Below are 57671 nucleotides of genomic sequence, written 5' to 3' on the forward strand. Positions count from 1 at the left end.
TCGACCGGACTGTCGAGGTGGAGGCGGCTGTTCGCGAGGTCATCCGACTCACGCGTGAAGAAGGATATCGTTACCGAGACATTGCGCTCATCTCGCGTTCACTCGATGAATATGGCGACCTGGCATCACAAGCGTTACAAAAGATGGGGTTGCCCTACTTCTTAGATGAACGGCAGCCGATGCTTGACCATCCGCTCGTTGAATTGTTGAAAGCCACCATCGACATCGCATTGCGTAGCTATCGGGAGGAAGCTGTTTTTCGGGCATTGAAGACGGAGCTCGTCGTCCTCGACCCAACGCACCGACGCACGTCTGTCGACCGCCTCGAAGCGTTCGTCATTGAACGTGGCATCAAACACTACCATTGGCACGATGCATGGCAGTTACGTCGTCGTACAGGAGAAGAAGCGCGACTGACGAGTGAAGAGCTAGATGTTGAAGTGGAGTTGAATCGCTACCGGGAACGCGTCATCGAAACGTTTGATCCCTTGCTGTCGGATTTGAAACAGGCGAAGACGATGCAAGCCTACACGCATGCCATGTATGCCTTCTTAGAACGAATCGGTGTATCGGACTGTCTGACTCATTGGCGTGACGAAGCGATTGAAGAAGCGCAGTTGCTCGAAGCTCGTGAACATACTCAAGTGTGGGACGCGGTCTTACATTTACTCGAACAGTTAGAAGCGGCAGCTCCAGAAGAGACGTTGTCAACGGAACTGTTTCTCCAGATGATGGACACGGGTCTAGATAGTCTTCGTTATGCGCTCATTCCACCTTCACTCGATCAATTGACGGTGACGGACTATGTCCGTGGTCGATTAATTGATAAGAAAGTGGTGTTCTTGCTCGGGGCGAATGAAGATCAAATTCCTCTCGTCACGACGCAGTCCAAGCTATTGACCGATCACGACTTGGACTTCATGCATGAGAACGGTCTGCGTGCTGGGAAAGCGACCGAGCACTTGTTTGATGATGAAACATATTACTTATATAAAGCAGTGACGGCACCGAGTGAGCGTCTCTACATTAGTTATGCCCTCGTCGATAGAACAGGTAAGGCGATTCAACCGGCGCGCTTCATTGCGGATTTAAAGGCCCGTCTCCATAAAAACGTCATCAAGACCCATTTCGCTGAAGCCGGGGAACACCGACCGCGTGACCAATTCGCCTTTTTGACGAATGTGAACCAGACAGCAGCGGTCACGGCTCTCGAACTTCAGCGCTTAAGTCGTCATTATCCGATTCAAGATATGTGGTTCGCCGTCTATAACGAACTGTTGAAACATCCGGACGGTCGCGAGCGATTGCAATTGTTGACGAGCGCCTTGTTTTATCAAAATATCCCGAAATCATTAGACGACGATGTCGCCAAATCGCTTTACACGCCATCGATTCGGGCGAGTGTCTCGCGACTCGAGACGTTCCAAGCGTGTCCGTTCAAGCATTTTGCAAGTTATGGATTGCGTTTAAAAGAACGTCGGCTGTATCGACTCGAGGCACCGGATATCGGAAACCTCTATCACCGAACGATTGAACATATGTCACAGACGGTGAAGATGGACGGAAAAGAATGGCGGGACGTGGCGCCAGATGAATGTGTGAACTTAGCGGAACAGGCGGTAGAACTTGTGACGCCTGAAATCCAACATGCGATTCTGATGAGTTCAAACCGATACGCCTATTTGAAGAAAAAATTGACGGATGTCGTTAGCAAAACGGCAGAGGTATTGATTGAACAGTCGAAACGGGACGGCTTCGACCCGAAAGCGTTTGAACTTGCGTTCGGGAGCGGGCAATTCCCACCTGTCTCATTCACGTTGTCGAATGGGGCGACGTGCGAGCTCATTGGTCGAATCGACCGTGTCGATACGGCAATGGTTCATGACCAGCTGTACGTTCGCATCGTCGATTACAAGTCGAGCAAGCGCGAAGTCGATTTTGCGGAAATTTATTACGGTCTCGCGATGCAAATGCTCATTTATTTGAAAGTGTTGATTGAGCAGGCGGAGGTATGGACGAAAGAGAACGTGGCGCCTGCTGCGGCACTGTATTTCCACGTCCATCGCCCACTCGTACCACCGGCAGGTTCTGATGAAGAGACGCGACAAAAAGTGTTGGAGTCTTATCAGATGCAAGGGTTATTGGTCGACGACCCAGAAATTTTGGAGATGATGGACCGTTCAGCGAAAGAATCTTCGAAAAAATCGATTGTCATCCCGGTCAAATATAAAAAAGATGGGACGCCTGATGCGAATACGTTGAAGAAAATCGTCACACCGCCTCAACTCGAACAGTTGATGGATCATGCGTTTGACGTCGTCAAATCGAGTGCCGAGGAAATGTATGACGGAAAAATAGACGTAGAGCCTTACGAATATAAAGAACGGCGACCGTGTCAGACATGTCCGTATCAGAGTGTCTGCCATTTTGACGAGGCGCTCTCGAATGAACCTCGCAAATTGAAAAAGTTAGAGAAAGAAGATGTATTTCAGGAGTTAGGAGGGGATGACCGTGAAATGGACGAATGATCAGTTCGCCGCAATTGAAGCGAGGGGAAGTCACGTCCTCGTCTCGGCTGCGGCCGGATCGGGGAAGACAGCAGTTCTCGTCGAGCGGTTGTCTAGCCGATTGCTTGATGAAACGGATGAATTGACGGCAGATCGTATGCTCGTCGTCACATTTACAAACGCGGCAGCGGCAGAAATGAAGCGACGCATCGCAAAGGCGCTGGAAGAGGCGTTGCGTGACGACCCGACGAATGAGTATGTCCGGAAACAGCGACAAATGTTGAACCGGGCACTCATTACAACCATCCACTCGTTCTGTTTAGAAGTGATTCGCGAAAATTACTATTTATTGGACTTAGATCCGGCATTCAAGATTGCGGAAGAGCGAGATCTCGTGTTGTTACAAGATGATGTGTTAGAAGAAGTGCTTGAAGAAGAGTACGGGAAGCAGGATACGGATTTCTTCGCCCTTGTCGATGCTTACACATCAGATCGCGGGGACAGTGAAATCGAAGACCTCATTCTCGGTCTATATCATTATGCCCGTACACTCCCGGACCCCGACGCCTATTTAGATAACCTCATTTCGATGTATACGTTCGGAGATGACCCGGATCGGGAAGCCATCCTCATCGAATTTGGCCACATGTTGTGGCAAGACATCGAAAAAGCGGTGCGTAATCTTCGGAAGCTTGAGGCGGAGCTTCGGGTTGCAGGATATGAACCCCAGTCGGAAAACATCCGTCAGGCAATTTTCCCGTTAGAACAGTTAGAAGGGGAAGCCGTCGTCTGGAGCGAACTCGAGACGGCTGCACGTGCGATGAAGTTTGGCACGATGAAATCCGTTCCTAAAAAAGAGGAACACCAGATTTATCATGAGGTGCTCAAACCGGCGTATGATCAAGCGAAGAAAAAATTGACGGCGGCTGTTGAGCAGGCACGTGTCAGCGGGGCGGATTTATTGGAAAGCGTCTCGATGCAACAACCTCTCGTCAAGACGCTCGTCCAAACGGTTCGTGCGTTCGGAAAAGCATATGAACAAGCGAAGCGCGACCGAGCCTTCGTCGACTTCAGCGACTTGGAACATTATGCGCTCGCCATCTTACGGCAGGAAGATGGACCGTCTGATGTCGCGGCTCTGTACAAAGAACGCTTTGTCGAGGTACTGGTCGATGAGTATCAAGATACGAACGAAATTCAAGAAACCATCATCAATCTTGTCGCAAATGAACGGGAAGAAATCGGGAACTTGTTTATGGTTGGAGACATCAAGCAATCCATTTATCGGTTCCGTCATGCGGAGCCAGGTCTCTTCATCGATAAGGCGACACGCTTCAAACAGGCGGATACGGGAAAACGAATCGATCTCTCCCAAAACTTCCGTAGTCGGGCAGAGGTGCTTCATGGGATCAATGACTTGTTCGTTCAGCTCATGGACGAAGAGGTCGGAGAAATCGCTTATGATGAGGCCGCTCAACTCGTTCCGGGTCGTGAGTATGAACCGATTCCAGCGAATCCCGAATTGATGATTGTCGACGGAGCGAGTCGTGAATTATCGAAACAGGAAGTCGAAGGACGAGCCATCGCAACTCGAATCCTAGAATTAGTATCTGGGGAAGAACCGTTCAAAGTGACGGATGAAGTGACGGGCCAACTAAGAAACTGTGAATACCGGGACATCGTGATTCTCGTCCGTTCAAAAAAAGGACGAGTCGAGCAGTTGATGGACATTTTGACTCAGTACAATATTCCAGCTTATACGGATTCCGATGGCGGTTATTTTCAAGCGACAGAGATTCGCATGATTCTTGCTCTCTTGAAAGTAATTGATAACCCGCTTCAGGATATTCCGCTCGCCGGAGCGCTCCGTTCCCCGATGTTTCGATTCGATGATGGTGAGCTAGCACGAATCCGACTCGAGTCCGAAGATTCGTTCTATGAGGCGCTGAAGGCGAAAGCGAATGATGATGACGAGCTCGGTGTGAAGTGTGGAGACTTTCTCGATCGTCTTTCCCGCTGGCGTACCTATGCGCGCAATCATAGCTTATCCGAATTGATTCAACAGTTGTTCAACGACACTGGATTTTATGACTTTTCCGGTGGATTGCCTGGTGGAAAAGGGCGCCAAGAAAATTTGAAGGCGCTCTATGACCGCGCGCTCTCTTATGAACGAAGCGGCTATCGTGGACTGTATCGCTTTTTACGTGTCATGGACCGTTTACAAGATACGGGGGAAGATTTATCCGAGGCGCGGTCTCTCGGCGACGAAGAAAACGTCGTTCGTATCATGACTGTGCATAAGTCAAAAGGTCTCGAGTTCCCGGTAACAATCGTCGCCCAGCTCGGAAAACAGTTCAATACACTCGATCAGAAACAGCGAGTCATTTTCCATAAGCAGTATGGAATTTCACTTGATGCAATCGATGTCGTGACACGTACAAAGGCGGAGACGTTCGTGAAAGCGATGATTCGACGAGATTTAGACGCGACGATGAAAGCAGAAGAGATGCGTGTCCTCTATGTCGCGTTGACACGGGCAAAAGAGAAATTGATTCTCGTCGGAACGGTCGGGGATTCGCTCAAACAGCTCCAACAGTGGCTACAAGTCGAACAATCTGGAGAATTGTTAGCGAGTGAGGCGAGACGTGAAGCGAAAACGTACTTGGATTGGATTGCGCCAGCACTCTTACGTCTACCGAGTGCCTCGCCATTTATCGAATCGTTCGGATTCACTACAGCCGCTACATTCTATGAGTCGTCTTCTTGGACGTACCGTATGATTGGTGAAGCTGATTTGGCGGAGGTTGCGACACTACAAGAGATGATGGCGCAGCTACATCATGTTCAACAGTTTGAAGCGATTGATTTCCCTATTCAAAATGAGGAAGCGACGATTCATGCCATTCACCAAGCATTGACATATGCATATCCGGCTCAAGATGCCGTACGCACGGCGGCGAAACAAACGGTGACGGAATTGAAACGAGCGATGCAACTGGAACAAGCCGCCTTTGAAGACCCGGTTCGACCAATCGATACACCTTATCGGGAGCCGAAATGGCGTCAAGTGAAACAGAGCGGTGCCGAACGCGGGACTACGTTACATCTGATTTTCCAAATGGCTGATCCGAATCAACCGATTGTCGATCAAATCGATCAATGGGAGAGACAAGGGATGCTTAGCCCGGTCGAGGCTGAAACGGCACGTCTCGCCATTCCTGACGTAGAGGCGTTTTTCCGTACCGACGTCGGACAGGCGCTCGCCGAGGCGCTCAAGCAGGGTACCGCTTGGCGAGAACTGCCATTCACCTATACCGTACCGGCTGAACGGGTCAACCCAGATGGGCAGTTTACCGATGAAGACGTACTGATTCAAGGGATTATCGACTGTCTGTACTTCGATGGGACATCTTATATCCTGTTGGACTATAAATCAGACGCCGTCGTTCATTTATCCGGATCCCGTGAAGACGCACATCAACGGCTTCGGGATCGTTACGCGATTCAATTGCAACTGTACCGAGAAGCGATTGAGACGATTTGGGATATTCGTGTCGAGCAGACGCTTATTTACTCACTCGACTTACAAGAAATCGTCACAGTGGCCACCTCATAAAGAGCAAGCCAAGAGCGATGTCAGTTATATGACATCGCTCTTTTTGTTATGTGCATTTTCACATTCTAAATCGTTGACAAGTAAGAGGCGGAGGAGTAATTTATTTTATATAAGTAATTGTTCCATATAGAACAATCCGAGTCGGAACGATAAAAGGAGTGAAGTAGCATGACCGAGATGAGTGCAACAAGAGCGCGGGAAATGATGCAATCGTTTTGGCGCGTACAGCGCGTCTTGATTCGCCTCATGCATCAGACGGCCCAACAAAACGACCTTACCTTGCCACAACTTCATGGACTGATGATGTTGAATGAACAGGGTGCGATCACACAAAAAGAATTAGTGCGGCGCACAAGGATGCCGAAGAGTACGTTGAGTCAATCATTGGATGGTCTAGTGGAGAGAGGGTTGATTCGAAGAGACATCAATCCGGATAATCGCCGCGAAGTGGTATTGACGATTGATCAATCTGGCAAACAATTGATTGATGAGATTGAACAACAAGAGGAAGGGACCGAACAACAGTTGAATCAAATCTTGTCTCGCTTAGATGAGGAGACGTATCGTCATATGATTGAAGCCCATCAACAGATTGCAGATGGATTAAATGAAGGATTCACAGATTGTGAAGGGTGATGTCGTCATGATTAAGTTATTAAAACGTTTGATTACTTATAAATGGGCCGTCCTCATGGTCTTGTTATTTGTGTTCGCACAGTCACTAGCAGATTTATTCTTACCGACATTAATGGCGGATATCATCGATAACGGGGTCGTGACAGGAGATACCGGCTATATTTGGCAAATGGGTGGGATCATGCTCGGTGTGACCGGACTTGGGGCACTCGCGGCAGTCGTGGCAAGTTTTTATTCATCGAAAGCGGCGATGGGATTCGGTCGTGATTTACGAAGACGCGTCTTTAACCATGTCGAGCGTTTCTCGCTCGAAGAGTTCGACCGTGTCGGAACAGCCTCGCTTATCACGCGGACGACGAACGACATCACGCAAGTCCAACAAGTCATCATCATGATGCTTCGGATGGTCGTCAGTGCGCCGATCATGTTTGTCGGTGGTTTGATCATGGCGACGTCGAAAGATGCCACGTTGTCACTCGTCATCGTTGCCGCCATGCCTTTTCTCGTCATCTCGATCTTCCTTATTTTTTGGAAAGCGATGCCGCTCTTTAAGAAAGTACAGAAGCGATTGGATCGTTTGAATCTCGTCCTTCGAGAAAACTTGACAGGTATTCGAGTCATTCGGGCCTTCAATCGTGAAAAAGAAGAACAAGTCCGTTTGACAGAGGCGAATGAGCGATTGACGGATGTCTCAATCAAAGTCAACCAAATCATGGCGTTCCTCATGCCAGTCATGATGCTCGTCATGAACTTGACTGTCGTCGGCGTCATTTGGTTCGGTGGCATCCGAATCGATAACGGGGCGATGCAAATCGGGGATTTGATGGCGTTCATTCAATATGTCATGCAAATCATGTTTGCGCTCGTCATGGCCTCTGTCATGTTCATCATGATTCCGCGGGCGTCGGTATCGGCGAACCGCATCAATGAAGTGCTCGAGATGACGCCTTCACTAGTTGATGAAGGCACAAAAGCGGCGGATGCTGAGCACGGGACACTCGTGTTAGATGATGTCACGTTCTTTTACCCTGGTGCCGAAGAACCAGCATTATCACATGTCAGTTTTTCAGCGAACCCGGGTGAAGTCACAGCTGTGATTGGTGGAACCGGATCTGGGAAATCGACACTCGTCAATCTGATTCCACGATTTTATGATGTGACGTCTGGAGAAATTCGTGTGAACGGGGTCGATGTTCAAGCCGTATCGCAAGAAGAGCTCCGTTCAAAAATCGGGTACGTGCCGCAAAAGGCGTTGCTGTTCACGGGAACGATTGCAGAGAACATTCGATACGGGAAAGCCGATGCGTCGATTGAAGAAGTCATACATGCCGCATCGATCGCACAGGCGAGCGACTTTATCGAGAAGATGCCAGATCGATATGAATCTGTGATTGAGCAAGGTGGGTCGAACGTGTCGGGTGGACAAAAACAACGCCTCTCCATCGCCCGGGCGCTTGTTCGTAAACCGGATTTATACGTGTTCGACGACAGCTTTTCGGCACTCGATTTCAAGACGGATGCCGCGTTACGCAAGGCGTTAAAAGAAGAAACGAAAGATGCGACCGTATTGATTGTCGCACAACGGGTGAGTACGATTATGGATGCTGATCGCATCATTGTACTCGAAGAAGGAAGTGTGGCCGGAATCGGTACACATGAAGAATTGTTTGCGACGAATGCGGTATATCAAGAAATCGTGAAGTCGCAGTTGTCTGAGGAGGAAATCGCATGAGTGAGAAACAAACAACGACGCGACAAACTCATGGCGGGCATGGTGGCCCAGGAGGTCCTGGCGGTGGGAATATGATGATGATGGGTGAGAAGCCGAAGGCGTTCAAAGTCACATTCCGTCGTCTGCTCGCCTATTTGAAACCACGACGAAATACGTTGATTGCGGTTTTCGTCGCAGCCATTCTAAGTACGGTATTCATGATTGCTGGTCCAAAGATCATGGGGATTGCCATCACGGAACTCTTTGAAGGTGCCTATGCGAAATTTACAGGTGTGCCGGGCGCGGAGATCGATTTCACGAGAATCGGACAAATCTTGTCCTTGCTCGCAGGACTTTACGTCATCAGTAGTCTATTCAATTACGTTCAACAGTATTTGATGTCTGGCGTTGCCCAGAAGACCGTTTATGATTTGCGAGAAGACGTCAACAAAAAATTAGAACGACTACCGCTTAAGTATTATGATGGACGTTCAAATGGGGAGACGTTAAGCCGAGTGACGAACGATATTGACTTGATTGGGAGCACGCTTCAACAAAGTGTGACGTCATTCATTACATCAATCGTCACGATTATCGGGATCTTGATTATGATGCTGTCCATCAGTCCCCTTTTGACGGTCATCTCCCTTGTGTCATTACCACTGACAATCTTTGCAATTCGTCCGATTTTAAAACGTTCGCAACAATACTTTTCCGATCAACAGCGTCATCTAGGACGATTGAATGGTCATGTGGAGGAAATGTATACCGGACACACGGTCGTTAAAGCGTTCGGGCGTGAAGAGACAGCTGTCCGTGAGTTTGATGAGGTGAATGAAGAACTCTACAATGCCGGGCGTAAGGCGCAATTTATCTCAGGGATTATCATGCCAATGACGATGTTCATCGGAAACATCAGCTATGTGTTAATCAGTGTTGTCGGTGGGATTTTAGTCACACAACGAAGCATCTCGATCGGGGATATTCAAGCGTTTATCACGTATACGCGGCAGTTCACCCAACCGATTACGCAAACAGCGAACATCGCAAACATCGTCCAGTCGACGGTCGCTGCAGCAGAACGGGTATTTGAGTTGTTAGACGAAGAGGAAGAAGTGAAAGAAGTGACGACGTATCGCCTAGAGCGGGCGGAAGGAAATGTCGCATTCCGTCACGTCGACTTTGGATACGGGGACAATCTCCTTATTCAAGACATGAACCTCGACGTGAAGACGGGACAAACAGTGGCGATCGTCGGTCCGACCGGTGCCGGAAAAACGACATTGATCAATCTCCTCATGCGTTTCTATGAATTGAACGGTGGAGAGATTCTGATTGACGGTAAAGATTCTAGACACATGTCGAGAGAAGATTTACGTCATACGTTCGGGATGGTCTTACAGGATACGTGGCTCTTTAATGGAACAATCCGTGACAACATCGCTTACGGAAAAGTGGGTGCGACGGAAGCGGAAATCGTCAACGCAGCGAAGACAGCGCATGCGGATTCATTCATTCGGACGTTGCCGGACGGATATGACACAGTCTTGAACGAAGAAGCGAATAACATCTCACAAGGACAGAAGCAATTGCTGACGATTGCGCGAGCGGTACTCGCGAATCCACCGATAATGATTTTGGATGAGGCAACATCAAGTGTAGATACGCGTACCGAGATTTTGATTCAACAGGCGATGAAGCGGTTGATGAAAGGACGAACGAGTTTCGTCATCGCCCACCGATTATCGACGATTAAAGATGCAGATTTGATCTTAGTGATGGACCAAGGTCGTGTCATCGAACAAGGGACACATGAGTCGCTGCTTGAAGCCGGTGGTTTTTATGAAGATTTGTACAACAGTCAGTTTGCTGAAAAAGAAGTTGTATAAGAAGAATATAGGTTTTACGGTCAAGGGATTAGGCAAAAGACGTACGAAGATGAGTTTCGTACGTCTTTTTATTTTGTGTAACAATTACAAATCCGTTAAAATATAAAAATGGGAAAAAAAATGGAGGAACGATTATGGTAAAAATCTTACTTGCGGAAGACGAAGAAGTACTACGCATGCTCGTTATGGATACATTAGAAGATGAAGGATATGACATCGATGAGGCTCAAGATGGAGTAGAGGCCTATCGATTGATTGAGGAAAACGAATATGATTTGGTGATTGTGGACCATATGATGCCCGGGATGACAGGGCTTGAGGTCATTGAAAAAGTAAGGAAGTTACCAGGGCGACAAGATACGAAAGTGATGATGTTGACAGCGAAAAGCCAACAATCTGACCGTGATTGCGCGAATGAGATTGGTGTCGACTACTTCATTTCAAAACCGTTTAGCCCACTTGAACTTGTCAAAATCATAGGAGGCATCGTGAAGTGAAAAGGTGGTTTAAACAAAAACTCGGGCGTGACATCATGGTCGTCCTCTATTCGTTCCTCGCCATCGCGTTGGTCGGATCGGTTCTGACCTATGTGTATATCGAGAATCGACTCGAAGCGAATGAGGCTCGTTTACGTCAAGTTGATGAACGCGTCAATCGTTTGACGACGCTCTGGGATGATTGGCAGGCCGATCAGTATGATACACGTGGATATCTCTTGTTTGGAGATACATCGTCTCTTGAACGCGCAAGTGCGAACGAAGCGAAGTTCCAACAAGAAATCAATTGGTTTAAAACGCAAGTCACTACTCGTCAAGGTGAGTTGTTCGCAGAAGATTTGCAGCAGTTCCATGACTTTTACTATGACGTCATCATTCCGGTGACGTATGAATATGCGCAGGCACAATTAGATGGTGAGATTACGGAAACGTTCATTGATGCCGAGACAATTGCCGAGTTACCGACAGCACAACGTTTGATTGACCAAGGGCTCGTCCAATTTAATCCAGAGCGAGGCATCGACATTTTAGGACCGATTGATGAAGTGGAGACTGCTCTTTGGGAATATCGTCAATTAATGTCAGCTGAAAAAGAGAGTGTCTACGCGGAATGGCGCCAAAATAATAACATGCTTCAATTCTTATGGATTATGAGTATCGTCTCATTTGCCGCATTAATCTTGTTATTCGTTCAACCGTTCCTTCGTCGTCAATCACGCTTGATTTCAAAACTCTCAATCGCATCGAACCGTTTGTTGAAAGGTGAGATCGTCGACTTGAGTGATCAAATGGAACGAGAAGATGAGATTGGTACGATGTCACGTTCGTTCCATAAGATGGCCGAGACACTTCGTGACAACGAACGTCATTTAATTGAAAAGAACCATGAACTTCAGGCGCAACAAGAAGAATTGATTGCCCAACAAGAAGAGCTTCAGGCACAGCAACAAGAGCTTGAAGAGATTCTCGAACAGACTCAACAAAACGAACAACATCTCGCTTATCGAAACGAATTGACGGAGACGTTAGCATCGCGTGATTCACTCACGGCGTATCCAGAGATTATCGAGAAACTCGTTACGATTACGGACTCGGAAGTCGGTGCACTCGTCTTCGTCGATGAATCGGGCACGTACCGCGTGACGAGCCATGGTCTGAATGACACGTTGTCCCGTCAATTGCTCGATAGTGAGAATTCTGTGTTAACGCGGGCGATGACGTTGAAGACGACGGTACACTCAGCGAAACAAGTTGCGAGCGACCATCCGCTTCCTTACCCGTACTATATGTTCGAAACGGCGGTACCGGTCCATGACCCGACGGACGATTCGATTATCGCGTTCATCTATTTGGTCCGCTATAAAGACCGTTTCACACAGACACAGATGGGTGACATCATGTCGTTCGCTCGTCAGCTTTCACTCTCGCTCTTACGGATGCGTTTATTCGAAGAGATGAAACGCGAGAAAGGGAAGACAGAACGCATCCTCGACTCGATTCGAGAGGCGGTCGTCTATATCGAACATGCGACAGATGATGTATTCGTCAACCGTCCACTTTATGAAATGTTCCCGGAACTGAGTGACGTCAGCACACAGGACCTTGAAGAAGAAACATGGGAAGAGTGGCGTAATCGCCTTGTCGAAACGGTGGACCAAGCAGAAGACTTTACGAAGTATACAAATCGATTGTTCACGGAAGACTTCCCGCATGACAGTGTGAGCTTCTCAATCCGTAAAGGTGAAATGAACTTGCAGATGTATGCTGAACGGATTATTGTCGGCGGTCTATCGAAAGGGACGCTTCTCGTCTTCCGGGATATCACAAGTGAGACAGAGGCTGAACGATTGAAGAGTGAATTCATCTCAACGATTTCTCATGAATTGCGGACACCGCTCTCGTCCATCTACGGATTCACAGAATTGATGGTGAAAAAGCAGTTACCAAATGAGAAACAAGCAAAATATTTAGAGACAATCCATGCGGAGACGGAACGTCTGACGCATCTCGTCAATGATTTCCTTGATGTGCAGCGGATGGAATCCGGTAGTCAAATGTACGACCGGGAACAACTCGATATCGAACCGGTCGTCCGAGACATGTTGACGTTCTATGAAGCGTCATCTTTGAAGCACGAATTCGAATTGATTGCGGATGATGCACGTCCTTACGAATTGTTCGTCGACTGCCAGAAGTTCAAGCAGTTAATGAGTAATCTCTTGTCGAACGCAGTGAAGTATTCTCCACGTGGTGGAAAAATCACGGTAGAGCTTGCTCATCATGAGCAAATCGTGTCCATCAAAGTGAAGGACGAAGGAATTGGAATTCCGAGCGACGCGCTCGACCGATTATTTGATAAGTTCTATCGCGTCGATAACTCCGACAGCCGTGAGATCGGCGGGACGGGTCTTGGTTTACCAATCTGTCAAGAAATCGTCCGAGGTCATAACGGTCAAATTCATGTGGAATCGATTCAACATGAGGGGTCGACCTTCATCGTTGAAATTCCTAGCTATGAATACGCTGTCCAAGAGGCAGAGACAACACCAGTATAATGAATGGAGTCATCCTCGAAGGATGGCTCTTTTTTTTAGGAAAGCGTTCGCTTGACCAATCAGGAGAGGGTTCGTGTACAATGAAGACTGTACAACAACATAAAGGGGGGCATTAGAATGCCACTGATTGCATTCTTGCACACACACGTCACGAGCTGGATTTTGTTACTTATCTTATTTGCCGTAGCCTATATTGGTTACAAGAACGGCAACAAGAGTGGAAAGATCGCACATATGGCGTTTCGACTCATGTTACTCATCGCATTCGGAACAGGACTTTATCTCTACCTTCAATTGAACGGAGGCGGCACGTTCTATCACGTGAAAATCACAGTCGGGTTACTGGCATTGATTTTCGGTGAGATGACACTTGTCAAAGTGAAAAAGAACAAGCCATCGAACGCCTTTTTCGGCGGATTTATCGTATTGGCACTCGTGACAATCTTTATCGGTTACGCATTACCATACGGACAATCTTTCTTCAACAGCTTCATTCAATAAGACTTTCCCACTTCGCACACCGAAGTGGGAATTTTTTGTTTGTACACAAATTATTAGGGGAAAATAAAAAAATCAGTAATCATGACGATGAGGTGAAACGATGGATCAACAAATGACGGAATGGACACGCGTATTACATGCACGGAAATGGATGAAACAAACAGAATCATTTTTACCACTATGGCACGGCTATATCGGATATAAGTTTGGTTTATTCGATGCACTTCAAGGTGGCGCAAGTATGGCGGAGATGAATTTACGACTCAAACGCCCATTGACGCAACTTGCGCTAGAGCGTTGGTTAGAAGTTGGGGTCGCAGTGCGTCATTTGAAGAAGAGGGGATGGCGCTACTATCCGACACGTGGATTAAAATACCAGTTGTCTGGTAACGATGAGCGGAGCATCGGATTCATGCTCCAAGAGATGATGGAACTTCACATCCCTGCGTTGATCGCTTACCCAGAATTTTTAGAGTCTGGGAAACAAAAGACGTTTGATGGGGCCGAGCACGGTCAAGTCGTCGCGAAAACATCGACGCTCGTCGAGACGGTCGCATTCCCGATCGTGCAACAACTGTTACGTCAGGCGAACGTCGGGTCGATGCTTGATATCGGTTGTGGGCATGGTGGTTATTTACGTAAATTACAAGCGCTCGAACCGAATTGGGAATTGACGGGGATCGATTTAGAGGAAGAGGTTATCGAAGAAGCGCGGTCTCGTGATGAACGGGGCGATATTCATTTTGAAGTCGCCGATTTCATGAACTGGGAAACAGAAGAACAATTCGATGCGGTCATGATGAACAATATGCTCTATTATTTCTCACCAGAGGAGCGAATCAAACTGCTTGAACGGCTTCGGAATCGTTTAGAAGAGAACGGGGTCGCAGTCCTTGTGACGCCACTTGCGGAGACGGCACTCGGCGGACGGTTCGCTTCTGCATTCAATGCCTTCATGACACTTCACGATAACTTATATCCGCTCCCGACCATTCCACGATTGCGCCGTCAAATGCAAGAAGTCGGATTTGAACAAATTCGCTTTATCCCGTTCATTCCAGAAGGGTCTTGGTATATCGTCATCGCCGAGCGAGGGAACAAGAACCTGCTCAATCAACCGATTCAAAATTGAACTTGTCTCCGGTCATTTCTATAATGATAGAGAAGCATAAGAGACTATTCACATAGGGAGTTGTTGAGTGTGTCGAAACAAAGAGTTGCCGTAATAGGGGCAGGACCCGGTGGATTGGCTGCTGCGATGCTACTAGCGCATCGTGGCGTAGACGTCACCGTATTTGAGAAACAACCGTTTGTAGGAGGCAGAACGTCACGTCTACAAGTAGGCGAGTTCACGTTTGACCGAGGACCTACATTTTTAAATATGCCTTACATTTTAGAAGAGATCTTCGAAGAAACGGGACGTGATTTACATGATTACGTCGAGATGAAACGGCTAGAACCGATGTATGATTTGTATTTTGATCGTGGGACGCGCCATCTCTCGATGACGACTGATCGTGACCAGATGCATCAAGCCATCGAAGAACAATTCCCGGGAAATGGGGAAGGATATGAACGGTTCATGAGCGAACAGGCGATCAAGCTCTCCAAGTTGATGCCTGTTCTTCAAACCGCGCATGACAAACTGACCGACTATGTCTCATTACGCGTACTCAAAGCGTTACCGTTCCTTTCAATCGGGAAGTCGCTTTATGACGTCTTATCCGAGTACTTTACGAGCGAAGAGTTGAAGTATGCGTTCACGTTCCAAGCAAAATATTTAGGAATGTCCGCTTGGGAATGTCCAGGCGGTTTCTCGATTTTATCTTATATGGAGCATGCATACGGGGTTCATCATCCGATTGGAGGCGTGAATCAACTTTGTTATGCGATGGCGAAGGTCGTAGAAGAAGAGGGTGGCGTGATTCGCTTAGGTGAACCAGTAGAGCGTCTTCTCATGGATGACAAGAAAGTGACCGGTCTCGTAGCAGGGAGCGTTCATTATGCGTTCGACGAAGTCGTGATTGGTGCTGACTTTGCTCACGCGATGACGTCGTTAGTCCCAGACGGCAAACTGTCGAAGTGGAGTCCGGCTCAACTGAAGAAGAAACGCTACTCGTGCTCGACATTCATGCTTTATCTCGGACTCAATCACACATATGAAGACGTGGCGCATCATTCGATTCACTTTGCAGACGATTATGAGTTGAACGTCAAAGAGATGACGCAAGAGTTGAAACTGAGCGAGGATTTCTCATTCTACGTTCAAAACGCCTCGCGCATCGACCCGACGCTCGCACCTGCAGGAAAATCGTCGCTATACGTCCTCGTACCGGTACCGAACAACTTATCCGGTTTGCCATGGGAAGAGTTGCAGCCAACGATGACAGAACGTGTACTCGACGCCCTTGAGACACGGTCACCATACCGAGACATTCGCCAACATATTGAGGTGATGGAGACGTTGACACCTGAGGATTGGGAAACGTTCGGGGTATACGAAGGCGCAACCTTTAACTTGGGCCATAATCTATCGCAAATGATGTATTTCCGTCCGCACAATCAGTTTGAAGAGCTCGACAACGTCTGGCTCGTCGGTGGCGGGACGCATCCAGGAAGCGGGCTTCCGACCATCTTTGAATCAGCGCGCATCACAACGAACTTGTTGCGTGACCGGGCAGGTGTCGGCCGATGAACATCAGCTTTGTCGGGGCCGGGGTCGGCACACTTTACGCCGCCCTCTTATTGACGAAACGAAACCCTTCACTTCACATCACGATTTACGAGAAGGAAGCGCGTGTCGGTGGACGACTAAACTATGTTGAATTTGAAAATGGAGCGAAAGTCGATGAAGGTCCGACGATCGTCTTGTTACCGGGCAAACTGAAGCAACAGTTGATGGAAGCGGGGCTACCGGAAAGTGAGGTCGAATTACTCGAAGTCGATCCACTCTATCGTTTGCGCTATCAAGACGGGACATCGTTCTATAAATATCGGGATATCGAGCGACAGGCAGAAGAGATCGAGCGGACTTTCGGCGAAGGGGACGCATTCCGTCATTATATGTCGCAGAAGAAAGAAGAGTATCGGATTGGGTTCGATACATTTTTAGACCGCAGTTATGCATCGAAAACAGAGTTGTTCGAACCTAAACTATTGCTTCTCCTCATGCGCTTGAAAGCATATGAAACGGCCCATGCGAACATGAAACGTTTTTTTGAGGACGAACGCTTACGTGTCGCCTACAGTTTACAGACGCTCTATATCGGTGGGAACCCTTATGCGACCCCCTCTTTATATGGACTCATTCCTTATCGTGAACAAGAAGAGGGAGTCTGGTATGTAAAAGGAGGATATTTCTCGCTCGCGGCGAAAATGGAACAAGAGCTGAAACGACGAGGTGTTCATTTCGTAATGAATGCGACCGTCAATCGTGTCCACGTCACGAACGGTGTAGCCACTGGCGTCACGGTCAATGACGAATACGTGCCTTATGACGCGGTCGTCGTGAACGGTGACTTTCCGCTTATGGAACGACTCATTGACGGCGTGACACCGAAGACGTATGAACCGTCCAGTGGTACGCTACTCCTTTATTTCACGGTCAGCGGGGAACTCGATTTGCCGGTCCATCAATTCGATTTACCGAATGATTTTGAGGGATCGATGCGAACAATCTTTGAGGATGGTAAACTAAGTGAGTATCCGGCGATGTACACGTTCAATCCATCACGGATTGATCCGACACTTGCGCCGAATGGGACGAGTGTATTATATGTCCTCGTTCCGGTACCTCGTAAATTGGAGCGAGAAGACTTTGAGACGCAAGGAACGATTGACCATCTATTAGGAAGACTCGAGGCACTATTACCCGATTTTCGGGACCGTGTCATCGAGATGAAAGTACGGACACCGATGGATGCCGAGCGATTTGGTCTATTTGAAGGAGGAAGTTTTGGGATTGCACCAAAATTGTCTCAATCAGCCGCTTTCAAACCACAGGCAAGACCGTTCCCAAAAATCGAGCGATTGTATGCGGTTGGTGCATCTGTCCATCCATGTGGGGGCGTGCCGATTGTCATGATTGGTTCACAGTTACTCGTGAAAAAATTGGAAGAAGAAATGGGGGCAATACATCGTGACGACACAAGAAGCGTATCGTCAATGTGAGGAAATCATGAAGAAAGGCTCGTTGACCTTTTATCGGGCCTTCTCTTTGCTCTCAAAACCAGATCGACAAGCGGTCATGGCCGTGTATACGTTTTGTCGGACTCTTGATGATGCGGTCGATGAATCAGACCGTCCAGAAGAGAGTTTGGCGTCGTTTTTGCATGCATTCGATCGCTTTTTAGCAGGATATGACCAGGATGAAGCGCTATGGGTCGCCCTTCGAGATGTATGGCAACGCTATGAGATGGACGTCGATCCATTCTTTGAGCTAGCAGAAGGCATGAAGTGGGATTTACATAAATCACGATATGAGACGCTCGAAGAGACCGAGCAGTATAGCTATTATGCCGCGAGTACGGTCGGTTTGATGCTACTCCCGATTCTTGTCCCGAATCAAGACGCCGAGACGAAACGTCAGCTCCGACAAGGCGCCATCGACCTCGGCATCGCGATGCAACTGACCAATATTTTGCGAGATGTCGGGGAAGATTTGAATAGAGACCGCATCTATTTGCCACGCACGATGATGCGACAGTATGGCGTAAGTGAAGAGGTGTTACAGCAACGTGAAGTGACACCTTCCTTCATCGAGCTATGGGAGGCGTTGGCGAAGCGCGCGGAGTCCTTGTATGAGCGGGCACGTGCGACCCATCACCTCTATCCACTCGCCAGTCGAAAACCGGTTCAAGCAGCAGCTCTTCTATATGAAGGAATTTTAGATGCAGCTCGAGCAAACGGATATGACGTCTTCACAAAACGGGCATACGTATCGACCCTACAAAAAGGAAAGTTGTTAGCAAAATTATAAGTCATCCAATCTACTGTAGATGCTCCTCGCGTCTACAGTTTTTTGCGCAAAAAAAAACCACTTTTGGCGGGGGACCAAAAGTGGCGTAAGCGTTATGTGATCCATTCATCGGGGAAATGAATGAATCGATTTGTGATGAAGCCCTAAAGATGTGCCGGGATTCATGGGGAATGAATCAGTTGGGACATCTTCGTTGAAACAGGATGCTTGATGGACTAAGGGGGAACATCATACGCAAGCTGTCTCAACTACGGGATACGAGTGGGGAAACTCGCTCATCACTTTTTTCTCGGGTGTGACAAGTTCAAAACGCGATAAGGCTCGGGGAAGCCATTCGATCGCTACAGGTGCAACAAACGTTACAGAACTGCTTGAACTCGAATATGATATTATCACGTCTTTCAATTGTCGACAAGTGTCGAAACTCGCGTTCACAAAATGTTCATATTGTCAGAGGTATGTCCTCTAACATCGATCGTGCCGCGAATTGTCCTGAAAGCGTGACCATTGGGCTCCCGCCTCCAGGATGGGTCGAACCACCTGCAAACCAGATGTTTGACACGTCCGTCGACCGAGCTGCCGGTCTAAAGAATGCCCCTTTTTTCGAATTGGCCGACGTACCGTAAAGTGCACCGTAGTATGCATAAAAATCACGCGTTAAATCTTGCGGTGTCACACGTTGATGGAAAAGGACCTCTTCATCTTCCCAGTCCACGCCGAACTCACGCAACCGGCGACGAATCAAATGCTCATACGTGTCGGCATCGATGTCAGTCAAATGGGCAGGTGCATTGACGAGAATGAACAGATTGTCGCCAGCCTCGCCCATCGATGAATCGGTTGCAGATGAATTGGAGATATAGATAGTCGGCTCGTCCGCATAGCGCTCTTCTTGAAAGAGTGATTTGAATTCTCGCTTGTAGTCGTCAGAGAAATAGACGTTATGGTGAGCCAGGTTCAATCGCTTCGATAGTCCGATCATTAAGACGAATGCAGAGATGGACGGTTCGACGGTATCGCGTGTCGGGACTGGGAAAGAAGGACGGTCTTTCGCGTCGACAAGGCGAGGATATTGCGTGAGTAGCTCGCCATTGAGCAAAACGGCATCGCAAGAGATGACTTCTTTATCGTCGACGACGACTTCATGGGCTTTCCCGTTCAAGACCTCGATTTTCGTCACTTCGTGTCCGAGACGGAATGTCACTCCGAGTTCACTCGCTCGCTTCGCAAACCCTTTCGCGATGTTCCAGTTGCCTCCCTTCGCGAAGTAGACGCCATCATTTAATTCTAGATGCGCGATGAGCGCGAACGTTCCTGGCGTCACGTACGGGCTGCTTCCGATGTATGTCGCATATCGGTCGAGTGCCTGGATGATGCGTTTGTCTTTGAAGTATTTTTGATGAAGGGCATGCAAACTTTGGAGCGGGTGTACTTTTACCATGTCCGCCCAAAGACCCGGGTCTAATTTTGTCTCCATGCGGGTGAAGAAGCGTTCGTTCGCGATACGGAATAACTTCTCCGCTTCGTCTAAATAAGCCTGTAATTGATTTTTCTTCATTTGATCATTCGTCAAACGTCGCACTTCCGCCTCGAGCTGTGCCCGGTCGGCGCTAAATGTGAACGAGGAGCCATCCGAATAATGATTGACGGTATGTTGGTCGAGTTTGATCAATTCGAAATAATCATCCGGGTTGGCACCACTGTTTCGGATGACGGAACGAAACACATCTGGCATTGTGATCGTATTCGGACCAAAGTCAAAACGATGACCGTCGGTAATGACGGGCATAAGTTTTCCGCCGACATGTTCATTCTTTTCAATGACCGTGACGTCATAGCCGTGTGTGGCGAGCGTGACGGCAGCGCTCAGTCCACCTAGTCCGGCTCCAATGACAACAATTTGCTTCATACATGTGTCCCCCTTAAGTAAGACGCTCGATTAAGAATAATGGCGACCTTTCCACGTGATGGGTAGTCGTCTCCACTTTCGGATGACGGCGTTCCCGAGTAAGGTCAGATAAGCGATTAAGCTGAGTGGATGCAACCATGTACCGGATCCGTGTGATCTCATATCGACAGCAAGTCGGGCGAGGAGTACGAAGAGTGCCGCACTGATTGTTTGCCAACTCGGTGAAACGAGCCATGCGAACATGGCGGTCAACTGGATCCCGTAGTACGTCAAGAAGTACAAGGCAAGCCCTACTGATTCATTCATTCCCTTGAATACGTTTTTTGAAAACCCGCTCCATACTTCTTCATTCGTCTCATACATATCACATGAGATAAACGGGGCGACTTGAACGAGTGATGTCACTTTTCGATGTCGCTTGAACGTCCGACATAAATCGATGTCATCGATTAACGATGATCGGATCGTGGCATGCCCACCAACTTCCTCGTAACTGTTTCGCTCGACGAGTACGTTCATTCCGTTCGCTGCCGCAAATGCTGGATGTTTTACTTTACGCCAAAACAAAGGCAGGTGTTGGGCGATGAGTACGTGTTGCATCGGGATCAACAATTTCCCGAGAAATGTCGTTGTCGGAAATTGGGGGAATCCTGATAGGAAGACAGCCTGCTCGCGACGGAGAGTGGCATGCATGCGGGCAATAAAGCTCGAATCGATCGTGACGTCCGCATCTAAAAAGAGGAGATACGGTTCAGTCGTGCGTGATGCGAGTTGATGACAGGCATGGACTTTGCCGGCCCAGTCATTAGGCAAAGGGACTCCCTGAATGACGGTGAATCGGACATCGTCCCCAATCGCGCGATACAATCTTTCGTATGTATCATCTTCGGAGCGGTCTTCATAAATGTAGACATGAGTATTCTCCGGAATCGCCATTTGTAAATTAGAGATCAATCGGTCGACATGTCGAGACTCATTCCGCATCGGGATGCAGACGGCCGTCGCAGGTGTTTTTCCAGGAGTTGCGAGCGGTCGTAAAAACGCTAGATTGATGAGTGTGAAGAGCAGCATACTGAGGGTCACAATCCAAAGTATCATGATTCCCTCCTCCCGAGTCGGACGAGCGTTTCTGTCCATTCGGCAAGGTTACGCCGCGAACGAAACAGGGCAGTGTAGGCGGTCGAACGTGTGATGACGTCATCTCTGACGTCGTCATACAGCTGTTCAAGTGCCTGCGCAATCTCCTGCTTCTGACCTCTCCGTGTCGACGAGGTTACGTTGTGCTTTCGGAATCGGACATAGACGACGGGTTCCGCGTGGCTTTCGAATGCATAATACATGGCGCATAAATGAATCGGGCGATCATTTAGTAGAAGGGTCGCTCCTGATTCGATTTCGACAGGTCGCTGTTCTTGTGGAACTTCTCGACCTTGAGGATATATCCATACGGATTTGCCTGATGTCAGCAACTCATTCGCGTAGGCGAGGGAAGCTCGTACGTCGGAAAGACTTCCCTTTTTTACTGAGAAGGCGCCGAGGTGACGAAAGAACGGGAAGCGGCGCAAACCGTCCTCGTCCATCAATACATGAATGTCATGTCTCAAAAAATATTCATTCACCATATACATGACGAGCCCATCCCACCACGCACTATGTGTACTCAAAATCAATCCTGGCGTCGGGATATCATCAGTTCGTATATAAATATTGTGGAACGTCGGACGAATCTGACGTTCTCGTACGAATGTTGAGAAGACGTTATTGAACCATCTCTTTTTGTGTGACTCGATCATCGCGACCTCTCCTTTCTAACAGAATGACCCCGGACGTCAACATGCTAAGGAAACCAATCCCATAGAGACCTGCGTTCACGGCTGTGACGCCGAACAAGGCGTGAAGCATGACGAACAAGTACACGCCATGTCGGATGAATAAAGCATCGACGGATCGTTCATGGCGTTGTAACAGCCATGAGAAAATGAGAGAGAGTCCGAACCAGCCGATAAAGTTTTGGGTCGGAATATCATAATACAGCCCATCGTTCGCCCATTCCCAGTAGCCTTTCACGTTAGCCGCCACCGGATCGATCGCCATATCGAGCCATACCGCGAGAATCGGGACGAGCCATAAAATATGGTTACGGAATGTGAAGAGACGGGCCACGGCAAAACTAGAACCGATCACGGCGAGCCACGCCGCACCGATTGTGACAGGGACTCCAAACACCGTCGGACCAAACGCCTCGGCATAGATGTATTCACTGAACGGGAACCCGGTTTTCACGCCGAGCGTCTCGACAGCGATTGAACCAAAGAAAATAAACGGGACAATCCAGGCGCCTTGCCGCACGCCTTGATAGAGAATGGTTCCGCCAATCGCACCGGCGAGCCATAAAAAGACAGGGTTTGCCCACTCTAGCCAAGGCGGAAGCAGGTCGAACCCAACCAAAATTAACCCAATGAAATACCAGACAATAAACCATTTCCAAATAAACGGATACACTTTCATTCCATCACCTCTTCTTTCATTCTAAAGCTCATCGGAGTCTTCGTCTAACAAATGCATGTACGAAAAAAGAGCCTCGTCGAACGAGACTCTTAATTGGCCATCCGTTTCCGTTTTTTCACGAACGAAAAGGCGATGAATAAGACATAGAACGGCACCGCGATAAACCAGAATGTCGGCCACTCTTTCCAACGTGCGAACATCATGTACGTCACGTAGACGAGACTGATCGTGATGATAAAGGAGTGGCGTGGCAATGGCACATCTTTAAAACTCGGGATGCGGACGCGGCTGACCATTAAAAGGGCGAGCCCTGTAAAGAAAATTGGCGTCAATAGTTCGCTGACGCGGTCACCGAACGTCGTGATGACAGCGAGAAGTCCACCAGCGGCCGTGATCGGCACACCAGAGAAGTAACTCGCCGCAACGTTTGTCGCAGACAAGTTGAAACGGGCGAGACGGTATGCACCGAATAGCGGGAACAGTGCCGCAAAAAACAATCCATAATTGCCGTAATCAATGAAAAACGTATAGTAGGCGAGCATCGCTGGTGCGACACCGAACGTGACGATGTCAGCGAGCGAGTCTAGCTCTTTCCCAAAGTCCCCAGCGACTCCGAGCATACGGGCGAGGCGCCCGTCTAAACTGTCGAGCATCATCGCGATGATGATTAACAGTGTGGCGTTTGAAAAGTCACCACGTGCGGCGTAGACGATTGCGACGACCCCACAAAATAAGTTTCCGAACGTAAAGGAGTTTGGGACCCACGAACGGATGCGTTCTTTCCACATAATTATGCCCCCAGTAAGGTCATTGGCTAAACCAGCGACCGTTTGTGAATTGCAGTAAATCTTCTGGCTTCAACTCGAGTTGAAAGCCACGTTTCCCAGCAGAGATGGTGATTGTCTCTTTTTCTTTGGCTGCTTCATGCACATACACCGGAAAAGGTTTCTTCGCTCCGATCGGAGAGACACCCCCTCGGATATACCCGGTCAGAGCTTCGAGCTCTTTCATCGGGACAGGGGCTGCTTTTTTCGCTCCCCAAGCTTTCGCGGCTGCCTTCAAATCGATGTCACGCTCTCCGGAGATGAGAAAGAAGGCGTATTGTTTTTTCTCGTTCATGAGACAAATCGTTTTGTATAGTTCATCGAGCGGTTTCTGCAATGTCATCGCCACGTGTTTGGCGGAGACGTCAGACTCATCGACTTCATACGTATGATAAGTGAACGGAATCTTCTTTTGTTTCAGTTGCCGAGCGGCGTTTGTCAGTTGCATCTGACTCATCCTTTCGTGACCGACTCCTTTTAGAATAGCAAATCAACCAACTGCCCGGCAATTGAACTTCAAAAAACTTTTCAGTAAAGGAAGGAGTTTGACGGAATGACGAAGAAATGAACAGTGATTCATTTTAAAGGGGGAATGAAAGTGGAGACGATTCAATTGACGACACACAATGGGGTAGGGTGGTTAAAACTGAACCGCCCGGAAAAGCTGAACGCCTTGAACGAGACGTTGCTTCGCGAAATGAAAACGGCAATCGATGAATTTGAACAGGACGACGCGGTTCGCGTCATCGTCCTTGTCGGTGAAGGCCGGGCGTTCTCATCTGGGCAAGATTTAACGATTGAGAGCGATGCAGATTACGGGGAATATTTAGAAGATGTGTATCATCCACTCGTGCGGGCGCTTTTCTCGAGCCGTAAACCAATCATCGCGGGGATTCATGGCGTCGTCGCAGGGGCGGGGCTTAGTTTGGCACTTGCGGCAGACGTTCGAATTGTCGCCAAATCGACGAAGTTCAGTTCTGCGTTCATTAAAATCGGTTTGGTCGCGGATGCGGGCGGACCATATCACTTGCGCCGTCTCATGCGAGACGATCTCGCTTTAGATTGGTTATGGAGTGGCAGTACCATCGATTCAGAAGCGGCGCATACGTTCGGACTCGTCACAGAGCTCGTGGAAGATGCGATGTATACGGAACGATTGACGTCATACGCGGAGACGCTTTCTGCAAAATCACCAGTCGCCGTTCAAGGGATGAAGGCGCTCATGCGAGCTGCTTCGTTTGAAGAGGGACTGAGTGAGGAAATCGAATGGCAACGGAAGTGTGGGGACACAGACGTTCACCGCCAGGCGATGCAGGCATTCTTAATGAAATAAAAAAAGCGGCCGCGGCCGCTTTTTTACGTGGTTGTTTTTGCTTCGAACTGGAAGCCTTTTTGTTGCCACGTCCCATATTTCCAACGGCGGAACGCGAAGAAACCGCGGAACCATTCATCAAGAGAGAAGGCGAGCCAAATCCCGAGGATGCCGAGTCCCATTTGAAGACCGAACAAGTAACTGAACGCCACGGCGACGCCCCACATCGAAGCGATTCCGATCATGACCGGGAAACGGACGTCCCCAACGGACTTCAATGACCCCATCAACACGATGTTCATGGCGCGACCCGGTTCTAAAATGAGCGTTGCCCATAAGATTGGCACGCCGACCGCGATAATATCAGGGTTTGAGGTGAACAGCCCAAGTAGCGACTCGCTGAATACCGCCAAACCAAGAGAGGCGACGAACGAGGCGAACATGGCAATTTTCAACGTTTTAACGGCGCGATGATACGCCTCTTTGAAACGTTTGCCTCCGATATCTCGAGCGATCAGGAGTTGCGTCCCTTGTGCGACAGCGACAGTGAACAAGAAAGCGAGCATCGACAAGTTCATCACATATACGCGAGCAGCAAGGGAAGCCTCGCCCATCGTCGCGATGAATCCCGTGATGATGATTTGTGATGCCTGATACGATAAGTTCTCCCCAGCAGAAGGGACGCCGATTTGGAGGAGCGACTGAATGTCGTCTTTCTTCGGACGAATCACTTCTTTTAATGGGAAGCGGATCATAAGCTTCCGTTTGACGAGCCAGAACAACAGAATCATGGCAGCGAATCGTGCAATCACGATGGCCCAGGCGACACCAGCAACACCAGTGACCGGAAGTCCGAACCAGCCGGTAACGGCAAAGATAGCACCGACGGCAGTGATGATATCAATCAACAACGTTGCGAGCATGGCGTGTTTCGTCATACCGTGACTCCGGAGGATTGAGCTGAGCGCCATGATGAGTGCTTCGGTGAATAACGACAAGCCGACAATTTGTAGGAACAACAAACCGTGTGCGAACAATTCGTCCGATAGACCGAATAGGCGTAAGAACGTCTCACCGAACAAGAAGATGACGACGACCATGATTGCACCGAGCCACATATTCAAACTGACAGCAGAGCGGGCGAAGTCCCGACTCTTCTTCATGCGCCCTGCCCCGATGGCCTGACCAATCAAGATGGTCGCGCCGACAGACGTCACACTAAAGACAATCAAGAACACGTTTAAAATTTGGTTGGCGACCCCGACGGCCGAAGCGGCGGCGTCTGAGTAGTGTGCGAGCATCAATGTGGCGATGATCCCGGTTCCCATATGGAGGGCAAGCTCGATGAAAATCGGCCACGACAGTTTGAACAGGGTGAGCTGTTCCGTTTGTTTCGTCTGCATGTAGTGTATTCTCCCTTTTCTCTATAATTCTTTCTGTTAACTATTTGTTTTATAAAAATGTCAAAGGTCATCTTACTCCTTATAAAATGAAAAAGATAGGGGTTTGCTAAATTATTTTCAACAAAAAAATCACCCGAAGAAATCAGGTGATTTTCGAAATTATTTCAATTTCAGAATAGCTGCACTAAATGGTGCCAGTTCGATTTCGAGTGACTCGAGATCGCGGTCGTGTAACAAGTCATAGGCGGCGCCACGATAACCGAGCGGACTTAGTTTCGAAGTGGAGTCCGAGTTGTTGAAGTAGACCAAGTACGTCTCATCTTTCGTGCATCGCTCGATGATGACGGCGTTGTTGGCATCGTCAACCAAGTTGAAACGATACGAGCCAGCGTTCGCGAGCACGGGATGGTCTTTTCGTAGCTGGATAAGCTTTTGGATGTAGCGGAAGAGGTTCCGGTCTTCAACGGATTCGTCCCATGGCATACAGCGACGGCATCCTGGGTCTTGTTCGCCTTCGAGTCCGATTTCGTCTCCGTAGTAAATGCATGGGCTACCAGTATATGTGAGCATCGAGGTCATCAAAAGCTTGAACTTTCCTTTATGACCTTTCGCCCGAGTCAACGCACGTGGTGTGTCGTGTGAGTCAATCAAGTTGAACGTGACTTCGTTGACGTTCATCGTGTTCATCATCTCGACACGCGTCAATTCATTACGGAACTCAGAAGCGGTCGTCCGGTCGAGCGCAAAATAGTTCAAGCTCGCGTTCGTGAACGGGTAGTTCATAACAGCGTCGAACTGGTCACCTTGTAGCCAAGGCTGCGAATCGTGCCAGATTTCCCCGAGGATATAAGCTTCTGGGTTCGCTTGTTTAACTGCCTTGCGGAAGTCACGCCAGAACGCATGGTCGACTTCGTTGGCGACATCAAGACGCCACCCGTCGATCCCGAACTCTTCGACCCAGTAACGGGCAACATCTAATAAGTAAGCTTTTAATTCTGGATGCTCCGTATTAATCTTTGGCATGTTCTTCTCGAACGCGAACGTATCATAGTTCGGCTTCGGTTCTGTGACAACCGGGAAGTCGCGAAGATAGAACCAGTCGCGGTACTCAGAAGACGGACCGTTCTCGACGACATCTTGGAACCACGGGTGATGGTATCCGATATGGTTGAAGACGGCGTCGAGCATCACTTTGATGCCATTGTCGTGTAAGAGGTCGACCATCTCTTTGAACTTCTCTTTCGTCCCGAACTGTGGATCGATTTCCATATAGTCGAGCGTGTCGTACTTATGGTTCGTCGTCGCTTTAAAGATTGGACAGAAATAGACTCCGGTAATGCCGAGCTCGACCAAGTGGTCAATATGGTCGATCACCCCTTGGAAATCGCCGCCGAAGAAGTTGGTGATCGTTGGCTCTGTCGAGTTCCATGGAAGCGTGCCTTCTGGATTGAGTGAAGCATCTCCATTTGCGAAGCGGTCCGGGAAGATTTGATACCAAACCGTATCTTTCACCCAAGAAGGTGCATGGAAGATATCAACGGGATTGATGAACGGGACGCAGAAGTAATAGCCCGTATCATCGAGTGGTTTTTCCTCGAACCATCCTTTTTCGGTATAGACGGCCGTCTCTTGTCCGTCATTCAGACGGAATCCGTAGCGAAGGCGACGGAATGGAGGCTTAACTGCAATAAACCAGTAGTCATAGGCGTCGTCAAAACCGATTTTCTCCATTGGAGTCTCGTATGTACGCCAGTAACTCGGTTTGTCCGGATCAAAGTTCCACATCGCCGGGTCTTCAGAATGCCAATCGTATGGGTCGTTCCAAATCAAATCGACCGATTCGATATCGCCACGCTTCGTATGGAAACGAATGTGGATCGTCTCACGATCATATTTGTAAACGAACGGGGACATGGCACGATGATAAATCGCTTCTTTCATCATAAGGAAAACATTCCTTTCTTTATAGGGGATGACATCATTTTACAACACTGTGAATCAAAGAGAATAGGTGTTGCGAAAACGTTTGCTCAAGCAAAGGTTAATAAAGCGTTTACATTTTGTCAATTGCTGAAACTCATAAAAAGTGAGGAATTAAGAACAAAATTTTATAAATTACATAAATGGGTCAACAGACGTAAAAAAAGTGTAAAAAAAGACTTGTAAAACGCTTTCACAACTGTATAATAAAAATTGAGGTGAGGATGCAAACGTTTTCACTACCATGTCAATTTCGTAGCGGAGTTTTAAAATTGACGTGGTCGTGCGATTGCGCAAATCTGACCATACTATTTCCTTGGGGAGGTTTTTCATCATGAAGATGAAAAAAATGGTAGCAGGACTTTCAACAGCAGTATTCGCATTCGGTGCACTTGCTGCATGTGGTGGCGGAACAGACAACGGATCTTCTAACGAAGGTGGTTCTTCAAGCGAGAACAAACCTGAAAAGATCGTCATCTGGGAAGACATCGAAAAGTCTGAAACAACGAAAGAGGTTGCGAAGGCGTTCGAAGAAGAGCATGGCGTAAAAGTTGAAGTCGTCGAAGTACAGATGACGGATCAAAAAGACAAGCTCGCGCTTGACGGTCCAGCTGGTAAAGGTCCAGACATCGTTCTCGTACCACACGACCAAATCGGTACAATCGCTGACCAAGGTCACTTGACACCGATCGCTGACGAAGGATCACTTGATGCATTCACAGACGCTGCGAAATCAGCTGTCATGTTCGATGGTCAAGCTTACGGATATCCAAAATCAGTTGAGACACCAGTTCTCATGTACAACAAAGACTTGATGTCTGAAGCTCCAGCATCAATGGACGACCTTTACAAGTTGTCGAACGATGTGAAAGCTGATGGTGAGTATGGATTCCTCGCACTTTGGGATAACTTCTACTTCGCTCACGGTGTTGTCGCTGGATTCGGCGGATACGTGTTCAAAGAAGACGGTGGCGCACTCGACCCATCTGACATCGGTTTGAACAACGAAGGCGCAGTTGAAGGATTCGAATACATCGGTAAATGGTACGAAGAAGGCCTCTTCCCTAAAGGATTGATCGGTGAGTCTGGCGGCCAGGCGATGGACCAACTCTTCACTGAGAAGAAAGCTCATTCAGTCATGAACGGACCTTGGGCTGTAGCTGGTTACACAGATGCAGGCGTGAACCTCGGAGCGGCTCCAATGCCAACACTTCCGAACGGTGAGCCAATCAAGACGTTCATGGGTGTGAAAACATATGCCCTTTCAGCTTACACAGAAAACCAAGAGTGGGCTGAAATGTTCCTTCAAGAGTTGACGAATGAAGAAAACGCATTGGCAATGTTTGAAGCGTACAACGAGATCCCACCAGTAGCAGCACTCGAGTCGAACGAGACAATCACGTCGAACGAAGTTGCGAAAGCGGTATTCGATCAAGCAACAAACGCAATCCCAATGCCGAACATTCCTGAAATGGGACAAGTTTGGGAGCCAATGGCACAAGCACTTCAGCTTGTAGCGACTGGTAAACAAGATGCACAAAAATCTGCAGACGATGCAGTAAAAGTCATCGAACAACAAATCCAAGCAAACAACCAATAAGGAATTGAAATGACGGGGTGCGCCATATGGCGTTCCCCCTCATTTTCTAGCATTGAGCAAACGTTTGCTTGATTGATTTGCTCAAATCGAAAGGAGAAACTGAGGATGGCTGCAATTGCGAACCCTAAAACACCGGACCAACGCCCGGACAAGCCTACAAACCATGCTCGGAACGCGGGACTACTTTCCATCATTCCGGGACTCGGACAGTTATACAATAAACAATACGCGAAAGCGGTAGCGTTCTTTATCGTCGTCGTATCATATTTTGCCGTAAACTATGATCTATTTTTCAAAGGGGCGGGCGCCGGACCAGGTGACCGTGGAGGACTTTGGGGATTGATCACGCTTGGTGAAGTGCCAGGACCTCGTAACGACCACTCCATCTTCTTGATGGTCGAGGGGATTGTCGCGTTAATTTTACTTTTCTTCGGAATCGCGTTCTATGTTTGGAACATTCGTGACGCCTATCGTGTCGGTCGCGCTCGTGATCAGCATCTAAACCTTCCATCGTTCCAAATGCAACTTCGCAACTTGCGTGACCATGGATTCCCATACTTAATGTTAATCCCATCACTCATTTTGTTAGTGTTTACAGTTATTCTTCCATTGATCTTCACGTTCTTGATCGCCTTCACGAACTATCGCTACAACAACGCACCACCAGCGAAACTCGTCGAATGGGTCGGATTCGAGAACTTCACGCGTATTTTTGAAATCGATATCTTCCGTGACACGTTCGTCGGGGTACTCGGCTGGACGCTTGTCTGGACGGTCGCTTCAACGACAGGGGTCATCGCAATCGGGATCTTCCTTGCGGTGCTCTTGAACCAAGAGGGTCTACGTTTCCGTCGCTTGTTCCGCTCAATCTTAATTTTGTCTTGGGCAGTTCCGGCGTTCATCACGATCTTGATCTTCCGTTCGATGTTCAACGAATCGTTCGGGGTGTTCAATACGACGATCTTACCGGCACTCGGTCTTGACCCAGTCAACTGGATGACCGATCCGACAGCAACACGAACAGCACTCGTTCTCATTCAATGGTGGCTCGGATTCCCGTTCATCATGACGCTCATGACAGGGGTCCTTCAATCGATTCCTGGTGACTTATATGAAGCAGCGACGATTGACGGAGCAACCATCTTTGATAAGTTCCGCTTGATCACATTGCCGATGCTCTTGTTCGCAACAGCACCGATCTTGATCACGCAGTTCACGTTCAACTTCAACAACTTTAACATCATCTATCTCTTTAATGGCGGTGGCCCTGCTGTACCTGGACAAACGGCCGGCGGTACCGACATCTTGATTTCTTGGATTTACAAATTGTCTCTCGGTGCCAACCCGCAATACGGACTTGCGGCTGCGATCACACTTATCTTGTCATTCTTCATCATGACGCTTGCCGTGATCCAATTCCGTCGGACAAAATCTTTCAAAGACGAGGATATGATCTGATATGAAAAAACAAAAACGAATCAATTTGGCGATCTCGTATGTCATCTTGACGCTTGCGTCGATCATCATTCTCTATCCGATGCTTTGGGTTGTCGGTACATCGTTCAACCCAGGGCGTACGATCACGTCAACGATTATTCCATCGAACCCGACGTTTGTTCACTATAAAAACTTGTTCGACCTAACAATTTCGGATTATAGTTTATGGTATGTGAACACGTTGAAAATCGCTTTCATCACGATGGCACTCTCTGTCGTCTTGGTGACGATTACTGGTTACGTCTTCTCACGCTATCGTTTCGTCGGACGTAAGAACTCACTCGTCTTGTTCCTCGTCCTTCAAATGGTGCCACAGTTCGTTGCGATCATCGCGATTTATGTATTGCTCAACATGCTCGGCCTTCTTGACACACATACAGCGCTCATCTTGCTCTACGCAGGTGGTGCGATTCCGATGAACACGTACTTGGCGAAAGGGTACTTCGACACGATTCCTAAAGAACTTGACGAAGCTGCTCGAATGGATGGTGCAGGTCACCTCCGAATCTTCTGGCAAATCATTTTGCCACTTGCGAAGCCGATTGTCGCAACGATTGCTCTCTTTAACTTCATGGGACCATTCAACGACTTTATCTTGGCATCGCTCGTCCTTCGTTCACCAGAGAAACAAACATTGGCAGTTGGTCTTTACAACATGATTTCGAAACAGTTCGATAACAACTTCACGTTGTTCGCGGCAGGTGCGGTTCTTTCAGCCCTTCCGATCGTCATCTTGTTCTTCATGTTCCAACGCTACTTCGTTTCTGGCCTTACAGCGGGTGGTACGAAAGGATAATACTCGTAAAAGGAGGAAGCGATATGAGGCGAGGCGTCGTGCTCGTGCTCCTGTCGCTTCTTTTGTTTCCGACCGTCGTCGGTGCAAAGGAAGCTGCTACTTGGGAACAAGAACGCATGTATTTTATTATGGTCGACCGATTTGTTGACGGAAATCCGGATAACAATGAGCAGGTCGACAAAGATGACCCGAAAGCATTTCATGGCGGAGACATCCGTGGGGTCATCGAGAAGCTCGATTATATCGAGTCACTCGGATTCACATCGATTTGGTTGACACCTGTTTTTGAAAATATGCCAGACGGCTATCACGGGTATTGGATTAAAGATTTTTATAACATCGACCCGCAATTCGGGACGAAAGAGGATTTGCAGGAACTCGTCGACGAGGCACACAAACGAGACATGAAAGTTATTCTCGACTTCGTCGTCAACCACGTCGGTCCAAACCATCCGTGGGTGGAAGAAAAGCCGGAATGGTTCCATGAACAGCTGCCGATCGTATTCTGGAAAGATCAAGAACAGGTCGAGACGCATTGGTTGTTCGATTTACCGGACTTCAAAACAGAAGACCCGGAAGTCAAATCGTATTTGATTGATGCGGCAAAGTATTGGATTGAAGAAACCGATATCGATGGCTATCGCCTCGACACAGTCCGTCACGTCGATAAGGCGTTCTGGAAAGACTTTGTCGAAGGTGTTCGGTCGGTCGATCCGGACTTTTACTTACTCGCCGAAGTGTTTGACCCGGACCCACAATACGTCGCGCAGTATGACGACCTCGGGTTCAACAGTATCACGAACTTTACATTTTATGATCGTGTCTCGAAAACGATGACGCAACAGCAGGCGAACGTTGATGAAATCGATGTTGCCGCAAGCTATGCCGAAACGTTCTTCAACGACCCGAACCAGATGGCGACGTTCCTCGATAACCATGATGTCGAACGGTTCATGCATATGGCCGAACTCGGTGGTGTGGAATCAGCGGAACGACGGTTACGCCTCGGGTTGTTCGCGCTTTATGCGTCACCGGGTATGCCGATCGTTTTCCAGGGAACAGAGAATGCTCAGACGGGCGGGGCCGATCCTGCGAACCGAGTGATGACTGAATTCCCGGGAAATGAAGAGTTACATGAATACGTCGCAACGATGAACCGCATGCGTGAGGAGTACCCGGTCTTTGCGACAGGTGAACAGCGCATGATTGCATCGGAAGACGGGATGGCCGTCTTTGAGCGTAAAGACGGAGATGACGTCGCATTATATGCGATCAACATGAACAGTGAGGATCGAGAGATTGAGATCGAGGTCAGTGAAATCGGGGAAGATACAAGACTTCGCGGTCTATTATTCTCACAACTGGTCACAGATCAACGCGGAACGTTTACAATTGAACTATCTGGTGAAAGTGCGAACGCTTACATCGTCGAGGAATCATCGGTAAATCCGTGGATGATGGGCTTACTCGTTGTCACGATTCCGATTTTCTTGACAGGTTTGGTCATGTGGAAGCGCCGCAAATAAAGATATGAATGGCCGAAAGGCACGAATTGAATTCACGGAAGCAGGGGGGAACACCATGCAAATCACAATTAAAGATGTTGCGAAGCATGCGAACGTCGCGCCGTCGACGGTATCTCGCGTCATCGCCAACAGCCCAAGAATCAGTCAAAAGACAAAAGAACGGGTCAGAAGCTCGATGGAAGAGCTCGGTTATCATCCAAACATTCATGCGAGAAGTCTCGCCAACCGCTCGACACAGTCGATTGGTCTCGTCATGCCGAGCGCGGCGACAAAGACTCTCCAAAACCCATTCTTCCCAGAAGTGCTACGAGGAATCAGCACGAAAGCGCACCAAAATGGTTATTCACTCTATATGACGACCGGTGTGACAGAGGAAGAAGTGTTGTCGGGTGTCATCGAGATGGTACAAGGACGCCGCGTCGACGGTGTCATCGTCCTCTATTCACGTGAAGACGACCAAGTCGTCCAATACTTACGACAAACGAAGTTTCCGTTCGTCGTGGTCGGGAAGCCGTTCGGGGACGCTTCTTCGATTACGTACGTCGATACGGACAACTATTTGGCAGGTCGTGAAGTGACGAAGCACCTCTATAATCTAGGTCACCGTCGCATTGCCTTCATCGGGGGATCGGACAAACTCGCTGTGACGCAAGATCGCCGTAACGGATACGCGACGGCTCTCATGGAGGCTGGCATTCCAGTAAGTGAAGACTATATCGCACGGGCTGAATTCATGACAAAAGGCGGGGCGAAGGCCGTTCGTGAGTTGCTTCAAAATGAAGAGCCGCCAACCGCGGTCGTCGTCAGTGATGACATGATGGCACTCGGTGTCATCAGTACATTGAGTGAGATGGGGCTCAAAATCCCAGAGGACGTAGCCGTCGTCAGTTTTAACAACGTCTATATCGCGGAGCACTCGAACCCGCCACTCACATCGGTCGAAATCAACATTTTCGGTCTCGGTTTTGAGGCGACGAACTGCTTGATTGAACAAATCAGCGATAATGCGCCACCTTACGGGAAGCGCGTCATCGTCCCGCACTATTTGGTCGTCCGCCAATCGTGTGGCCAGAAGAAGAGCAAGGTAACCGAGACATTAGAATCGAATTCCTGATTGTTGAGACGATCTCGCGAGAGCGAGGTCGTTTTTTGCATATCCGATTGATTGAATCATTTTGAAGTGGGGAACATCACTCACGAATGGATAAATCGAAAGGATGGATTGAGATGAGTCAGAGACGATTTGTTGGAACATATGATACGAAAGAAAGTTTGCTTTCTAAAATTAACGAACTGAATGAAAATGGCTACGATGAAGGAGAATTATATGTCGTGACCGAACAAGAAGACGCTGTCCACGTGCTCAAACGGGAGACGAACGTAAGCGTGGAAAACGGTGACACGTCTTGGTTAGACAACCTTCAAAACGATACACAAGGTAAAGATATGAAACAAGCGCTGAGTGACTTAGGCATTTCAGATGATGAGGTGAATCAGGCACACGAACAGATTAAACAAGGTGGATATGCGCTCGTGATCGATGAACCAGATACGGGGTTCAATGATGGTCGGAGCGCTCTATTCGAAGGTCATGAGGCGAATGCGGCGTTCGGTGAGGGCGAAAAAAAGCATAAGTGAAGTTTGGATGAGACTGACTCTGCAAGAGGCAGTCTTTTTTGTCTAAAAATGTGACGAAAAAAAGAAAGAAAAAGTTTTATGCAAACGATTGCATTCTTTCTTCAGTTGTGTAAAATGAAAGGTGAGATTAAATACAGCGCTTTCATAGACAAACGGTTGCACGAACTTGTTGTCCGTCGAAGGTAGCCTTGTAGAGAAAAAGGAGTGGCAGACAGATGAAACGATTGTTTGCAGTCGATGAATGGAAAGTAACAGAAGAAGGTCTTCACCCGAAAGAAAACCGTCTTGCTGAATCGATCACATCGCTCGGTAACGGGCACATGGGGATGCGAGGTAATTTTGAGGAAGATTACTCGAATGATACGCACCAAGGATTCTATGTGGCGGGCGTCTATTACCCAGACAAAACACGTGTCGGTTGGTGGAAGAACGGATATCCTGAATACTTTGCCAAAGTATTGAATGCGACAAACGTCATCGGTCTACGTGTCGTCATCAACGGTACACCGGTCGATTTGGCGAAATGGGACGTGAAAGATTTTACACGTGAATTGGATATGCAGCGTGGTATCCTCACACGGACGTTCACATTGATGAATGGTACAGAAGAGACAAAAGTAGAGGTCGTCCGTTTCTTCTCGATCGTTGACAAAGAAGTGTTGGCGATTCGTTACAATGTCACACCGGTGAACTATGAAGCGGAAATCGAATTCACTCCGTACTTAGACGGCGATGTCGTCAACGAAGATTCAAACTATGATGAGAAGTTCTGGCTCCCGGTTGACAGTGGCATCGAAGAACGATTTGGTTTCGTGACAACGAAAACGAAAAAACTCGATTGGCACGTCACGGCGTCGATGATTGCCGATGTAGAAGGTGCTCGTTGCGAAGTACTCGAAGCGACAGACCTCTTCGTAGCGAACAAATTCACGGTCAGTGCGACTGCCGGCGAAACAGCGACAGCCTATAAATATGTATCTGTCGTGACGAACCGCGACCACGCCATTGACGACCTTCAGTCTGCAGGGATGACACGAGTCGAAGCGGCATTTGAGAAAGGCTTCGAGACGCTTCTCGCTGAACAAACGGAAGCATGGCTCGCACGCTGGGAAGATGCGGACGTTCGAATCGATGGAGATATCGAAGCGCAACAAGGGATTCGTTTCAACATCTTCAACATGTACCAAACGTACACGGGCGAAGATTCACGCCTCAACATCGGACCGAAAGGGTTCACGGGCGAGAAATATGGTGGTGCGACGTATTGGGATACAGAAGCATACTGCCTCCACTTCTATTTGGCGACGACCAAACCAGAGGTCTCATGGAACTTGCTCAAATACCGTCACAACCAGTTACCACAGGCAAAAGAAAATGCTGTGAAGAATGTCGGTATGGAAGGTGCGCTTTACCCGATGGTCACGATGAACGGGGAAGAGTGCCACAACGAGTGGGAAATCACGCATGAAGAGATTCACCGTAATGGTGCGATTGCCCATGCCATCTTCAACTACACGAACTTCACAGGCGACAAGTCGTACCTTGGACAATACGGGCTTGAAGTATTGGTCGAGATCTCGCGTTACTGGGCTAGCCGCGTCAACTTTGTACCACACAAAGACGTGTATATGATCCTAGGCGTCACAGGTCCGAACGAATACGACAACAACGTGAACAACAACTGGTACACGAACTTGATTGCTGCGTGGACGCTCGAATATACGCAAGAAGTGTACAACTACTTGAAAGAAGCGGAGCCTGCACGTCTCGAAGAGCTCGTGTCGACACTCGGCATCACGGACTCTGAACTCGCGAAGTGGGCAGATATCCAGACGAAGATGTACTATCCAAAAGATGACCTCGTGCCAGATGTCTTTATGCAACAGGATGGCTTCATGGATAAAGAGCAAATCTTAGTGAAGGATCTCGATCCGAAACATCTTCCACTTAACCAAAACTGGTCGTGGGATCGTATTCTCCGCTCGAACTTCATCAAACAAGCGGACGTACTTCAAGGACTCTACACGTTCGGTGATCGCTTCACCATCGAGCAGAAACGTGCGAACTTTGATTTCTATGAGCCACGCACGGTTCATGAGTCGAGCTTGTCACCATGTGTCTATTCAATCATTGCGGCAGAAGTCGGTTATGAGGACAAGGCGGTCGAATTGTATCAACGTTCGGCACGACTCGACCTCGACAACTACAACAACGATACAGAAGACGGCTTGCACATCACATCGATGGTCGGCTCATGGATGTCAATTGTTCACGGGTTCGCGGGTATGCGCATTCAAGAGGATAACCTCTCGTTCAGCCCGATGATTCCGAAGGACTGGAACGGCTACTCGTTCAACATGCTCTGGCGTGGTCATCACTTGACGGTCACATCATCGCGTGAACAAGTGACGATCAAACAAACAGGTGGTACAGATGTAACACTTCATGTGTATGGAAATGCAGTAACGGTTCCTGCAAATGAATCGATTACAATCGAAACAGTGAAAGCGTGACCAATTGCTTCGTACGAACAAGCCGACCTCAGTCGGCTTGTTTTCGTATGAAAAACTTATCGGAATTCCTGCATATTTGCTGTATGCAGCATGAATAATCTATGTTATCTTGATTCTTAGCTATTTTGAGAAAGGGGAGTTGAAGCTTGACGGAAGCCGTTAAAGAACATACACGAATCGGGGTTGTCTCAATCATCGGAGGATTGTTCGTTGCCTTATCCATGACATTATTTTTAATTCCAGCCGGTGTCTATTCGACAGGATTTACGGGCCTTGCCCAAATCTTGACGGCACTACTTGCTGGTACACCGTTTGAACTAGGGGAAGGACTCTGGTTCTTTATTCTGAACGCACCACTGCTCGTCGTTAGTTATTTTATGCTCGGGCGGAATATGATGATCCATACGCTTGTCAGTGTCGCCTCGGTCACGTTGTTCATTCGTATGCTTCCGCAATCGCAGCTCCTCTCGGACGACCCGCTCTTGAACGCTGTGTTCGGCGGTGTGCTTTTGGCGATCGGATCAGGGATTACGATTCGTTACGGGGCCTCGACAGGAGGCTTTGACATCGTCGCGTTGATTCTCGCGAAGTTCACGAACAACTCGGTCGGTGTCTACCTCTTCTTGATGAACATGATGATCGCGCTCGCAGCAGGTGCCTTGTTCGGATGGCCGACAGCGCTCTACACAATTGTCTTCTTGTATGTGACATCAAAAGTAATCGATGAGATTTACACGAATACGCAGCGTCAGACGCTCTTCATCGTGACGAACCATCCGGATGAAGTCACGAAAGAATTGCATCAACACGTGTTCCGCGGAATCACGCTCATGCCGGCAATCGGCACGTACTCGAAAGTCGAGAAGGCGACGCTCATGATGGTCGCGCAACGACACGAGGTGCGTGAAATCACACGGATCTGCAAAGATGCGGACCCATCGGTTTGGATCAATATCTTGCCGACAGAGGACGTCGAAGGTACGTTCCGTCGCTAATTGAATAAATCACAAAAAGCACCGACTTTTTAGTCGGTGCTTTCGTTATACCTTATACCTTGATTCCAAGTCGTTCTTCTAGGAAGAGGGCAATGCCGTCGTCCATGTTCGAAGCCGTCACTTCGTTGGCTACGTTTTTCAGTTGGTCGATGGCATTCCCCATCGCGACGCCCGTCCCGACATAGTCGAGCATCTCGAGGTCGTTCTCTTCATCACCGAACGCGATGATCTGCTTCCGATCGATGTTTAAATGCTTCGAGACTTCCTGGAGTCCGAGTGCCTTCGACGTATTTTTGCTCATGACCTCGATCATGTGCTCGGGCATACGCCACTGACGATTCAATACCGCCTCGGCATGAATGTCGTCGAGTTGGGAGCGGACGTGCGCCACGTGTTCTTCTGTCGCATGAATCAATAGTGACGTTGGCTCGTCCTGCAAGTGCTTCAACAAGTTACCCGACGTGACACTGAGCGCACGTTCTGCATACGGGCTGTAGAACTCTTGCGGGTCCTTTTGGAAGTAAACGTGGTCCGTCACTTCGACAACGATGTTATGTGCTTTCGTGTCGGCGACCTCTTCAATGATATCGTGTGCGGTCTTGAGTGGAATCGGGCGATGTGTGACCGCGTAATTCGCATCTTTCGGGTGATGCACGAGGGCACCGTTAAAGTTGACGAGCGGAGTCGTCAATCCCATCTGCTCATAGTACATGATGGAGTGGCGCTTTGGACGCCCTGTCGCGATCATGACTTCATGACCAGCTTCACGTGCCGCTTGAAGGGCACGGAGATTTCGTTCACTAATGGTTTTATCATCTCTTAATAACGTTCCATCTAAATCAACTGCGATTAAATAACGTGACATCAGTCATCCTCTTTTCTTCACAATGATGTTTCTACGACCGTATCACATTTTTTGATTTGACGGAAAGAATATACAATCGAAGTCGCATATTCCATTCGAACAATGCTATACTAATGTCGTATGAATTTTTACGAATCATCTGTGAGATGGAGGGGACGTTCAATGCGTTATTTAGTGACATTGATCTGGGCGATTGTGCTCTCAAATACAGCGGTGTTTATCATTTCTGCTGTTGATGGTGTAGAGTTCAACGCGATGCTCGCGACAGGATTTGGCGTGGCCATCACAATCTTCGTTGCGCTTCTCGATGTCTTAAACCAAGACATGGGAATCAGCGACGTTGCACAAGAGAAGTAAGCCGTCTACAATCAAACTGACTCGTGCATGAGTCAGTCTTTTTTCTTTATCTAACAATAAGAGGAGGATCATGCATATGAAAAACCCTGAAAAACGCGCGAATTTTGTTACGTTCGCCATCATCGGAGCGATTATCGTCATCGGGATCGGTCTGTTGTTCTTTTTAAACGGAGCGAATGAAGAAGAAGGCGTCAATGCCGTCACTGCAGATGAATTACAGCAACAGTTAGACCAGGACGGCGAGGTTGTCGCTTACTTCTGGCAAACAGGCTGTGAATATTGTGAGCAAGTAAAACCATATGTCGAACCGCTCATCGAAGAATATGATGCGGTATCGATCAACTTGGCAGACCATAACGTATGGGAAACATACGGCATCAACGGAACACCGACCATCATCCGATTCGAAGATGGAAAAGAAGTCGGTCGCATTGAAGGTGCTGTCTCTGAACAACAATACGAGACGTTCTTTAAGAATGAGGAGGCAAAAGAGGAATGAAGCGTCGTTTTTATCAAACGTTATTTGAGTTGAACGCCTCGCCTTGGATTGCCACGCGCCTCAAACGCTTCGCGGAGTCGAGCGTGAGTCGACACTTGGTTCCGTCGTTTGCCAAAGTGTATGACATTGCGGTGGAGGAAGCGGAACAGCCGCTTCACGCCTATCCGTCACTTCATGCATTTTTCACGCGTCACCTAAAACCGGGGGCACGTACGATTGATGAATCAGCCGACACCCTCGTCTCACCATGTGACGGGAAACTCTCGGTCATCGAATCGATTACGGAAGATAGTCGCTTTGAAGTAAAAGGACAGTCTTACACGCTTGCGGAGTTGCTCGGTTCTCAACAAGAAGCGAGACGCTACACTGACGGAACGGTCGTCGTCCTTTACCTCAGCCCACGCGATTATCACCGGGTCCATACGCCGCTTTCGGGGCGTGTGCTCAGTCACTATGAACTGGGGGACCGCTCGGCGCCAGTAAACGAGATCGGGTTGACGGAGACGGTGAGACCGCTCTCTCGCAACTACCGTCGTGTGACACGATTTGACAGCCCGGCTGGAACGTATGAACATATCATGGTCGGTGCCTTGAACGTGAATACGATCGAGTGGACGCTCGATGGCGATCAAGCCGATAAAGGGCAAGAAGTAGGATACTTCTCATTCGGTTCGACTGTCGTCCTTTGTTTTGAGAAGGATACGATTCAAATGGACCGTGAAAAAATGGGTCCGGTTCGACTCGGTGACGTCATCGGAACGATCAAAACCAACTAATTTTGTATCAATTTTCTTCCGACCGAACGATAGACTAGTCGTTTGGTCGGTTTTCGTTTACCATAGAAGGGATATCAATACTTGTATAAGTAGTTGAATCGTTTAGCTAATTGGAGGAATTTTACGTGTTTAATCGACTTTATCCGAAACAGTTCGTCGCGACTGTGTTTGACATCGACTTACAAGAATTGAAAGACCGTGGGGTACGCGTCATTTTGACCGACCTTGATAATACACTCGTGGCCTGGGACGTCCCGCATGCGCCTGAGCTTTTATTGATGTGGCTTGAAAAAGTGAAATCATACGGTTTCGATGTGATTGTCGTATCAAATAATAACGAGAACCGTGTACGAACGTTTACGGAGCCGCTTGGCCTTCATTATGTCGCTCGTGCCAAGAAGCCGTTACCTTCTGGTTTCAAAGCAGCGCTCTCGAAATACGGCTATTCGCCGAAAGAAGCCATCTTCTTAGGAGATCAGCTGTTCACGGACGTGCTCGGTGCGAATATGGCCGGTATCCACGTCATCCACGTACAACCGGTCGTCAAGACGGACGGACTCGTCACGAAATTCAACCGGATGCTTGAGAAGGTTGTCTTCGCGCACATGAAGCGTCGCGGGAAGTATGTATTGATCACGAAAAAAGTGGAAGAGCTTGCTGTGGATGCACAGCGGGCGAAAGTCGCAGTCGCTGAAAAAATTGGCGAGGCGATGCATTCACGTTCCGAAGATTCACATAAAAAAGATGAATAAGACCTCGAACGCACAGGAAGAAGGAGGCTGCCCATGTACGGCGACCAAGGCGTCGGAATTAACGCTTCAGGAGTAGCAGCGAGGTGCTACGGCGAATGAAGAAGGGGAAACCTAAACGGCAGTAAGTACAACTATGGAAGAAACCAAACGATATTGCGCTGGGTGCGGTGTAGCCATCCAAACGGAAGACCCGAACGGGGTTGGCTACGCACCGAAATCGGCACTTGACCGAGAAATTGTCATTTGCCAACGTTGCTTCAAATTGAAGCACTATAACCAAGTCCAAGACGTAGAGTTATCTGATGATGACTTCTTACGTATCTTGAACGGAATCAGTTCAAAAGAGGCGCTCGTCATTAAGATTGTCGACATTTTCGACTTCAATGGCAGCTGGCTCCCGGGACTTCAACGTTCTGTCGGCTCGAACCCGGTCCTATTAGTCGGGAACAAGGTGGACTTGTTGCCGAAATCCGTCAACCCGAACCGGATGGCGAACTGGATGAAGGCTGAAGCAAAAGAACTCGGCTTGAACCCAATCGACGTCCATTTGATCAGTGCGAAAAAAGGGCATGGGATCGACGAACTCGCTGAAAAGATTGAATATTACCGAAAAGGAAAAGACGTCTTTGTCGTCGGTTGTACGAACGTCGGGAAGTCGACACTCATCAACCAGGTGATCAAACGTTTCGGTGAAGAGGATGAAGCCATCATCACCGTCAGTCATTTCCCGGGAACGACGCTTGACTTGATCGACATTCCGCTCGATGATGATGCGAACTTGTACGATACACCAGGAATCATCAACCGTCATCAAATGGCACACTATGTCGATGCGAAAGATTTGAAGACGATCACGCCGAAAAAAGAAATCAAGCCACACGTATTCCAATTGAACCCGCAACAGACGCTTTACTTTGGCGGCTTGGCACGCTTGGATTACTTGGAAGGCAATAAACGTTCGTTCGTCATCTATATGTCGAATGAGTTGAAAGCACACCGTACGAAACTCGAACGCGCGGATGAGCTCTATGACCAGCATATTGGGAAGATGCTCAATCCTCCGAACGAGAAGACGCTCGAAATCTTACCACCACTCGTACGCCACGAATTCAGTTTACGAGACGGTGTGAAGACAGACATCGTGTTTAGCGGTCTCGGATGGGTCGCGATTCACGGTAAAGGCGGTCGCATTGCGGCTTGGGCTCCGAAAGGCGTCGCTGTCACACTCCGCGAGGCGCTCGTATGAATCTGGCTGTCATCGGCCACCCGATTGCTCATTCGCTCTCTCCCCAACTGCACGAGCAGTGGCTGAGGGCGTCTGGGCTTTTCGGGCGTTATGAGGCCATTGACGCGATGGAGACCGACCTGCCTCGCCTGTTCGAAGCAATGCGGGAAGGCGAATGGGACGGGTTCAACGTAACGATCCCTTACAAAGAAGCGGTCGTTCGTTATGTCGACGAGCTCGACGAGGCTGCCAAGGTAGCCGGTGCCGTCAACACGGTGTATAAGCGGGACGGACGCCTCGTCGGAACGAATACAGACGGTGCCGGGCTCGTCCAAGCATTGATGCCGTTCACGGATTGGTCAGGACACGTTCTTGTCATCGGTGCTGGCGGTGCCGCACGTGGAATCGTGCAGGCGTTACCGACGCGTCAGGTATCAATCGTCAATCGGACAGTTGAGCGGGCAAAAGAGCTCGCCAACACGTTCGGCGTTACCTATACGACGTTCGACGAGGTCGACATCTCACGCTATGACGTCATCATTCAGACCACTTCTGTCGGGATGGACGAGAGATCGACACCACTTTCATTAGAAGGATTACGACAAAACACGGTCGTTTGTGATATCATATATCGTCCACTTGTCACCCCGATGCTTCAAGAAGCGAAACATCGCGGAGCAAGAATTGTGACAGGTGTTGCCATGTTCGTCGGTCAGGGCGCGCTCTCGTTCGAGAAATGGACGGGCGTGAAACCGGACGAAACCATCGGAAAAAAGTTAATCGAAGGATTATTGGAGGAATAATATACTATGCTATCAGGTAAACAAAAACGCTTTTTACGCGCAGAAGCGCACCATCTCTCACCAATCTATCAAGTTGGGAAGAATGGGGTCAGCGAAGCGATGTGTAAAGATATCGTGGACGCACTCGAGAAACGCGAATTGATCAAAGTTCAAGTACTTCAAAACTGCATGGACACGCCAAAAGACGTGGCCGGTGAGTTGTCAGAAGGTACACGAGCTGAGGTTGTTCAAGTTATTGGTAAAGTCATCGTCTTATACAAAGAGGCGACTGAGAAAGAAAATCGCCAAATCAAACTCCCATGAGCCGCATCGGTTTGATGGGGGGCACGTTCGACCCGCCGCATCTCGGTCATCTATTGATTGCCGAACAAGCTCGCGAACAGCTTGAACTCGATGAAGTCTGGTTTTTACCGGCCGCGATTCCGCCACATAAAGTCGGATTCAGCTCGGCAGACCATCGAATCGAGATGACCCGTCGTGCCATTCAAGGTCAATCAGACTTCAAATTGAACCTGATTGAGTTTGAACGGAGTGAACCGTCTTACACGGTAGAGACGATGAAGCGGTTGATTGAACGGCATCCAGACGATACGTTCTACTTCTTGATTGGAGCGGATTCGCTCGTCGCACTCGAATCGTGGCACGACTATGAGACGCTCATCGGTCTCGTCACGTTCGGTGCGGTCGCCCGTCCCGGGACACGTTACTTGATTCTGGAGAAGGCGGACGTTCGTCCAATCGACATGCCCCAACTTGAGATTTCGTCTACTGATATCCGGGAGCGGGCGAAGCGTGGCAAGTCCATCAAATATCTGGTCCCGACTTTGGTCGAGACGTATGTGAAGGAGCATAAGCTGTATGACGTTTGAAGAAGCGCACGAGTTGATTAAACGAACGCTACCGGAAAAACGCTATATCCATACGCTCGGTGTTGTTGAGACAGCGGAACGAATGGCGATTCAGTACGGCGAGAACGTCGAACAGGCCCGTCTTGCTGCAATGCTTCACGACTATGCAAAATATGTTGACACCGAAGAAATGCGTCAAGTCGTCATCGAAGAAGGACTGGATTCAGCTCTTCTTGAATACGGGGACGAGTTGTTGCATGCGCCGGTCGGAGCCGTCTTGCTGGCTCGTCAATACGACCTCGATGAAGCGGTGCTCTCTGCGATTCGGAACCATACGACGGGAGAGCCAGGGATGTCTCGTCTCGATCAAATCCTATTTGTGGCCGATGCCATCGAACCGAATCGGAATTACCCGGGAGTTGATCGCCTGCGAGTAGAGGCAGCGCATTCGCTCGAAGGGGCGGTTGTCGCGACACTGCGCCAAACGATTGAATTTTTATTGAAGAAGTCGGTGCGCATTTTTCCACTGACGATTGAAACGTATAATGATTTTGTGAATACACCTTAGGAGGGTCAATATGACTGCAAGAGAAGAATTAGAATTGATTGTAAAAGCGGCTGACGATAAACGTGCCGAGGAAATCGTCGTACTCGACATGGAAGGCATCTCGCCGATTGCGGATTACTTCGTCATCTGTCACGGGAACTCGGAGAAGCAAGTCGAAGCAATCGCACGTGAGATCAAAGATGTCGCTGGCGAAAATGACCTACCACTCCACAAGTTTGAAGGAATGGACACGGCACGTTGGGTACTTGCTGACCTCGAGAACGTCGTCGTTCACATTTTCCATCGTGACGACCGTGATTACTACAACCTAGAGAAATTGTGGGCTGACGCGCCGCACGTCGAAGTGGAAGTCGGCTAATGGCATACGAAGGATTCGCCTATGTATACGACGAGTTAATGAAAGACGCGCCGTATGATGAGTGGGTCGCTTTCGTGCGTCGTCACGTCCAAGATGGCGCGACACTCGCGGATGTCGGATGTGGGACAGGATCCGCTACGATTCGTCTCGCCGAACATTACGACGTGATGGGGATCGACTTATCGGAGTCGATGCTCGAAGTCGCACAAGAAAAGGCACTCGAAGCAGAAATCGAGTTGCCACTTTGGGAACAAGATATGCGTGAGTTGGAATTACCGGAACCGGTCGATGCGGTGACGATTCTCTGTGACTCGCTCTGCTACCTTCGGGATGAGGCAGATGTGATCGACACGTTCGAATCTGTCTACAACCAACTCAAACCGGGCGGACTGTTCATCTTTGATGTTCATGCTCCGAATAAGATGCAGACGCTCTTCAACCAAAAGACGTACGCGTCAAATGGGGAAGACTGCTCGTATATCTGGTTTGCCGACCCGGGAGAGGCACCGCTCTCAGTCGTTCACGATTTGACGTTCTTCGTCGCGCTTGAAGACGGGACGTACGAGCGGATCGAGGAGACGCATGAGCAACGGACATATGAACCAGGGCAGTACATGCAATGGTTGATTGGTGCTGGGTTCCACGTCAAATCGGTCACATCTGATTTTACCGAACATGCACCAGGAGCGGATGCGGAGCGCATCTTCTTCGTAGCCCAAAAATAAGCAAATCCCCGATTCGTCAAGAATCGGGGATTTTTTTGTCGTTCTTATGCTTCGTGGCTAAACTGCCATTGGACACCGAACTGATCTTCGAGCATGCCATACGCCTTGCTCCAAAACGTCTCTTGAAGTGGCATCAAGACACGGCCATTCACAGAGAGTGCATCGAACTCGCGGTGGATGGCATCGAGGTCGTCCGTGACGACGGCGAGCGTGACATTGTCCCCAAACGTGACCGGTCCGTCAGGCATCGCATCAGAAAACATGAGCGATGAGCCGTGAATCGATAGTCGGGTATGCAGCACGAGATTAGCCATTTCTCTCGGCACCGGTTGACCGTCTGGACCAGGTTGGTCACCGAACGTCATGATGTCTGGAGCGGCATGGTTGAATACGTCCGCATAGAAGTTCACGGCGTCGCGGCAATTCCCGTTAAAATTGAGATATGGATTGATCGGCATAGCAAGTTCCTCCTCGGATTCATAATATTTATTATAGAACATATGTTCGCAAATGACAAGTGAGTCCAACTAAATTCGATTGTGTGGTTGAACACAACTGAGACTTGGGAATAAAGCTAATAGAGAACAAATTAGATGAAAGAAGGCGAAGTATCATGAAGCTCACGAAAGGGCGTATCCTCGAATTCGGATTCGTCTTGTTCATGGCGGTCATACTCGTGACATCGATCATTGAAGAATCCTGGTTCGATGCAAGTGTGGCGGGTGCCGGGATCATCTCGGGTCTCATCCCGTTCTTTATTGAAAAGACGTTTAAAACAGAACTCGATAGCAAGATGAAGGTGGCCTATATCCTGTTCTTGTTTGCCTCACAGTATTTAGGATCAATTGTCGGATTGTACGGGAACGGCTGGTGGGACACGTTCCTACACCTCTTGAGCGGTATCTTTCTCGCATTCTTAGGATTCGACTTTTTCAGTCGACTCGATGACGACATTCGGACTGAGATTCCAAAACGTTTCTTATTTGTCTATATCGTCGTCTTTTCTATGGCTGGTGCGGCGCTTTGGGAGATGTATGAATTTACATCCGACGTCCTCTTAAACACAACGATGCAAGGGAACGGGAACGACGATACGATGGTCGACATCATCGCTGGGTCACTTGGTGGAGTGCTCGCCGCGTTCTTCGTCGTAACGCTTCATCAACGTGAAAAAGCCAAACAAAAGAGACACATGAAAAAAAGTTCGTGATTCACGAGCTTTTTATTTGTAATCATTCTAATATTTGATTAATATCAAGATTGTAATGATTATAAATAATGGGAGGCAATCATATGGATCAACACCGTCAACTAACTACTAACCAAGGCGCACCAATTGGGGATAACGCCAATTCCATCACTGCGGGTCGTCGGGGCCCGACGCTTCTCGAAGACTACCAACTAATTGAGAAATTAGCGCATTTCGACCGTGAACGTGTACCAGAACGCGTCGTTCACGCAAGAGGGGCGGGGGCACATGGTGTCTTCACTGTAAAAAATAGTATGAAACGATATACGAAAGCCGCATTCTTGCAAGAAGAGGGGCAAGAGACACCTGTGTTTGCGCGTTTCTCGACTGTCATCCACGGTTTAGGTTCACCGGAGACACTTCGTGACCCGCGTGGATTCGCCGTCAAGTTTTATACGGAAGAAGGGAACTATGATTTCGTCGGAAACAACTTGCCGGTCTTCTTCATCCGTGACGCGATTAAATTCCCGGACGTGATTCACTCGCTCAAACCGGATCCACAAACAAACCTTCAAGACCCAGACCGCTTCTTCGACTTCATGTCGCTCACACCGGAATCAACAAACATGCTTCTTCATTTGTTCAGTGACGAGGGTATCCCAGCATCGTATCGCCATATGCGCGGATCGTCTGTCCACTCTTTCAAATGGGTGAATGAATTCGGAAACACGGTGTACATAAAGTTGCGCTGGGTACCGAAGCAAGGCATTCAAAACTTGTCTATGGAAGAAGCCGCGAAGATTCAAGCGGAAGACTTCAACCACGCAACACGTGACTTGTTCAACGCGATTGAGCAAGGAGACTATCCGGAATGGGATCTATATGTACAAATTTTAGATCCGGCTGATATGGATAACTTCGACTTCGATCCGCTCGATGCGACGAAAGATTGGTTCGAGGATGTCATCCCATACCAATTGGTCGGAACGATGACCCTCAACAAGAACGTCGACAACTACTTCGCCGAGACAGAGTCTGTCGGCTTCAACCCGGGCGTTCTCGTACCAGGAATTCAGCCATCGGAAGACAAGATGCTCCAAGGACGTCTCTTCTCGTATTCGGATACGCAGCGTCATCGCATCGGACCGAACTACCTTCAACTTCCGATCAACTGCCCGTTCGCTCAAGTCGCGAACAACCAGCGTGACGGGGCGATGCCATTCAAGCAACAGAAGAGCCCGGTCAACTACGAGCCGAACCGCTATGAAGACGCGCCGAAGCCGAATGCGGATTACATCGAAACGCCGCAACCGATCACAGGCGTGACAGGTCGTCAAAAGATTGAGAAGACGAACGACTTCGGTCAGGCCGGAGAAGTGTATCGCCGCTATTCTCAAGAAGAGAAGGATGCGCTTATCCGCAACCTCGTCGCTCACATCAAAGAAGTTCGTCATGAGAAGACGGTTCTCCTCTTGATCTGCAACTTCTATCGTGCTGACCGTGAACTCGGGGAACGTCTCTCAAACGAGTTGAACATTGATCTCGCACCATTCTTGAACCAAATGTCGAATTAAACGAGTAGCCGCGGTCACGTACCGCGGTTTTTTTGTATACAAAAAAGACGCCCCTCTCATGGAGGAACGTCTCGTCAATCGTGGTTATTCACCGACCATCCCATCACCGTCTCGGTCGTCCATATACTGGTACAACCAATGATCACGCGTGATCGGCATCTCAAATCCGGCATTTTTCGCTTCTTTGATTGTCACTTGTCCGTTTCCGTCAACGTCGATATCGGATAAGTCTCGCTCCTCGACAGGCTCCGTCGTCACGTCAGGTGGAGAATCGTCCGTCAAATCGAGCGATTCGTTCACCTCTTCTGGGTCCGCGTTATCATACGTATCCGTGACCGTATTGCCTCGTACGGTATACGTATACTGGTAGCGGGAAGGAATCTGTGTCGTCGTGTTCGGATAGGTGATGATGGCCTCAAAGTCTTTCGCGCCGCCAGCTTTCCGGATGACATCTTCCATGAACGCCTGGTCCCCGTAACGGTTGAGTGCACTGTTTTGTGGTGTGATGTTATAGGCGTTCGAGACACCACCGAGCGAATCAGCGATGATATGACCTTCATCGAGATTCGGGTCTTCGACACCTGGAACTTTCGCCTCGTCTGAATAATAGCGACCAGAAGAATTGACGTCTTCGGTCTCATCGTCTTGAAGCGTGATTTCGTCGGCGATGACACGAATCAATTGACCATGCTCGTTCGTGAATGCCCAGTACTCACGGTCGCCGAAGCCGATATCGACGACGACATTCGCTTCACGTGTTCCGGACTGATCACCGCCATCGACCTCGATTTGTGTATAGCCTTCGAATAAATCTTCTTCCTGTTCAGGTGAAGGCGCATCGGTGGTTTGTTCTTCTTGTGTCTGTTTCTCTTCGGTCGTTTCATCAGTCGACGTCGGGGCGCTCACATCGGCATCCGTACAACCTGAGAGGAGCAGTACCCCAAGCAAGAATGGAATGTAAAATGGTATTCTTTTCATGTATCTCGCTCCTTATCCAAAGTTACGCTATCGTATTTACTATGTAAATTATAATGATAGCATACGAAAGCAAGAAGTGAGCGTCCCCCTTTCAAAATGTGCCCGACGGATTCCTCTCATTTGTGGATTCAGAAAGCTTGTGCCAAGATTGAAAAAAAGGGGGAAGAACGTATGAACGAAGTGATTGAGACATTATTGAACCACCGTTCCGTCCGTGACTTTACAGACGAGACATTAACAGATGAACAAATTCAGACCATCGTTGAGTGCGCCCAACGCGCATCGACATCTAGCTTTATCCAGGCCTATTCCATCATCGGGGTGACCGATGAAGCGAAGAAGAAACGACTTGCCGAGATTGCGGGCAACCAGTCTTATGTCGTCGAAAACGGTCACTTTTTCGTCTTTTGTGCGGATTTACATCGCCATGAAATGATTGGTGAGCTACAGGAAGCTGAAGTGTCTGCGACGCTTGAGACTGATGAGAAGTTGCTTGTCGCTGTAATCGACGCTGCACTCGCCTCACAAAATGCGGCAGTGGCGGCAGAATCGATGGGGCTCGGCATCTGTTATATCGGTGGCATTCGGAACGACCTCTTTGCGGTTAAAGAAGTGCTCGATTTGCCGGAACGGGTCATCCCGCTCTTCGGCATGGCCGTCGGTGTACCGGCTTCAGTCGAGGATCAAAAACCACGCTTACCGTTCCATCATGTTTACCATGAGAATACGTATGAAGCGAATCCAGAACGGATGAAGCAGTCCCTTTCCGATTACGATGCGTTAATTCACGATTACTATATGGTCCGTGGCTCGAACCCGCGTAAGGATACGTGGACTGGACAAATGGGACGCATGTTGTCAAAATCGACGCGTCTTGACGTCAAAGACTTCTTGAAAGCACAGGGTTACTTGAAGCAATAATCAAAACCGCCGACAAATCACTGTCGGCGGTTTTGTCATGTTCAATTCACTTGAGCGTCGAGCCAATTCTTGTCGATGGCACCAAATTGTTTCGCGATAATGACACCGGATGCATCGAGCACATATGTCGTCGGCATTGCCTGAATCCGGTACGCATCCCCGACTTGACCGTCACGGTCATAGACAACGGTAAACGCGTCTTCGTACGGTTCGACGAACGAGACGGCATTGTCCGGGTCACGTTCGCTCGTCGTCGTGTTAACGGCGACAATCGTCACGTCGTCTCGTTCTTTTGCGAACGTCGCCATGTCCGGCATTTCTGCGCGACACGGAGGACACCAGGACGCCCAAAAATTAACGACGACTTGTTGACCGCGTAACGATGCTAAGTCGAACGTACTCCCGTCAGTTCGTTGTAACTCAAACGATGGGGGGATTTGACCGATGTTTAGACCGGTCGATGCCGTCTCTGTCGTGATCGTTTGTGTCGCGCGTTCCGGTAGGGCAGCATTCACGACCGCGAGCAAGACGAGAGCACCGATACTCAATTGTACGACTCTTCTTGAAGGACGAGCGACATAGAGCGAAAACCCGAACAGGATGAGGGAAATGCCCATCATCCACCATTTTACTTGTCCAACCGCATACGACTGAAACAGCCAGATACTAGATGCGCCAAGGACGGTCCAAAGGATGTGTCCTCGAGTCGGCGCATGCATCCAGCGCCACGTCATCCCGAATAGTATGAGGATAAGGATAGCGCTCCATAGATGAATCGGCTGATCGGGTAGAGAGAATATCGTCCCGTATACCGGAACCGCGAGCGTCATCCCGAGCCAGATGAGGAGCCCGCTCAGCATCCAATATCCTAAGAGGTCTCGATCGAGTCGATAGACGAGCCAAAGGACAACAGCGGTCGCGATCCATTGAGACCATATACCTCCCGTAGCGTAGAGGGCAAGAGAAATATCACGAGTCGTCAACAGACCGATGAGGATGGCGCTCCCTTTCCAGGCGAGAAATCCATAGAACCATGTACCGATGACGGCTTCACGTTGCTTGCTCGTTAGACCGAGGAAACGAAAGATCCCGTAAAGGATACCAAGGCTTACTAAAAAAATGAGTAAATCGACACGAATGTTAAGTGGACCGATAGCGACCACGTCTTTCCCTCCTAAACAAAAGGCGCCCCTCTCGAAGCGGGCGCCATATTCATAGTCAGTATAGCATTACTTGATTTGTTGAGCGTTTAAGACAGTCTTCATCGCGCCGTAGCCACCGAGAATGTTATGGATATCTTTGTAGCCGAGTGATTGAAGGACACTTGCTGCCATGCGTGAGCGGACGCCTGACGCACAGTGAACTGCAATCGTTTGATCGGTCGGAAGACCTTCGTGATCACGTGTGAGTTTACCGAGCAAGATGCGCTCTGCCTTTTCGTAATGGCTCGCGTTCCATTCTGTCGCGTTGCGAACGTCGAGGACGAAGACGTCACCTTTTTCAGCAGCTTCAATCGCTTCTTCTGCCGTCACGTCGGTATACGTTTCCGTCAAGAGTGAAGCGTCGAGCTCTTCGACCGGAACGATGAAGCGAAGACGATCGAGGCCGATTGATTGAAGGTCGGTCTGTACTTGATCGACTTCTTCCGCATTTGCGATGAGTGTGATGTCTTTGTCGAAGTTGACGAGCCAGCCTGCCCACGAGACGAACTTGTTGTTGTATGGGATGTTGATTGTCCCAGGTACGTGTCCGTTCGCAAAGTCTTCCCCTTTACGCGTGTCGACGACTTGCGTCTCTTCGACGAGTGTATCAAGGCGATCTGAACCGACGACTTCAGGACGAGCGACATTCGTCGTCACTTGAATGCCTTCTTTGTTCACTTTCTTCATCATGGCGAAGTAGTTCGGTGGTTCTGGTTGATCCGTCGTCAACTCTTTGATGAAGGCATCTTTATTCGTCATTTGAAGCGCCCAGTTCGTCGCTTTCTCATAACCGACCGTCGACGTTGGAATCGCGCCGAGCGCTTTCCCGCAAGCACTGCCTGCACCGTGTCCTGGCCAAACTTGAACGAAGTCAGGAAGCGCCATGAATTTCTTGAGTGAATCAAACATTTGTTCCGCGCCAATTGCCGTCGTTCCTTTCACACCGGCTGCTTCTTCGAGGAGGTCGGGGCGACCGATATCTCCGACGAAGACGAAGTCGCCTGTGAAGATGCCCATCGGTTGTGTCTGGTTCCGGTCATACAGAAGGAATGAAATGTGTTCCGGTGTGTGACCCGGTGTGTGCATGACTTCAAGTGTCACGTTTCCAATTTTGAACGTGTCGCCTTCTTTGACGAGTTGTGCGTCGATGTCTTTGGCGAACGCATACTTCCAAGAAGCATCGCCTTCATCTGATAAATAAGCTTTCGAACCTGTACGCTTCGCGAGTTCGAGTGAGCCCGATACAAAGTCCGCATGAATGTGTGTCTCAGCTGTTGCGACAATGTTCATGCCTTCTTTTTTCGCTTCTTGAAGGTATGGCTCGATGTTACGGGCCGGGTCGATGACGATGGCTTCTCCTGTCATTTGGCATCCGACCATATATGAAGCTTGCGCTAATTTCTCATCATAAAAATAACGTAATAGCATATCAATTTCCCCCTATGAATGTAATCGTTTATTCGACTTCGCCTTGCCAGCTCATCATCCCACCGTCGACGTTCGTGACATCGAACCCGAGTGAGTCGAGATAAGCGGATGCATTCATGCTGCGTCCACCGGCTGCGCAAATGACGTGAATCGGTTTAGAGCGATCGAGCTCATCGACTTTTGCCCCGAATTCAGAAAGTGGTACGTTTTTCGCTTGTTTAATGTGACCTCCAGCATATTCATCTACCTCTCGTACATCGATGAGGTTGAGTGAGTCGTCAGCTTGAAGTAGCGCTTCTAATTCAGTAGTCGTAATCGTCTTCATGAGTCTTTGATCTCCTTTTCGTGTTTAAGGTTTTTGGCAACGAGAATGTTTCGTTGGCTTTAATATACCCCCTAAGGTATAATGAGCGCAAGTGAAAAGAATTGGAGGGGAAAACATGAAGAAAATTTCCTTATTTGTTGGGATTTTGGCTGTTATGGTGATTTTTATCTTTGTAATCACATCAGAAAAGGATGAGATCACGAAAATCGATGCTGAAACTCTACAAAACAAATTGGAAAACGAGGAAATAACACTCCTTGACGTACGAGAAACATCTGAATACGAGGGGGGGCATATTGAAGGGGCGGTGAACGCACCACTATCTTCATTAGATGCCAACGAGTTACCGTATCCGAAAGATGAGCCAATCTACGTCATCTGTCGAAGCGGTAATCGAAGTGCCCAGGCTGCTAACCGATTACAAGAGGCGGGCTATACGAAAATCTATGATGTGTCAGGCGGTATGATAGCTTGGGAATCGATTGAATGAGTAGAGAATACGAGAGTAAATGGAGGAGTCAATATGGAGTTCGGGTTTATCATTACAATTTTTCTAATTGGGTTTATCGGGTCGTTCATATCAGGGATGGTCGGAATTGGTGGGTCGATCATCAAGTATCCGATGCTGTTATACATTCCACCAATCTTAGGATTTGCGGCGTTCAGCGCGCACGAAGTATCAGGAATTAGTGCGATTCAAGTGTTTTTTGCGACAATCGGTGGGATTTATGCCTATCGTAAAGGGGGATACTTAAACAAACAGTTGATCCTCTATATGGGTGTGGCGGTCTTGATCGGAAGCTTCATTGGAGGATATGGGTCGACGATTTTATCGGAGACGATGATCAATGTCGTTTACGCCGTACTTGCGACGATTGCGACGATCATGATGTTCTTACCGAAGCCACAAGTGGACGATATGCCGCTTGACCAAGTGCAGTTCAACAAGGTGATTGCGGCCAGCTCAGCTTTCGTCGTCGGGATTGCAGCTGGTATCGTCGGAGCGGCAGGGGCATTCATTCTCATGCCGATCATGCTGGTTGTCTTGCGCATCCCGACGAAGATGGCGATCGCAAGTTCACTCGCCATCACATTTATCTCGTCGATCGGGTCGACGTTCGGTAAAATTATCACCGATCAAATCGTCTGGGGTCCGGCAATCATTATGATTATCGCGAGTCTGATTGCTGCACCGATCGGGGCGAATGTCGGGAAGAATATGAATACAAAAGCGCTTCAATGGATTTTAGCGTTACTCATCTTAGCGAGTACCATCAAAATTTGGAGTGACTTAATCGCGTAAAAAAATCACGATGCCTATATTCTGGCATCGTGATTTTTTGCCTTATTTCGTAATGAAATAGTAGAGAAGTCCGAGTCCGATGAACGAGACGGGGAGCAAAATAATGTAGAGCCAAGAAACCATCGACCAGCTCTTCTTTTGGCTGTATGTGGAGCGGTCTTTCCCGAGTCCGACCATGATAGTAAAAATAAGTGCGATCAAACAGACAAGCAATGCTAATCCAATCGTGAGAGCCATATTGTCACATCCTTCTTACGTGCTGTTAGTTTTATCATATCGCATACGGGTGGGAGACTTCTGACAGAATGTTGAGGTTGTGTGACAAAGGTGTCTTAAAGTCATCACACATATAGAGACAAACAAAAGTCCCTTTCGATTCGTTTGAATCAAAAGGGACCTGTTCTCATTCCGCAAACGTTTTACTCCGGAACATAAATGCCGTGATGAGATAGAAGGCGATGATATGAAGGGCGACATAGAAGATGGAGAAGCCCATCGTGGCATCCATCGCTTTCATGAATTCTGGATTCACATCATAAATAGAAAGGTCTGTATGCAAGAAGACGATCCATTTTGCGAGTTCAGGTTTCCAGGCAACGAGAAGACCACCGATAATACTTGAAGCGAAGTTCGCGAGCACCGTGAAACCGATGACGACGCCGACTGATTTGAAGACGACCGAGAACATGAGCGTCAAGAAGATGATGAAGATCGGTCCGCTCACACTGATGAGAATAGGGCGAACGACGTCCCATGTGACAGAGCCGTCTAACGTGAGTGAGAACCCGAACGCGACGACTAAAATAAAGACGAATTGGAGCAACATGACGAGAACGGCCATGACGAGTTTTGAGAGCAAGATGCGGTCTCGGGAATACGGACTCATCAAAAGATGCTTCAACGTATCAAATTTCAACTCATTCCCGACCATCTCGGCCGTGAAGACGATAGTAAAGATGCTGAGGAAGGCGATGGCGCCCATCGTTGAGAATTCAAAGAACGACGCAGCTTCCGGTGACCCATCTCCGCTCGCCAATACGGCATAGACGATGAGGATGATCGCGGTGTATACACCTAAGGCGACGTAAGGCTTAATCGTGCGGCGCCACTTCATCCATTCATTGCTGAGTAATGAACGCATTGTTCGTACCTCCTTCTTTTTTCGTCAATTTCAAGAATTGTTCTTCAAGCGATTCGTGTTTCATGCCAATCTGGTAGACGGCGATGTCACGCTCGATCAACTGTTTCAATAAGACGGGGATATCCGTCTCCTGACGTGGCACGATGAACGACTCGGCAGACTGTTGAATGATTTTCACATCATCGAAGGCGAGAGCGGCGACATCGAGCGCATCGCTCATCTGTTCTTTCGCGACTTTACAGAGGATGACGCTATCGGCTTTCGTCTGTCCGTCTTCCACTGATTTGATTTGTCCTTGGTCAATGATGGCGAAGCGATCCGTGATCAATTCCATCTCGCTCAACAAATGACTTGAAATGAGAATGGCAATTCCGCGATGGTCGGCGAGGTGGCGTAAGTAATTTCGAAGGTCGGCAATCCCGGCTGGGTCGAGACCGTTCGTC

Annotated in this window: 54 protein-coding genes (2 of these 54 cut by a window edge); 37 read left to right on the plus strand and 17 right to left on the minus strand. The window is 48.7% G+C overall.

Annotated features, from left to right (window positions below; all coding sequences use genetic code 11):
• From addB to KNO75_RS00410, 12 genes are all read left to right on the plus strand, one after another.
• On the plus strand, positions 1-2528 hold the 3' portion of the coding sequence (gene addB, locus KNO75_RS00355; protein WP_214819223.1) for a helicase-exonuclease AddAB subunit AddB. It extends 910 nt beyond the left edge of the window; the window shows 2528 of its 3438 coding nt (coding positions 911-3438); the start codon falls outside the window, past its left edge; it ends in the stop codon at positions 2526-2528.
• Positions 2506-6123, plus strand: coding sequence for a helicase-exonuclease AddAB subunit AddA (gene addA, locus KNO75_RS00360; RefSeq protein ID WP_214819225.1), 3618 nt, complete (start codon positions 2506-2508; stop codon positions 6121-6123). The genes addB and addA overlap by 23 nt, the downstream gene beginning before the upstream one ends.
• A 168-nt stretch (positions 6124-6291) precedes the next feature.
• Positions 6292-6759, plus strand: coding sequence for a MarR family winged helix-turn-helix transcriptional regulator (locus KNO75_RS00365; protein ID WP_214819227.1), 468 nt, complete (start codon positions 6292-6294; stop codon positions 6757-6759).
• A gap of 7 nt (positions 6760-6766) precedes the next feature.
• Complete coding sequence (locus KNO75_RS00370) at positions 6767-8491, plus strand: ABC transporter ATP-binding protein (protein WP_214819229.1); 1725 nt, start codon at positions 6767-6769, stop codon at positions 8489-8491.
• The gene (locus tag KNO75_RS00375; protein WP_285800801.1) at positions 8488-10359 is read left to right on the plus strand and encodes an ABC transporter ATP-binding protein; all 1872 of its coding nucleotides are present in this window, start codon (positions 8488-8490) and stop codon (positions 10357-10359) included. The genes KNO75_RS00370 and KNO75_RS00375 overlap by 4 nt, the downstream gene beginning before the upstream one ends.
• A 134-nt stretch (positions 10360-10493) precedes the next feature.
• Positions 10494-10856, plus strand: coding sequence for a response regulator (locus KNO75_RS00380; protein WP_074032651.1), 363 nt, complete (start codon positions 10494-10496; stop codon positions 10854-10856).
• Positions 10853-13411 carry a sensor histidine kinase gene (locus KNO75_RS00385; RefSeq protein WP_214819231.1) on the plus strand — a complete coding sequence of 853 codons (2559 nt, stop codon included), beginning with the start codon at positions 10853-10855 and terminating at the stop codon, positions 13409-13411. The genes KNO75_RS00380 and KNO75_RS00385 overlap by 4 nt, the downstream gene beginning before the upstream one ends.
• 117 nt (positions 13412-13528) lie before the next feature.
• Positions 13529-13912, plus strand: coding sequence for a YisL family protein (locus KNO75_RS00390; RefSeq protein ID WP_214789665.1), 384 nt, complete (start codon positions 13529-13531; stop codon positions 13910-13912).
• A gap of 100 nt (positions 13913-14012) precedes the next feature.
• Complete coding sequence (locus tag KNO75_RS00395) at positions 14013-15044, plus strand: class I SAM-dependent methyltransferase (RefSeq protein WP_214819233.1); 1032 nt, start codon at positions 14013-14015, stop codon at positions 15042-15044.
• 69 nt (positions 15045-15113) lie between these two features.
• Positions 15114-16607: a phytoene desaturase family protein gene (locus KNO75_RS00400; RefSeq protein WP_214819235.1), complete on the plus strand. Its 1494-nt coding sequence runs from the start codon at positions 15114-15116 to the stop codon at positions 16605-16607.
• Positions 16604-18082: a phytoene desaturase family protein gene (locus KNO75_RS00405; protein ID WP_214819237.1), complete on the plus strand. Its 1479-nt coding sequence runs from the start codon at positions 16604-16606 to the stop codon at positions 18080-18082. The genes KNO75_RS00400 and KNO75_RS00405 overlap by 4 nt, the downstream gene beginning before the upstream one ends.
• Positions 18051-18890 (plus strand): phytoene/squalene synthase family protein, encoded by an 840-nt coding sequence (locus KNO75_RS00410; RefSeq protein WP_214794489.1) that lies wholly within the window; start codon positions 18051-18053, stop codon positions 18888-18890. Before KNO75_RS00405 ends, KNO75_RS00410 begins: the two co-directional genes overlap by 32 nt.
• 442 nt (positions 18891-19332) lie before the next feature.
• Here KNO75_RS00410 and KNO75_RS00415 read toward each other — a convergent pair whose 3' ends face one another.
• The 6 genes from KNO75_RS00415 to ybaK form a co-directional block, all read right to left on the minus strand.
• The gene (locus KNO75_RS00415) at positions 19333-20799 is read right to left on the minus strand and encodes a phytoene desaturase family protein (protein WP_214815547.1); all 1467 of its coding nucleotides are present in this window, start codon (positions 20797-20799) and stop codon (positions 19333-19335) included.
• Positions 20800-20829: 30 nt separating this feature from the next.
• Positions 20830-21897: a glycosyltransferase family 2 protein gene (locus tag KNO75_RS00420; RefSeq protein WP_214819239.1), complete on the minus strand. Its 1068-nt coding sequence runs from the start codon at positions 21895-21897 to the stop codon at positions 20830-20832.
• A complete protein-coding gene (locus tag KNO75_RS00425) occupies positions 21894-22592 on the minus strand; it encodes a lysophospholipid acyltransferase family protein (protein ID WP_214789650.1) in 699 nt (232 codons plus the stop codon). Before KNO75_RS00425 ends, KNO75_RS00420 begins: the two co-directional genes overlap by 4 nt.
• The gene (locus tag KNO75_RS00430) at positions 22558-23307 is read right to left on the minus strand and encodes a carotenoid biosynthesis protein (protein WP_214794483.1); all 750 of its coding nucleotides are present in this window, start codon (positions 23305-23307) and stop codon (positions 22558-22560) included. The genes KNO75_RS00425 and KNO75_RS00430 overlap by 35 nt, the downstream gene beginning before the upstream one ends.
• A gap of 89 nt (positions 23308-23396) precedes the next feature.
• Complete coding sequence (gene pssA / locus KNO75_RS00435) at positions 23397-24095, minus strand: CDP-diacylglycerol--serine O-phosphatidyltransferase (protein ID WP_214789647.1); 699 nt, start codon at positions 24093-24095, stop codon at positions 23397-23399.
• Positions 24096-24114: 19 nt separating this feature from the next.
• The gene (gene ybaK / locus KNO75_RS00440) at positions 24115-24579 is read right to left on the minus strand and encodes a Cys-tRNA(Pro) deacylase (protein ID WP_214815553.1); all 465 of its coding nucleotides are present in this window, start codon (positions 24577-24579) and stop codon (positions 24115-24117) included.
• A gap of 144 nt (positions 24580-24723) precedes the next feature.
• Here ybaK and KNO75_RS00445 point away from each other — a divergent pair, with 144 nt between their 5' ends.
• Positions 24724-25464: an enoyl-CoA hydratase/isomerase family protein gene (locus tag KNO75_RS00445; protein ID WP_251126093.1), complete on the plus strand. Its 741-nt coding sequence runs from the start codon at positions 24724-24726 to the stop codon at positions 25462-25464.
• A gap of 23 nt (positions 25465-25487) precedes the next feature.
• Here the strand turns inward: KNO75_RS00445 and KNO75_RS00450 are convergent, their stop codons facing one another.
• Positions 25488-26846, minus strand: coding sequence for an MATE family efflux transporter (locus KNO75_RS00450; protein WP_214819243.1), 1359 nt, complete (start codon positions 26844-26846; stop codon positions 25488-25490).
• Between the two features lie 159 nt (positions 26847-27005).
• Entirely contained in the window at positions 27006-28790 is a 1785-nt protein-coding gene (locus tag KNO75_RS00455; protein WP_214819245.1) for a glycoside hydrolase family 13 protein, read from the minus strand.
• Positions 28791-29160: 370 nt separating this feature from the next.
• On the opposite strand from KNO75_RS00455, the gene KNO75_RS00460 reads away from it, so the two are divergent.
• From KNO75_RS00460 to KNO75_RS00495, 8 genes are all read left to right on the plus strand, one after another.
• On the plus strand, positions 29161-30426 hold the full coding sequence (locus KNO75_RS00460; protein ID WP_214819247.1) for an extracellular solute-binding protein: 1266 nt from the start codon (positions 29161-29163) through the stop codon (positions 30424-30426).
• Positions 30427-30531: 105 nt separating this feature from the next.
• Positions 30532-31884 (plus strand): sugar ABC transporter permease, encoded by a 1353-nt coding sequence (locus KNO75_RS00465; protein ID WP_074032667.1) that lies wholly within the window; start codon positions 30532-30534, stop codon positions 31882-31884.
• Position 31885: 1 nt separating this feature from the next.
• Complete coding sequence (locus KNO75_RS00470; protein ID WP_214789634.1) at positions 31886-32719, plus strand: sugar ABC transporter permease; 834 nt, start codon at positions 31886-31888, stop codon at positions 32717-32719.
• Between the two features lie 23 nt (positions 32720-32742).
• Positions 32743-34245 carry an alpha-amylase family glycosyl hydrolase gene (locus KNO75_RS00475; protein ID WP_214789632.1) on the plus strand — a complete coding sequence of 501 codons (1503 nt, stop codon included), beginning with the start codon at positions 32743-32745 and terminating at the stop codon, positions 34243-34245.
• A gap of 55 nt (positions 34246-34300) precedes the next feature.
• Entirely contained in the window at positions 34301-35359 is a 1059-nt protein-coding gene (locus tag KNO75_RS00480; protein WP_214789630.1) for a LacI family DNA-binding transcriptional regulator, read from the plus strand.
• Positions 35360-35472: 113 nt separating this feature from the next.
• Positions 35473-35883 (plus strand): YflT domain-containing protein, encoded by a 411-nt coding sequence (locus KNO75_RS00485; protein WP_214819249.1) that lies wholly within the window; start codon positions 35473-35475, stop codon positions 35881-35883.
• Positions 35884-36098: 215 nt separating this feature from the next.
• Entirely contained in the window at positions 36099-38396 is a 2298-nt protein-coding gene (locus KNO75_RS00490) for a glycoside hydrolase family 65 protein (RefSeq protein ID WP_214819251.1), read from the plus strand.
• A gap of 146 nt (positions 38397-38542) precedes the next feature.
• Positions 38543-39391, plus strand: coding sequence for a YitT family protein (locus KNO75_RS00495; RefSeq protein ID WP_074032674.1), 849 nt, complete (start codon positions 38543-38545; stop codon positions 39389-39391).
• A 52-nt stretch (positions 39392-39443) separates the two neighbouring features.
• Here KNO75_RS00495 and KNO75_RS00500 read toward each other — a convergent pair whose 3' ends face one another.
• Positions 39444-40256, minus strand: a complete 813-nt coding sequence (locus KNO75_RS00500) for a Cof-type HAD-IIB family hydrolase (protein ID WP_214794469.1) — start codon at positions 40254-40256, stop codon at positions 39444-39446.
• A gap of 162 nt (positions 40257-40418) precedes the next feature.
• Here KNO75_RS00500 and KNO75_RS00505 point away from each other — a divergent pair, with 162 nt between their 5' ends.
• The 11 genes from KNO75_RS00505 (at position 40419) to KNO75_RS00555 (ending at position 47167) form a co-directional block, all read left to right on the plus strand.
• Positions 40419-40613, plus strand: a complete 195-nt coding sequence (locus KNO75_RS00505) for a YjzD family protein (RefSeq protein ID WP_074032676.1) — start codon at positions 40419-40421, stop codon at positions 40611-40613.
• A 76-nt stretch (positions 40614-40689) separates the two neighbouring features.
• Positions 40690-41112: a thioredoxin family protein gene (locus tag KNO75_RS00510; RefSeq protein WP_214819252.1), complete on the plus strand. Its 423-nt coding sequence runs from the start codon at positions 40690-40692 to the stop codon at positions 41110-41112.
• Entirely contained in the window at positions 41109-41888 is a 780-nt protein-coding gene (locus tag KNO75_RS00515; protein ID WP_214819254.1) for a phosphatidylserine decarboxylase, read from the plus strand. The genes KNO75_RS00510 and KNO75_RS00515 overlap by 4 nt, the downstream gene beginning before the upstream one ends.
• Positions 41889-42013: 125 nt before the next feature.
• Positions 42014-42640: a YqeG family HAD IIIA-type phosphatase gene (locus KNO75_RS00520; RefSeq protein ID WP_214789618.1), complete on the plus strand. Its 627-nt coding sequence runs from the start codon at positions 42014-42016 to the stop codon at positions 42638-42640.
• Positions 42641-42773: 133 nt separating this feature from the next.
• Positions 42774-43886, plus strand: a complete 1113-nt coding sequence (yqeH, locus tag KNO75_RS00525; protein WP_015880995.1) for a ribosome biogenesis GTPase YqeH — start codon at positions 42774-42776, stop codon at positions 43884-43886.
• Positions 43883-44668: a shikimate dehydrogenase gene (gene aroE / locus KNO75_RS00530; RefSeq protein WP_214819256.1), complete on the plus strand. Its 786-nt coding sequence runs from the start codon at positions 43883-43885 to the stop codon at positions 44666-44668. The genes yqeH and aroE overlap by 4 nt, the downstream gene beginning before the upstream one ends.
• Positions 44669-44674: 6 nt before the next feature.
• Positions 44675-44971, plus strand: a complete 297-nt coding sequence (yhbY, locus tag KNO75_RS00535; protein WP_214789614.1) for a ribosome assembly RNA-binding protein YhbY — start codon at positions 44675-44677, stop codon at positions 44969-44971.
• Entirely contained in the window at positions 44968-45537 is a 570-nt protein-coding gene (locus KNO75_RS00540; RefSeq protein ID WP_214819258.1) for a nicotinate-nucleotide adenylyltransferase, read from the plus strand. Before yhbY ends, KNO75_RS00540 begins: the two co-directional genes overlap by 4 nt.
• Entirely contained in the window at positions 45527-46084 is a 558-nt protein-coding gene (gene yqeK, locus KNO75_RS00545; RefSeq protein ID WP_214819260.1) for a bis(5'-nucleosyl)-tetraphosphatase (symmetrical) YqeK, read from the plus strand. Before KNO75_RS00540 ends, yqeK begins: the two co-directional genes overlap by 11 nt.
• Before the next feature lie 10 nt (positions 46085-46094).
• Entirely contained in the window at positions 46095-46442 is a 348-nt protein-coding gene (gene rsfS, locus KNO75_RS00550) for a ribosome silencing factor (RefSeq protein ID WP_074032684.1), read from the plus strand.
• On the plus strand, positions 46442-47167 hold the full coding sequence (locus tag KNO75_RS00555) for a class I SAM-dependent DNA methyltransferase (protein ID WP_047795583.1): 726 nt from the start codon (positions 46442-46444) through the stop codon (positions 47165-47167). Before rsfS ends, KNO75_RS00555 begins: the two co-directional genes overlap by 1 nt.
• Before the next feature lie 44 nt (positions 47168-47211).
• Here KNO75_RS00555 and KNO75_RS00560 read toward each other — a convergent pair whose 3' ends face one another.
• On the minus strand, positions 47212-47625 hold the full coding sequence (locus KNO75_RS00560; protein WP_214819262.1) for a VOC family protein: 414 nt from the start codon (positions 47623-47625) through the stop codon (positions 47212-47214).
• A gap of 155 nt (positions 47626-47780) precedes the next feature.
• Here KNO75_RS00560 and KNO75_RS00565 point away from each other — a divergent pair, with 155 nt between their 5' ends.
• Positions 47781-48377 (plus strand): DUF2238 domain-containing protein, encoded by a 597-nt coding sequence (locus KNO75_RS00565; protein WP_214819264.1) that lies wholly within the window; start codon positions 47781-47783, stop codon positions 48375-48377.
• Between the two features lie 83 nt (positions 48378-48460).
• Complete coding sequence (locus tag KNO75_RS00570) at positions 48461-49930, plus strand: catalase (RefSeq protein WP_214819266.1); 1470 nt, start codon at positions 48461-48463, stop codon at positions 49928-49930.
• Positions 49931-50014: 84 nt separating this feature from the next.
• Here the strand turns inward: KNO75_RS00570 and KNO75_RS00575 are convergent, their stop codons facing one another.
• A complete protein-coding gene (locus KNO75_RS00575; protein WP_214819268.1) occupies positions 50015-50908 on the minus strand; it encodes a DNA/RNA non-specific endonuclease in 894 nt (297 codons plus the stop codon).
• 171 nt (positions 50909-51079) lie between these two features.
• On the opposite strand from KNO75_RS00575, the gene nfsA reads away from it, so the two are divergent.
• Entirely contained in the window at positions 51080-51829 is a 750-nt protein-coding gene (gene nfsA, locus KNO75_RS00580; protein ID WP_214819270.1) for an oxygen-insensitive NADPH nitroreductase, read from the plus strand.
• 41 nt (positions 51830-51870) lie between these two features.
• Here nfsA and KNO75_RS15130 read toward each other — a convergent pair whose 3' ends face one another.
• From KNO75_RS15130 to KNO75_RS00595, 3 genes are all read right to left on the minus strand, one after another.
• Entirely contained in the window at positions 51871-52992 is a 1122-nt protein-coding gene (locus tag KNO75_RS15130) for a TlpA family protein disulfide reductase (RefSeq protein ID WP_214819272.1), read from the minus strand.
• A gap of 66 nt (positions 52993-53058) precedes the next feature.
• Complete coding sequence (locus KNO75_RS00590; RefSeq protein WP_214819274.1) at positions 53059-54459, minus strand: MBL fold metallo-hydrolase; 1401 nt, start codon at positions 54457-54459, stop codon at positions 53059-53061.
• Between the two features lie 28 nt (positions 54460-54487).
• Positions 54488-54784, minus strand: a complete 297-nt coding sequence (locus tag KNO75_RS00595; protein WP_015881009.1) for a rhodanese-like domain-containing protein — start codon at positions 54782-54784, stop codon at positions 54488-54490.
• A gap of 115 nt (positions 54785-54899) precedes the next feature.
• Here KNO75_RS00595 and KNO75_RS00600 point away from each other — a divergent pair, with 115 nt between their 5' ends.
• Both KNO75_RS00600 and KNO75_RS00605 read left to right on the plus strand, forming a co-directional pair.
• Positions 54900-55274 (plus strand): rhodanese-like domain-containing protein, encoded by a 375-nt coding sequence (locus KNO75_RS00600; protein ID WP_251126012.1) that lies wholly within the window; start codon positions 54900-54902, stop codon positions 55272-55274.
• Positions 55275-55307: 33 nt separating this feature from the next.
• A complete protein-coding gene (locus KNO75_RS00605) occupies positions 55308-56087 on the plus strand; it encodes a sulfite exporter TauE/SafE family protein (RefSeq protein ID WP_214696060.1) in 780 nt (259 codons plus the stop codon).
• 42 nt (positions 56088-56129) lie between these two features.
• On the opposite strand, the gene KNO75_RS00610 is transcribed toward KNO75_RS00605, so the two are convergent.
• The 3 genes from KNO75_RS00610 to KNO75_RS00620 form a co-directional block, all read right to left on the minus strand.
• Positions 56130-56324 (minus strand): hypothetical protein, encoded by a 195-nt coding sequence (locus tag KNO75_RS00610; RefSeq protein WP_214696058.1) that lies wholly within the window; start codon positions 56322-56324, stop codon positions 56130-56132.
• Between the two features lie 166 nt (positions 56325-56490).
• Entirely contained in the window at positions 56491-57228 is a 738-nt protein-coding gene (locus KNO75_RS00615) for an ABC transporter permease (protein WP_214819276.1), read from the minus strand.
• Positions 57206-57671: the 3' portion of an ABC transporter ATP-binding protein gene (locus KNO75_RS00620; protein ID WP_214696054.1), read on the minus strand. The gene runs 467 nt beyond the window's last position; the window shows 466 of its 933 coding nt (coding positions 468-933); its start codon lies off the right edge, out of view; its stop codon occupies positions 57206-57208. Before KNO75_RS00620 ends, KNO75_RS00615 begins: the two co-directional genes overlap by 23 nt.

The organism is Exiguobacterium sp. s35 (assembly GCF_018617535.1).
In the GTDB taxonomy this organism is placed as follows: Bacteria; Bacillota; Bacilli; order Exiguobacteriales; family Exiguobacteriaceae; genus Exiguobacterium; species Exiguobacterium aestuarii.

What these genes read in the sequence shown, in the direction of transcription:
- yqeK (WP_214819260.1), top strand. Translation starts at nt 45,527, where the DNA reads ATGACGTTTGAAGAAGCGCACGAGTTGATTAAACGAACGCTACCGGAA.
- KNO75_RS00565 (WP_214819264.1), top strand. Translation starts at nt 47,781, where the DNA reads ATGAAGCTCACGAAAGGGCGTATCCTCGAATTCGGATTCGTCTTGTTC.
- KNO75_RS00485 (WP_214819249.1), top strand. Translation starts at nt 35,473, where the DNA reads ATGAGTCAGAGACGATTTGTTGGAACATATGATACGAAAGAAAGTTTG.
- KNO75_RS00490 (WP_214819251.1), top strand. Translation starts at nt 36,099, where the DNA reads ATGAAACGATTGTTTGCAGTCGATGAATGGAAAGTAACAGAAGAAGGT.
- KNO75_RS00445 (WP_251126093.1), top strand. Translation starts at nt 24,724, where the DNA reads ATGAAAGTGGAGACGATTCAATTGACGACACACAATGGGGTAGGGTGG.
- KNO75_RS00595 (WP_015881009.1), bottom strand. Translation starts at nt 54,784, where the DNA reads ATGAAGACGATTACGACTACTGAATTAGAAGCGCTACTTCAAGCTGAC.
- KNO75_RS00425 (WP_214789650.1), bottom strand. Translation starts at nt 22,592, where the DNA reads ATGATCGAGTCACACAAAAAGAGATGGTTCAATAACGTCTTCTCAACA.
- KNO75_RS00470 (WP_214789634.1), top strand. Translation starts at nt 31,886, where the DNA reads ATGAAAAAACAAAAACGAATCAATTTGGCGATCTCGTATGTCATCTTG.
- KNO75_RS00540 (WP_214819258.1), top strand. Translation starts at nt 44,968, where the DNA reads ATGAGCCGCATCGGTTTGATGGGGGGCACGTTCGACCCGCCGCATCTC.
- KNO75_RS00465 (WP_074032667.1), top strand. Translation starts at nt 30,532, where the DNA reads ATGGCTGCAATTGCGAACCCTAAAACACCGGACCAACGCCCGGACAAG.
- KNO75_RS00430 (WP_214794483.1), bottom strand. Translation starts at nt 23,307, where the DNA reads ATGAAAGTGTATCCGTTTATTTGGAAATGGTTTATTGTCTGGTATTTC.
- KNO75_RS00475 (WP_214789632.1), top strand. Translation starts at nt 32,743, where the DNA reads ATGAGGCGAGGCGTCGTGCTCGTGCTCCTGTCGCTTCTTTTGTTTCCG.
- aroE (WP_214819256.1), top strand. Translation starts at nt 43,883, where the DNA reads ATGAATCTGGCTGTCATCGGCCACCCGATTGCTCATTCGCTCTCTCCC.
- KNO75_RS00510 (WP_214819252.1), top strand. Translation starts at nt 40,690, where the DNA reads ATGAAAAACCCTGAAAAACGCGCGAATTTTGTTACGTTCGCCATCATC.
- KNO75_RS00415 (WP_214815547.1), bottom strand. Translation starts at nt 20,799, where the DNA reads ATGAAGCAAATTGTTGTCATTGGAGCCGGACTAGGTGGACTGAGCGCT.
- KNO75_RS00455 (WP_214819245.1), bottom strand. Translation starts at nt 28,790, where the DNA reads ATGATGAAAGAAGCGATTTATCATCGTGCCATGTCCCCGTTCGTTTAC.
- KNO75_RS00390 (WP_214789665.1), top strand. Translation starts at nt 13,529, where the DNA reads ATGCCACTGATTGCATTCTTGCACACACACGTCACGAGCTGGATTTTG.
- pssA (WP_214789647.1), bottom strand. Translation starts at nt 24,095, where the DNA reads ATGTGGAAAGAACGCATCCGTTCGTGGGTCCCAAACTCCTTTACGTTC.
- KNO75_RS00605 (WP_214696060.1), top strand. Translation starts at nt 55,308, where the DNA reads ATGGAGTTCGGGTTTATCATTACAATTTTTCTAATTGGGTTTATCGGG.
- KNO75_RS00570 (WP_214819266.1), top strand. Translation starts at nt 48,461, where the DNA reads ATGGATCAACACCGTCAACTAACTACTAACCAAGGCGCACCAATTGGG.
- KNO75_RS00375 (WP_285800801.1), top strand. Translation starts at nt 8,488, where the DNA reads ATGAGTGAGAAACAAACAACGACGCGACAAACTCATGGCGGGCATGGT.
- addA (WP_214819225.1), top strand. Translation starts at nt 2,506, where the DNA reads ATGACCGTGAAATGGACGAATGATCAGTTCGCCGCAATTGAAGCGAGG.
- KNO75_RS00575 (WP_214819268.1), bottom strand. Translation starts at nt 50,908, where the DNA reads ATGAAAAGAATACCATTTTACATTCCATTCTTGCTTGGGGTACTGCTC.
- KNO75_RS00480 (WP_214789630.1), top strand. Translation starts at nt 34,301, where the DNA reads ATGCAAATCACAATTAAAGATGTTGCGAAGCATGCGAACGTCGCGCCG.
- KNO75_RS00555 (WP_047795583.1), top strand. Translation starts at nt 46,442, where the DNA reads ATGGCATACGAAGGATTCGCCTATGTATACGACGAGTTAATGAAAGAC.
- KNO75_RS00370 (WP_214819229.1), top strand. Translation starts at nt 6,767, where the DNA reads ATGATTAAGTTATTAAAACGTTTGATTACTTATAAATGGGCCGTCCTC.
- rsfS (WP_074032684.1), top strand. Translation starts at nt 46,095, where the DNA reads ATGACTGCAAGAGAAGAATTAGAATTGATTGTAAAAGCGGCTGACGAT.
- KNO75_RS00500 (WP_214794469.1), bottom strand. Translation starts at nt 40,256, where the DNA reads ATGTCACGTTATTTAATCGCAGTTGATTTAGATGGAACGTTATTAAGA.
- KNO75_RS00590 (WP_214819274.1), bottom strand. Translation starts at nt 54,459, where the DNA reads ATGCTATTACGTTATTTTTATGATGAGAAATTAGCGCAAGCTTCATAT.
- KNO75_RS00460 (WP_214819247.1), top strand. Translation starts at nt 29,161, where the DNA reads ATGAAGATGAAAAAAATGGTAGCAGGACTTTCAACAGCAGTATTCGCA.
- KNO75_RS00505 (WP_074032676.1), top strand. Translation starts at nt 40,419, where the DNA reads ATGCGTTATTTAGTGACATTGATCTGGGCGATTGTGCTCTCAAATACA.
- ybaK (WP_214815553.1), bottom strand. Translation starts at nt 24,579, where the DNA reads ATGCAACTGACAAACGCCGCTCGGCAACTGAAACAAAAGAAGATTCCG.
- KNO75_RS00515 (WP_214819254.1), top strand. Translation starts at nt 41,109, where the DNA reads ATGAAGCGTCGTTTTTATCAAACGTTATTTGAGTTGAACGCCTCGCCT.
- KNO75_RS00380 (WP_074032651.1), top strand. Translation starts at nt 10,494, where the DNA reads ATGGTAAAAATCTTACTTGCGGAAGACGAAGAAGTACTACGCATGCTC.
- KNO75_RS00560 (WP_214819262.1), bottom strand. Translation starts at nt 47,625, where the DNA reads ATGCCGATCAATCCATATCTCAATTTTAACGGGAATTGCCGCGACGCC.
- yqeH (WP_015880995.1), top strand. Translation starts at nt 42,774, where the DNA reads ATGGAAGAAACCAAACGATATTGCGCTGGGTGCGGTGTAGCCATCCAA.
- KNO75_RS00420 (WP_214819239.1), bottom strand. Translation starts at nt 21,897, where the DNA reads ATGATACTTTGGATTGTGACCCTCAGTATGCTGCTCTTCACACTCATC.
- KNO75_RS00450 (WP_214819243.1), bottom strand. Translation starts at nt 26,846, where the DNA reads ATGCAGACGAAACAAACGGAACAGCTCACCCTGTTCAAACTGTCGTGG.
- KNO75_RS00600 (WP_251126012.1), top strand. Translation starts at nt 54,900, where the DNA reads ATGAAGAAAATTTCCTTATTTGTTGGGATTTTGGCTGTTATGGTGATT.
- KNO75_RS00610 (WP_214696058.1), bottom strand. Translation starts at nt 56,324, where the DNA reads ATGGCTCTCACGATTGGATTAGCATTGCTTGTCTGTTTGATCGCACTT.
- KNO75_RS00365 (WP_214819227.1), top strand. Translation starts at nt 6,292, where the DNA reads ATGACCGAGATGAGTGCAACAAGAGCGCGGGAAATGATGCAATCGTTT.
- KNO75_RS00405 (WP_214819237.1), top strand. Translation starts at nt 16,604, where the DNA reads ATGAACATCAGCTTTGTCGGGGCCGGGGTCGGCACACTTTACGCCGCC.
- yhbY (WP_214789614.1), top strand. Translation starts at nt 44,675, where the DNA reads ATGCTATCAGGTAAACAAAAACGCTTTTTACGCGCAGAAGCGCACCAT.
- KNO75_RS00615 (WP_214819276.1), bottom strand. Translation starts at nt 57,228, where the DNA reads ATGCGTTCATTACTCAGCAATGAATGGATGAAGTGGCGCCGCACGATT.
- nfsA (WP_214819270.1), top strand. Translation starts at nt 51,080, where the DNA reads ATGAACGAAGTGATTGAGACATTATTGAACCACCGTTCCGTCCGTGAC.
- KNO75_RS00395 (WP_214819233.1), top strand. Translation starts at nt 14,013, where the DNA reads ATGGATCAACAAATGACGGAATGGACACGCGTATTACATGCACGGAAA.